Here is a 57,356-nt window from a genome sequence, read left to right on the forward strand (position 1 = left end):
TGTTGAGCAGCGTGGACTTTCCGCTACCGCTGGGCCCCATCAGACAGACGAACTCCCCGGGCATCACCGTCAGGTCGGCGGCGACGAGGGCCTTGACCACCTCGTCGCCCAGCTGGTGCAGCTTCCACACGTCGGAGACTTCGATGACCGGTGCGGCCGGCCCGCTGGGCGAAGGGACCGTCGCGGCGTCGGCCGCGGTGTTCTCGTCGTTGACGACCGTCATGAACTAACCTCCACCGGAAAGAGAGCGAATGGGTGGCCGCGACGCTGCGGTCCACGTGGGTACCACGCTGGTGACCAGCGCGGCGACGATGCTGACCACCAGGGCGATGCCCGACCCCAGGAGCAGTCCGCCAACCTCGACTCCGGTGGGCACGAAACCGGTTGCGCCGAGGCCCAATACGACGACGGCCGCGAGAGCGGCGCCGACGAGAGCGCCGAGGACGGCTGCCACCAACGGCTCGACGAGCAGCGCCGCGACGACGGGCGTGCGGGGCACGCCGTTGGCGCCGAGCACCCCGAGTTCCTTGGTGCGGTGCGCGACGGTCCTGGTGGTGGCCACCGCGACCTCGACGACGCCTACCAGCAACACGGTCACCGCGATCAGAACGACCGCCCGGCCGATCTCGTCGGCGTGTCCGAGTGACGCGGACTGCGCCCGGATGCCGTCCTGCATTCCGAACACCAGGACGACGAGGAACGCACCCGTGGCCGTGGTGACCACGGGCAGGATCATCTCGCCGATCCGCCGGCGGGCGGCGAGCCAGCCGTAGGCCAGACCCTTGCTCAACATGTCTAGCGGTCTCCCAACAGGTCGACGGGTCGCTGCTGCAGCAGTCGATGGACCGGAACCAACGCTCCGACGATCGCCATGGCCGGGAGGAACGCGGCGACCATCGCGCTGGCCTGCAGCCACGCCGTCGGGGTCGCAATTCCCGGAATCACCAGGGCTACGGCGGCCCCCGCGGCGGCGATGCCGACCACGTAGGCGACGACGAAGACGATCGCCGACTCGACGAGGAAGAAGTACAGCACTTCGTCGGCGAGACCAATGCTGGACATGATGCCGAATTCCCGCTTGCGCTCCTGCACGGCCGCCAGGAACGACGAGACCGCGATGACGAATCCGAGCCCCAGCCCGATGGTCGAGATCAGTCCCAACGTCGAGCTGGTCACCTTGCCCGAGAACAACGCCGAGAACTTCTGCTCGAACGTCAGCGGCCCGTTGCCGCCGACGGTGTCGTAGATCAGGCCGGCGCCACTGGCATCGGGGAGCATTGAGGGGTCGGCGGTGAACGGAAGACCGGTTGCCGCACCGAAGGATTGAGCAAGCGTGCGGTCCTTGTCACGGCCGTCCGGCGCGAACACCGTCCACCACCCCTTTTCGCCGACGACCGATCGCGCCAGGTCAGTCGAGACGACGGCGGACTGCCCGTCCCCCACGACGTCGACCACCAAACTCTGACCGCCTATCTCCACCCGGTCTCCGGACCCCACCCCGAGGCGGTCGGCCAGCGCCGACCCCATCGTCGTTTGGCCCGAGGACATCTGGTCGGCACCGCGCAGCGAGACGGCGTTGCCGTCGACTGTCGTCAGCCCGGACAGCGTGTGAACGCCGCGCCACCCCGGGGGCAGCACGAGCTGGGGCGCCGCGCCGTCCGCGACCAGCGCCTGGGCGTCCGGGTCGAAGTGCACCCCTGCGGCGGGTACGGCCCACAGTTGGGCACCACCGAGGACGTCGGTCACCGAGTCGGCGCCGGTGATGGCGAAGCTCGAAGAGATGGTCCGCACGATCGTGACGCACGCTATCGCCAGGGCGATGCCGAGGACGGAGAGCACGAACCGTTCGGGTCGGCGCCGAATGTTGGCCAGCGCGAACCGAACCAAGTACCCAAAGGTGTTACCGGACGCAGCGGCTATTGCCGGTGGTCGAGCGGTCGTCGGCGCAGCGGAGTCCACACAGGCGATGGTCAGGTCGCCGTGTTTCTTTAATTGCCACCCGTGATGTCCGGAAGGTTAACTACGCGCGTGCTCGATTACGGTGCTGTGTCACGGCGTCGACGGATTCCGTCGAGCCCGAAGCGACTTCAGATGAAAACTGTTGCCGATCAGCGTGATCCGGCGTCGGATTCCGCAGCGACGGCGGCGGCGATGGACGTGAAGGGCACGGCCTCCTCCAATTCGTAGGCCAACTCCAGCAGCGTGGCCTCGTGACCCATCCGTGCGCTAAACATCATGCCGACGGGCAATCCGCCGGTCGAGTGGCCCAGCGGTAGCGAGATCGCGGGATCACCGGTGACGTTCTGCAACGGGGTGAACGCCACCCAGTCGACGAGCCGCTCCACGATCTGGTCGTAGTGTGCGGTCGGGTCGAGGTGCCCGACGCGAGGTGGCACCTCGGCCAGAGTGGGCGTCAGCAGGACGTCGTAGTCGCGCACCCGCGGCAGCATCCGGCGGCGCAGCGTCGCGAGCCGGGCGACCGCCACCGGCAGCCGGTGGAGGTTGGCCGCCGCGAACGCCTCGAGCCCGAGGGTGAGGTTGTCGAGCTTGCCTCTGTCGAACGTCTCGCCGAAGCGACTCTTGCCCCCGCGCACCAGGGCGAAGGCCAGCAGCGCCCAATAGAGCAGGAAGTCGTCGATGAAGGAGGCCGGCACCGGTGGCGCGTCGAGGTAGTCGACCCGGTGCCCCATCCGTTCGAGCAGTTCGGCGGTGCGCAGCGTGTGCTCGCGCACCTCCGGGCTGCACTCCCGCTTGACCGACTTGGTGAACACCGCGATGCGCAGCCGCGCCCGCCCCGGCCGCGTGACGTCGCCGATGGGAGTCAGTGTGGAACTGCGCCAGACCTTCTCGGCCTCGCGGTAGAACGCGGCGGTGTCGCGCACCGAGCGGGTCACTACGCCGTTGGCCACGATCTTGATGGGCATCTGACGCATGTCGGCGTCCAGCGGCAGTCGCCCCCGCGACGGCTTCAGCCCGACCAGACCGTTGCACGACGCGGGAATGCGGATCGATCCACCGCCGTCGTTGGCGTGCGCGATGGGCACCGCACCGGAGGCGACGAAGGCGCCGGCCCCCGAGGACGACGCCCCCGCGGTGTACTCGGTGTTCCACGGGTTGCGGACCGCGCCGAGGCGGTTGTGCTCGGCGACGGCGCTGAAGCCGAACTCCGAGAGTTGGGACTTGCCAAGTGCCACCAGGCCGGTCGACAGGTAGACGCGGGCGAAGTCGCCGTGAGCGGGCTCGGGCCGCGGGTCCCAGGCGTCGGTGCCCTCCATCGTCGGCATGCCCTCGACGGCGGAGTTGTCCTTGACGAACGTCGGCACCCCGTCGAAGAAACCGCCGTAACGGGTCGTCGCCGCGGCACGCGCCCGGGCCGCGTCGAAGGCCTCGAATGCCACGCCGTTCAGCTGTGGGTTGACCTTCTGGGTGCGGGCGATCGCCGCGTCGACGACCTCGACCCGAGACACCGCGCCGGACGCGAGAGCCTTGGTGAGGCCCACCGCGTCGAGTCGTCCGAGCGCGTCGTCGTCGAATGCCGAAACCAGGGTCACGGTGTGACGCTAGCAATGGCGGGTCGCCGGGATGTAAGCGATCGGCCGGGCCCGCGCGTTCCAGCTCCTGGTTGACCACGGAGCCATGGAGGACGCATGAACGAATCGATGTCACTGGATGCAGCCTTCACGCGGAACCCCGTTCCGGTCCTGCACCGGCTGCGGGCAGAGGGTCCGGCCAGCCGAGTGACGATGTGGGACACCGTCCCCGTCTGGCTGGTCACCCGCTACGACGAGGCCAGGGCGCTCCTGGCCGACCCGCGGCTGAGCAAGGACCGCGATGGCACGCTCGAGCTGTTCCCACCCGGCTCCGCAAGCTCGTCGCCAGGGCCTTCACCATGCGGGCGGCCGACGCCATGCGCACTCGAATCGAGCACGTCGCCGACGAGCTCCTCGGCATCCCCGGCGATCGCCGGAGCCGGTTCCAGGCGCTGGTGGTGCCGTTCCTCGACAGTTCCACCGGTGAGGAGGTCGACGGTGACCGACTCTCCGAGCGAGAGCTGCTCAACAGCGTCTTCCTGCTGATCGTCGCGGGGTATGACACCACGGTCAACCTGATCGCCAACGGCATCCTCGCGCTGCTGCAGAACCCCGACCAGCTCGCGGCGCTGCGTGCCGACCCGTCGCTGATGCCCGCCGCGGTCGAGGAGATCCTGCGGTACGACAGCCCGGTCAACGTGGCCACCATTCGCTTCACCACCGAAGCGATCCGCATCGGCGACGTCGACGTCCCCGCGAACGAATTGGTGATGATCTCCCTGCTTGGGGCCAACCGCGACCCTGCGCGCTTCGACGACCCCGACCGACTCGACCTCACTCGAAAGCCGAACGGGCATCTGGCATTTGGTCACGGGATCCACCACTGCCTCGGGGCTCCCCTTGCCCGACTGGAAGGCAGCATCGCCCTGAGCAAGCTGCTGGAGCGGTTCGACCGGCTCGAGCTGGCGACGACGGGGCCAACGGAGTATCGCAACAGCACGATCATGCACGGGCTCCGCGGCTTACCCGTCCGTTGTCACCGCGCCGATCTCCCGGCGGGCGATGCCTAGAAACGGAGAAACCCCGCGTCCGCCGGGATCACCGGCGGAGACGCGGGGCCTCCTTCGTGCTCGTGCCTAGCTGCGGCCAACCTCGAAGCGGACGAACCGGGTGACGGTCAATCCGGCGTCTTCGATCAGCGCCTTGACGCTCTTCTTGTCGTCGGAGATGGCCTGCTGCTCCAGGAGGACGACGTCCTTGAAGTAGCCGGTCAGACGACCTTCGATGATCTTGGGCAGGGCCTGCTCGGGCTTGCCCTCCTCGCGAGCGGTTTCCTCGGCGATGCGACGCTCGTTGGCGACGGCCTCGGCGGGAACGTCCTCACGCGTGAGGTACTTGGCCTTCATCGACGCGACCTGCAGCGCCACGGCGTGCGCCACCTCGGGGTTGCCCCCGGTGTACTCGACCAGCACGCCCACCGCGGGCGGCAGGTCCGAGGACCGCTTGTGCAGGTACGCCTCGACCGTGCCGTCGAAGTACGCCACGCGACGCAGTTCGAGCTTCTCGCCGATCTTCGCCGACAGGTCGGCGATGAGCTGCTCGACGGTCGTGTCGCCGACCTTCGCCGCCTTGAGGGCGTCGACGTCGGTCGCCTTGGACTCGGCAGCGGCGTCGACGATCTGCGCGGCGACGGACTGGAACTCGGCGTTCTTCGCGACGAAGTCCGTCTCTGAGTTCAGCTCGATCAGCGCGCCGCCCTTGGCAGCGACGAGCCCTTCGGCCGTGGCACGCTCGGCGCGCTTGCCGACGTCCTTGGCACCCTTGATGCGCAAGACCTCGACGGCCCGCTCGAAGTCACCGTCGGCTTCGACCAGGGCGTTCTTGCAGTCGAGCATGCCCGAGCCGGTCAGCTCCCGAAGTCGCTTGACGTCGGCAGCGGTGTAGTTCGCCAATTTTCTCTCTCCTACGAAGATTCAGTGGTCGTCTCGGTGGCGACCGGTCCCGCCTCAGCGGGAGCAGCCGCCGGTGCGGTGGCGGTGGCGAGCAGTTCCTGCTCCCACTCCGCCAGAGGCTCGGCGCCACCCTCGGCAGCGCCCTTGTCGGCGCCGGCACCCGAGCGGGCCTTGAGACCCTCGGCGACCGCGGAGGCGATCACCTTGGTCAGCAGTGCGGCCGAGCGGATCGCGTCGTCGTTGCCCGGGATCGGGTAGTCGACGAGGTCGGGATCGCAGTTGGTGTCCAGGATCGCCAGGATCGGGATGTTCAGCTTACGGGCCTCGGCAACGGCGAGGTGCTCCTTGTTGGTGTCGACGACCCAGATCGCCGAGGGCACCTTCTGCATGTCGCGGATACCACCGAGGCTGCGCTCGAGCTTGTTCTTCTCGCGCGTCAGCATCAGGATTTCCTTCTTGGTGCGACCCTCGAAGCCACCGGTCTGCTCCATGGCCTCGAGTTCCTTCATCCGCTGAAGGCGCTTGTGCACGGTGGAGAAGTTGGTGAGCATGCCGCCGAGCCAGCGCTGGTTGACGAACGGCATCCCGACTCGGGTGGCCTCGTCGGCGATGGACTCCTGCGCCTGCTTCTTGGTGCCGACGAACATGATGCTGCCGCCGTGGGCGACGGTTTCCTTGACGAACTCGTACGCGGTGTCGATGTAGGTCAGCGTCTGCTGCAAGTCGATGATGTAGATGCCGTTGCGGTCGGTGAAGATGAACCGCTTCATCTTGGGGTTCCATCGACGGGTCTGATGCCCGAAGTGCGCGCCGCTGTCCAGCAGCTGCTTCATTGTCACGACAGCCATGGTGGCTTTGTCCTTCTTCAGTCGGTTGCCGTCCGGTGTCGGGTGACGCCGGACCCTGGCGCCCGTTGCGTGCCGGACCCGTGTCGCCACGGGACCAACCGGCATGCATGTGCAACCTTGGGAAATCGAGGCTGCGGCACGGGCGCGCGAAGTCAACCCGTTCACACGGATTGCGGGACTGAGTTTACACCGTTGACATGCATGCTCTTGCCACGCGCGGATGTGCGGCGGCCGGTTCATCCACAGGCGCCCGCCTACCCCCTTCCCAGCCGCCGGCCGGCGAGCTGAACTGGTGCGATGAAGTCGACGGCCGTCCTGTTGTGTCTCGGACTGCTCGCCGCCGCCCCCGCGTACGCGGACGGCGACCGGCTGGGCTGGCCGCTACGACCCCGTCCGGCCGTGACCAGGGCCTTCGACGCACCTGCTCAGAATTGGAACCGGGGGCACCGCGGGGTGGATCTCGCCGCGGCGGCGGGCCAGACCGTCCACGCCGCGGCGGCGGGCACCGTCGTATTCGCCGGTGAGCTGGCGGGACGGCCGTTGGTCTCCATCGCCCACCCCGGCGGGCTGCGGACCACCTACGAGCCGGTCGACGCGGCCGTGCGGGTGGGTCAGCTCGTCGACGCAGGCAGCGTGGTGGGCGTCGTGCTCGCCGGTCACCCCGGTTGCGGGGCCGCGGCGTGCCTGCACTGGGGTGCGATGTGGGGTCCGGCCTCGCGCGCGGACTACGTCGACCCGCTCGGCCTCGTCGTCACTGCTGAACTTCGGCTCAAGCCCGTGGATGCGCCTGGTCGTGCACCGCGCGCAGCCGCGCCACGGTGACGTGGGTGTAGAGCTGCGTGGTCGCCAGCGACGAGTGGCCGAGCAGTTCCTGGACGACGCGCAGGTCGGCGCCACCCTCCAGCAGGTGCGTCGCCGCGCTGTGTCTTAGCCCGTGCGGTCCGATGTCGGGGGCACCGGCGACGGCGGCCATGGTCTGGTGCACGACGGTCCTTGCCTGCCGCGGGTCGATGCGTCCGCCCCTGGCGCCCAACAGCAGGGCCGGTCCTGAGTGCGGGGTGGCCAGGGCGGGCCTGCCGTCGGTGAGCCAGGCGGTGAAGGCTCGAAGGACGGGTTCACCGAAGGGCACGGTGCGCTGTTTGTCACCCTTGCCGAGCACGCGCAGGACTCGTTGGCCGGCGTCGACGTCGTCGACGTCGAGACCGCACAGCTCGCTGACGCGAATCCCGGTGGCGTACAACGTTTCCACGATCAACCTGTCGCGCAACGCCATCGGATCGCCCTGCTGCGCGCCCGAGGTGGCGGCATCCATCGCGTCGAGGGCCTGATCCTGACGGAGCACGGCAGGCAGCGAGCGCCGCGCCCGCGGCACCTGTAGCCGCACCGCCGGATCGCCGTCCATCAGTCCCCGCCGCGACGCCCAGGCGGTGAAGGTCTTGACCGCCGAAGTGCGCCGGGCCAGCGTCGTACGCGCGGCACCCGTGGCCGCCTGCGACGCCAGCCACGATCGCAGGACCGGAAGCGACAGCCCGTCCAGCGACGGGTCCCCGCCGACCCGTTCGCCGAGGAAGGCGAACAGCGAGCGCAGGTCACCGAGGTAGGCACGGCGGGTGTGCGCCGAGCGGGCGCGGTGCAGGGCGAGGTACTCGTCGAACTCCTCGAGCACCACTTCGACCGCCGCCGCCACTCCCTTACGGTGACAGACCGGTCCCGGCGTCACCCGCCGCAGCAGTTCGTGTCCCGAATTCGAGACCACACGGTGACGTGACGCGGCTAGGGCGACACCGCCGTGCTGGCCGGATCGATCATGATCTTCGCGTGCGTCTCCGGATCGCCAAGGGCGTCGAACGCCGCTTCCACTCCGTCCAATCCGACGGTGCCGGTCAGCAGCGGCGAACCGTCGACCTTGCCGTCGGCCAGCATGTGCAGCGTGTCGCGGAATTCCAAGGGGGTGTAGCCGAATACGAAGCGCAGGTCGACTTCCTTGCTGATGGCCATCGCGGGCCGCAGCTTGTCCTCGCCCATGCACACGCCCACCACCACGACGCGGGAGTTCAGCGGTGCTGCCGCGACGACCCCGTCGATCATGCCGGGCACGCCGACGCATTCGAAGATCACCGGCCGCTTGGGCCCGGCCGCGCCCAGGGCGTCGGCGGCCCGGTAGACATGCGACCACCCCGGCAGCTTGCGGAGCTTCTCCATCGACCCCATGCCCAGTTCGTAGAGCGCCGGGGCGCGGGTGATCATGCCCTTGGACCCCGCGCGTTCGTACGGCGAGTCCACTGCCGGGTCGACCACGACGTCGGCACCGCACCTGGTCGCGAGAGCCCTTCGGCCTGAGGAGAAGTCGCTGGCGACCACGGTCTTCACCCCGGAGGCCTTGAGGTGGCTGATCACCGCCAGCCCGACCGGACCGCACCCGATCACGATGGCGACGTCGCCCTTGCCGATCTCGCTGCGCCGCACCGCGTGCAGGGCCACGGCCATCGGCTCGGTCAACGCGGCGACGTCGGCGGGCAACCCGTTGGGCACGACGAAGCTCATCGCGGCCTCGGCGACCACGCGCTCGGCGTACCCGCCCGGCGCCAGCGGTGAGAGCCCGGTCAGGTGTACGCCGCCGGCTGCCCGCACCAGAGGGAACGACACCACCAGGGTGCCGACCGTGAACTCCTTGCCGACGCCCTTGCCGCGTTCGGCGACCTCGCCGGAGAACTCGTGGCCCATCACCACCGGGGTGTCCGACCGCATGAAGTCCTCGTAGCCCACCGCGGTCATGACGTCCCGCAACTCGCCGGCGTGGTGGCGGGCATGCAAATCGGAACCGCAAATGCCACAACGCTTCACCTCGAGGACGAGCTGCCCCTTCGCCGGTCGGGGATCGGCGGCGTCGACGACCTCCAGCGCACCGTCCAGGCAACGGACCGCCCTCATCGGGTGCCCTCGGCCGCATCGACCCGGCGCAGGGCGTCGGGTACGAGGTCCTTGAGGGAGCCATAGCCGTCCACGGCCATGATGAGATCCGCCTCGGCGAGCAGCGAACGCAGCACGTGCACCGCGCCGTCGACGCCGCCAAGTGCCATGCCGTAGGCGTACGGCCGTCCGACGCCGACCGCGGTGGCGCCGAGCGCCAACGCCTTGACGACGTCGGCACCGCTGCGGACGCCCGAGTCGAACAGGACGGGCGCCCCGTTGGCGGCCTCCACCACGCCCGGCAGGGCGTCGATCGCGGGCAGTCCACCGTTGGCTTGGCGCCCACCGTGGTTGCTGCAGTAGATGCCGTCGACGCCGCCGTCGAGCGCTCGGCGGGCGTCGTCGGGATGCTGGATGCCCTTGACCAAGAGCGGCAGCGTGGTCAGCGATCGCAACCATGGCAAGTCGTTCCAGGACAACCGGTTTCCGAAGACCGAGATCCACTTGAGGATCGCGGCCTGAGGGTTCTCCTCGGGAGTCTGGGCCAGCGACGCGCGGAAGACGGGGTCGGCGAAGTAGTTCGAGAGGCAGTGCCCGCGCAGCTGGGGAAAGTTCGACGTCGTCAGATCGCGCGGACGCCAGCCGGGGATCCAGGTGTCCAGCGTGACGACGATGCCCTTGTATCCGGCGGCCTCGGCCCGCGACACCAGGCTGGCCGCCAGGTCGCGGTCGGTCGGGGTGTAGAGCTGGAAGAAGCCTGGGGTGTCACCGAATTCGGCCGCGACGTCCTCCAGCGGGTCGGCCGTCAGCGTCGACGTCATCATCGGTACGCCGGTGCGGGCGGCCGCCTTGGCCGCGGCCAGGTCACCGTGGCCGTCTTGCGCGCACAAGCCGATCACCCCGATGGGCGCCATGAACAACGGCGACGGCAGGCTCAGCCCGAACAGTTCGACGGAGAGGTCGCGTTCGGCGGCCCCGACGAACATCCGGGGTATCAGTCCCCAGCGTTCGAAGGCGGTGACGTTGACCCGCTGCGTCCGCTCGTCCCCCGCGCCACCGGCGACGTAGGACCACACCGACGGGGCCATCGCGGACTGGGCCTTGGCCTCCAGTTCGGCGAACGCCATCGGGTAGGACGGCAGGACCCCGGAGAGGCCCTGAAGGTAGATCTCGAGCTGATAGTCACCGAATGCCATGGGCCAAGCCTGCCAGTCCGGCTCAGCTGGCGGACCCGGACTCCGCTTTCGCCAGCTCGGCCTTCCACTGCCGGAAGGTCTCCTCCGTGCGACCGCGCCGCCAGTACCCGGAGATCGACGCCCACTTCGCGTCGACGCCGCGTTCCTTGCGGATGTAGCCGCGCAGGTTGTGCATGACGGCTTGCGCCTCACCGTGGACGAACACCTGCACCTGACCTGGCCGCCACAGGGCTTCCTTGACGGCCTCGATCAGCGGCGCGTGGTCGCCCGCCTGCTCCTCGGGGACCAGGTCGGCGCGTCCGCCGCGGTAGATCCAGCGGATCTGCACGCCCTCGGGCGCGACAAGTTCGATCTCGTCGTCGGGGCCGCTCACCTCGACGAAGACGTAGCCGACGGCGTCCGACGGCATCGCCTCCAGCGCCGCGCTGATGGCAGGCAGCCCGGCCTCGTCACCGGCGAGCAGGTGCCAGTCGGCGGCGGGGTCGGGCGCATAGGCACCGCTGGGTCCCATGAGGTAGGCGGGGTCGCCGGACTCGACCGACGCCGCCCACGGGCCCGCCACGCCGTGTTCGCCGTGGACGACGAAGTCGATGCTGATCTCTTCGCGTTCGCGGTCGACCTTGCGCACCGTGTAGGTCCGCACGACGGGCCGGTGGGCCTCGGGCAGGTCGGCGAAGCTGTCGAGGGTCAACGGTGTCGGCAGGCTCGACACGTCGGTGCCCGAACGCGGCAGCACGATCTTGACGTAGGCGTCGGTGAAGTCGTTGGGCGTGAACGTGGTGAAGCCACCGCCGAGCACCAGTCGGATCATGTGCGGTGTCAGCTGTTCGGTGCGCACCACCTCGAAGGTGTGGATCGGACGTGCGGCCACGGTCACCTCTTTGCAGTCGTCGGTTGGCGACCTTCGACTATACGAGCGGCCGGGGCCTAGTGGCCGGCTACCGTGCGAGCACGCTCGCGGTGTACTTGGGCTGAAAGTCCGTCGTCAACAAGGCGCCGAAGTTGTCCTCCCGGTTGCCCCGGTTGGCGGTGTCGACGTCGCGGATGCTGTAGACGAACGCCGGTCCGGCCCAGCTGAAGGCGCTCAGTCCGGCGAACACGTCGAGGATCTGCTTGGCCTGCTCCTGCTGGCTGACTCCCTCGGCGCCGGGATCCGAGGTGGGCGCGCCGAGCTCGGTCATCCAGATCTTCTTGTTGCCGTCACCGTTGCGCGTCATCACGTCATGGGCCCTCGGGAGGTCCGACCAGGCGTTCTCGGGATCCCCGGCCAGACCGGTGGGAAAGACGTAGGGGTGCATGGCAGCTGCGTCGAAGTAGCCCTTGGCCCCGTTGGCGTACATGTCGTTGAGGAAGTTGGGCGGTCCGTCGGCGCCGACGGCGCGACTCAGACCCGCCGAGATCACGGTGCTGTTCGGCTGCACCGCCTTGATCGCCGGGTACGCGGCCTTCAGCAGACCGACGTAGACCGCGGGGCGATTGTCGGCGTAGCCGAGGAACCCCGGCAGGTTGGGCTCGTTCCAGATTTCCCAGGCGCTGACGCGATCGCGGTAGCGCGTGGCGACGGCCGCGGCGAAGGTGCCGTACTCGGCGGGGTCGACCGGCGGGGCGTAGAGCGGGGCGCCCGGCGCCCTGGCCCAATCCGGGGTGTTGACGATCATCGCCAGCACCTGCATGCCCCGGCTGCGGGCGCCGTCGATCCAGTGGTCGACATAGCCCCAGTCGAACTCGCCCTTCACCCTCTCGATGGCGGCCCAGTCGACGTGCACTCGCATCCAGCGGGCGTTGGTCTGTGCGGCCGCGTCGAGTTCGCGGTCGGCGTCCCCGGGGCTCATCCAGATCTGCGAGGCGCCGACGCTGAACCCGTAGCCACCGGGGGGCGCCGCCGGCGCGGCGTTGGCCACCCGCGATCCCGCCACCTCGATCGAGGTGAGCAGGAACACGGCGGCCACGAGTAGTGCGAGGGCGCGGCGACCACTGACGTCCAGGCTGAGCATGGGGTCAACCTACCGGAGCACGATTTGCCACCTCCCCTCGTGCCGACGTATGAGGCCGGCCAGCTCCAGCGTGGCCAGTGGCCCGAGCAGGTCGGTCGGCGGTACACCGGCGGCCACTGCGAGTTCGTCGACGGTCCTGGCGGCGCGCGGCGGGAAGGCGTCGTAGGTACGCAACTCGACGTCGGTCAGGCCGTCCAGCGGTGAGACGGGATGGTCGGGTTCGGTCGCGAGTTCACCAGCGGCCCCGACCACTTCGACGACTTCTTCGACGCGCGTGACGAGCAGCGCTCCGTTCCTGATCAGCACGTGGCACCCGGCCGAGGCCGACGACGTCACGGGGCCTGGGTAGGCGCACACCGGCCGCCCGAGGGCCTGCGCCCACGACGCGGTGTTGGCCGCCCCGCTGCGCAGCCCCGCCTCCACCACGACCGTCGCCCCCGAGAGGGCGGCGACCAGGCGATTACGGGTCAGGAACCGGTGCCGCGCCGGCCGCACGCCGGGTGGGTACTCGCTGACCAGCAGTCCCTGCTCGGCGACGCGGCGCAACATCGCGGTGTGGGCCGACGGGTAGGGCACGTCGACCCCGCCGGCGAGGACCGCCACAGTGAGGCCTTCGGCGCCGAGCGTCGCCCGGTGGGCGACACCGTCGATCCCGAAGGCTCCGCCGGAGACCACCGCGACGTCGCGTTCGGCGAGCCCGGCTGCCAAGTCCGCGGCCTGATGCTCCCCGTACATCGTCGCCGCGCGCGTCCCCACGATCGCGCAGGAGCGCTCGGCGACGTCGGCCAGCGAATCCTCCCCGATCACCCACAGCACCATCGGCGCGACGCCGGTCGGCCGATCACACACCGGAGTCCCCCTGAACGAGGTGAAGGCCAGCAGCGGCCACTCGGGGTCGTCAGGGGTCACCAGACGACCACCCAGCCGGGCGAGCGACTCCAGATCCTCGGCGGCACAGTCGACCTCGCGCCGCGCTTCGGTGATCCGCCGCAATTTCTCGTCCGTCACCCGACCACTCTTGATCTGCCGCGCCGCCTCGACGGGTCCGAGGTCGGCCACATACGCCGACAGTTCCCGCGACGGCGGTTCGACGACACGCGACAGGTAGGCCCACGCGCGGTCCTCGGCGCTCATCGCGCACCCCCGGCCTGCCGGAAGCTCAGCGCGGTGTTGACGTCCTCCAGCACGGGCATCGTGCGGCCCTTCAAGTCGGCGAGCGTCCACGCCACCCGCAGTGTCCTGTCCACACCCCGAACGCTGAGATCACCCTTGTCGAGGGCGGATCGCAGTGGTGCCATCACCGTCCGGTCGAGACGGAACCGGCGCCTCAACAGCGGTCCGCCGACCTCGGCGTTGGTGCGCACGCCGTGGGGCGCCCACCTCGCCGCCGCCGCGTCGCGGGCCGCGGCCACCCGGGCTCGCACCGCAGCCGAGGACTCCCCCTCCTCGGAGCCGATGGAGCCCGAGGGAACCGGATGCACGTCCACCCGCAGATCCACGCGATCCATCAGCGGACCGGACAGCTTGCCGAGATATCGCCGCTTGACGACCGCAGGGCAGACGCAGTCACTGGACTTCGCCGTCGCGCACGGACACGGGTTCGCGGCCATCACCAGCTGGAACCGGGCCGGGTACTGCGCCACCCCGTCACGGCGGGCCAGCCGAATCACGCCGTCCTCCAAAGGAGTTCGCAGAGCTTCGAGCACGCTGGTGCCGATCTCGGCGCACTCGTCGAGGAAGAGCACTCCGCGGTGCGCGCGGCTCACCGCCCCGGGTCGCGCAAGACCAGACCCGCCGCCGACCATCGCGGCGACGGTCGAGGTGTGGTGCGGTGCGACCAACACCGGCCTGGTGATCAGCGGCGTGCGCCCCGAGAGGAGGCCGGCCACCGAGTGGATGGCCGTGACCTCGAGTGACTCCTCGTGGGTGAGCGGCGGCAGCAGACCAGGAAGGCGCTGCGCCAACATGGTCTTGCCGACTCCCGGCGGCCCCGTCAGCAGCAGGTGATGGGCGCCTGCGGCGGCGACCTCGACGGCGAACCTGGCGTGTGTCTGGCCGACGACGTCGGCGAGATCGGCGACCGGTTGGTCCTCGGCCGCCACCTCGGCCACGCGATCGTCGAGAGCGCCCTTGCCTGCCAGCCACGCCTGCACCTGGCGCAGCGTCCTGGCGCCCCACACGTCGATGCCGTCGACCAGGCTGGCCTCGGCCAGGTTGTCGATCGGCACCACGACCGACGGCCAGCCCTCCCGCTTGGCGGCCAGCACCGCGGGCAGGACGCCCTTCACCGCCCGCACCCGTCCGTCGAGGGCCAACTCACCGAGCAACACCGTCTTGTCCAGGCGCGCCCACGACGTCTTCTTCGCCGCCGAGATCACCGACATCGCCAAGGCGATGTCGTAGACCGAGCCCATCTTCGGCAGGGTGGCCGGCGACAGGGCCAGCGTCAGTCGAGTCTGCGGCCAGTCGTTGCCGCAGTTGGTGATTGCCGCGCGCACGCGGTCCCGGGATTCCTGCAGCGCCGCGTCGGGCAGCCCGACCAGGTGCACCCCCGGCAGCCCGTTGGTGATGTCGGCCTCGATCTCCACGATGGTGCCGTCCACTCCGCGGACCGCGACGGAGTACGCCCGTCCCAGCGTCATCACCCCACCGCCCGCAGGTGGGTGATCTCCGGTGTCGGGCCACGCCCGATCCGGACACCGACCACGTCGATGCGCATCGTCGACCAGCCGCGGTCCTGGTCGGCCAACCACACCCCGGCCAGGCGGCGCAACCGCCGCAGCTTCTGCGGGGTCACCGCCTGCTCGACACCCCCGAACCGGTCGGTGGTGCGCGTCTTGACCTCGACGAAGACCACCGCCCCGGCGGCGGGGTCGGTGACGATCACGTCCAGCTCGCCGTAGCGGCACCGCCAGTTGCGGGTCAGCACCTGCAGCCCGTGCGCGATCAGGTAGTCGACCGCGAGCTGCTCACCGAGAGCGCCGAGTTGGGCGCGGGTCCACGTTTCCGTCATGCCCACACCGTGCGGGACCGCACCGACAGCCGAGCCCGTCGCCGGGCACGTCATCCACAGACGCCCGTTCGTCCACAGGCGCGGCGCCTAGAAGCTGGAGAAGTCGGGGACCTCGATGCCGTAGGCGGCGTTCTCCTCGGGGCTGGCGAGCACGTAGCCGTATTCGTGGGACTTGGCGACGAAGTTCGCGATCTCCTCGGCCGTGGGGGGAGCCATGTCGTCGGTCACGGGTCGGCCCGTCTCCTCGAAGAATCGCCCGAGGCGCGGGGTGGTGACGATCAGGTCCACGGCAGGTTCGTCGGTGACGTTGCGGTGCGAGTGCCAGGCCCGACCCGGGACCCGGATGTAGTCACCGGCGTGGGCGTCCCGCCAGGACAACACCCCGTCGTCGTCGGCGACGAGCACCTGCTGGGTGCCGGAGAGGATGAGGAAGTCCTCGGCGTCGGCGTGATGGTGAAGCGGCACGGACGATCCCGGCGGGACGACACCGCGCAACACCCAGAATTCGGGTGCCCTGCTGACGATCTGCACCAGCCCGCCGAAGCAGTCCAGCAACGGGCCCGGCGCCGAATCCGCGAGGGCGGCGAAGATGGCGCTGTGATCGGTGGCGTCGGACATGTCGCTCCCAGGTGGTCGTGACCCGGTCGGGTCGATGATCGGTCACAGGGGGAAACGTGCGACGGACGGCGAGTCATTACGCGTCGTCGACGGTGGCCTCGGTTGAACCGCGAGTGGGAATTCCATGGCGAAAACCAGCTGAAAACGCCGCAGGATTCACACTCGGCGCGCGGCGGGTCCCTACGACCGCCGTGCCATGATGTGCGCCATGGCGAGCCGACCGCACCACCGGGCACTCTTGTCCGCACTCCCCCTCGCCGTGGCCGCGCTGACGGCAGTGGCCTGCGACTCCGGCACCGTGGTCAACACCGACGAGCCCCGGCCCACCACCGAGACCAGCACCACCCCGCCGCCCCCGCTGGCGAACCGGCCCACCAACGACGCACTCGTCAACGCATTCGACTACGCCGCACCTGGGGCCGACGGGCAGACCGCCTACTACTTCACCAGCCCCAGCAAGCGGTGGGACTGTGCGATCGTGCCGCGCGTCGCCGCGGGCTGCCAATCCTCGACCGGGTCGACGATTCCGATCACGGGCGCCCCAGACACGGTGACCGGACCCGACGGATCCGAGGCCGCGCCCAACGCCATCCAGGTGGGCCGACTCGGCGACGCGGGATTCGCCACGCTGGCAGCTCCGGGGTACTCGCCAGATCCCGGCCCCGCCACGGTCCTGCCCTTCGGCAAGGTGCTGATCGTCTCCGGCTTTCGGTGCAACGTGCAGGAGGCGACCGGGATTTCGTGCGCCAGTGAGGTGTCGGGCAACGGATTCACCTTCAGCGCAGACGCTTTCACGCTGCAGTACACCGATCTGCCCGCCTAGGTACTCGCGAATGCCGGAGGGTTGAGCCGCGCGAACCCTTCCTGCCGGTGGTAGGGGAAGTACGGATACGGCGCCTCGCGCGCGCTGACCGCGTCGAGCCGGGCCACCTGCTCGGCGCTCAACGCCCACCCCACGGCGCCGAGGTTCTCCGCCAGCTGTGCCGCGTTGCGCGCGCCGACGATGACCGACGACACCGTGGGTCTGCGCAGCAACCAGTTCAGGGCCACCTGGGGCACGGTTCGGCCGGTCTCGGCGGCGATCGCGTCGAGTTCGTCGACGACCTCGAACAGCAGGGCCTCGTCGACCGGCGGGCCCGCCTGCGCGGTGGCGTGCAGCCTGCTGGTGTCGGGCAACGGGGTGCCGCGCCGGATGCGCCCCGTCAGACGTCCCCAGCCCAGGGGGCTCCACACCAGGGCGCCCACGCCCTGGTCGGCCGCCAGCGGCATGAGTTCCCACTCGTAGTCGCGCCCGACCAGGGAGTAGTACACCTGGTGCGCGACGTACCGCGACCGGTGGGCGGCGTCGGCGGCCGACAGCGACTTCATCAGCTGCCAGCCCGAGAAGTTGGACACCCCGGCGTATCTGATCTTGCCCTGGGCGACGAGCAGGTCGAGGGTGGCCAGCACCTCGTCGACGGGCACGTGTGCGTCGAAGGCGTGCAGCGAGAACAGGTCGACGTAGTCGGTGCCCAGGCGCCGCAACGCGTTCTCCACCGCCTCGACCAGGCGCGAGCGCGACGTGCCGGCTTGGCCCGGTCCGGCGCCAAGGGGCAGACCGGCCTTGGTCGAGATCAGCACCCGGTCCCGCCTGCCCTTCAGCGCGCCTCCGAGCACTTCTTCGGACGCGCCGTCGGAGTAGACGTCGGCAGTGTCGAACAGCGTGATCCCGGCGTCCAGGCACGCGTCGACCATGCCTCGGGCCTCGTCGACGTCGACGGTTCCCCACGCGCCGAAGAAGTCGCCCCGGCCCCCGAACGTCGCTGCGCCGAAGCTCAATTCGGAGACGACGAGTCCCGAATCGCCTACCTGTCGATAGTCCACGTCAACTCCTAAATGAGACGATGTTCCCGTTAGCAGACGGTAACACCGGATCGAGCTTAATGACACCCCAGTCCCCTTTACCATGGACTAGTGACGACGAGCAGACCCGGCGGACGTACCGCGGCGGTACGGCAGGCGGTCCTGGGCGCGACGGCCGACCTCTTGGTCGAATCCGGCTTGGAGGGAATGGAATTGGCCGCGGTGGCGCAGCGCGCCGGGGTGGGCAAGTCGACGGTCTATCGGCGCTGGGGATCGGTTCCGGCACTCGTCGCCGACCTGCTGGTCGACATGGCCGACACCTCGTCACGTCGTCCCGCCACCGGTTCCCTGGAGAACGACCTGCTGGCCGCCGCTCGGCTGATCCGGCGGACGCTGAACGACGAGCGCCAAGGTCCGCTCTTCAAGGCGGTCATCGCCACCGCGACCTGCGACCCGGCCACCGCCGACGCGCTGGCGACCTTCTACCGCAAGCGCGTCGACGAGGTGTCGTCCGTCGTCACCGAGGCGGTCGCGCGCGGCGAGGCCCCGGCGGGGGTCGACGGCCGCGAGGTGATCCGCCATTTGTCGGCGCCGCTGTATTACCGGTTCCTGACCGACACCACCCCGATCACGGCCGCCGACGTCCGTCGTTCGGTGGCGCTGACGATCGCCGGGATGCGCACGGGCGTCTTCGGCTGACTACTCGGCCAGCGCCTCGAACAACGACGCCAACTGGCTGGGCGACAGGTCGACGCCGCACTGAGTCTTGACGTCCTTGAGGGGCTGGACGATTCGCTGCAGGTCGAGGAACTCGCCGGGGTGGGCCAGGAAGTACCCGCGCACGGACGACCGCGCGACCTCCGGCGGCTGGCTGGCCGCGGCGGTCAGCACGTCGTCGGCGGCCGGATGGGCGTCGAGGTAGCCACCCGCCTCGTTCAGCACGCCACTGGCCGTCTGCGCGAACCCGCTGGCCTTGCACGGGACGGCACCGGCGACCGGAAGGACGCCGGCTCCGGCGACGACGAGCCCGATTGCACACGCACCGACGAGACCGGTCGCGCCGCGGCGCACGAGGGAGGAGGTCATGGGTGAGTCCTAACGTGTCGGGCCTGCCGGATTTCAGTCAACGTACAGAACCGGGGACCCGTCGTCCCGGCAACGAAACTTCTCGCCGACCCACCCGGGTATGTTGCTTAGGTAACCCTCACCTCGACGACGACAGCCGGGCCGCGACCCGGACGGAAGGGATGTACTCGATGCGACCACCCTGGAAGCGGATGGGCGTTCTGCTCGCCGCGCTCGCGCTCGTCGCGAGCGCGACGGCATGTTCCTCGTCGTCCGACGACTCCGACGGGCTGCTGATCTACAACGCCCAGCACGAGTCGCTGACCAAGGAGTGGATCGATGCGTTCACCAAGTCCACCGGCATCAAGGTGACCTACCGCCAGGGCGGCGACACCGAGCTGGGCAACCAGCTGATCGCCGAGGGCGCCTCGTCACCCGCCGACGTCATCCTCACCGAGAATTCGCCGGCGATGGCCGCGGTGGAGAAGGCCGGCCTGTTCGCCGACGTCGACCCCGCCACCGTGGCCCAGGTGCCCGCGCAGTACCGGCCCGCCACCAACAAGTGGACGGGCGTCGCCGCGCGCACCACGGTCTTCGCCTACAACACGTCCAAGCTCACCGAGGCCCAGCTGCCGAAGTCGATCATGGATCTGGAGAAGCCGGAGTGGAAGGGTCGCTGGGGCGCACCGCCGGTCAAGCCGGACTTCCAGGCCATCGTGGCCGCCATGCTCGACCTCACCGGTGAGCCGGCGACCTCGGCGTGGCTAGCGGGCATGAAGTCGGACGCGGAGATCTTCCAGGACAACATCGCCACACTGCGGGCAGTCAACGCCGGCGAAGTGGACGGCGGAGTGATCTACCACTACTACTGGTTCCGCGATCAGGCCAAGACCAAGGAGATCAGCGGCAACACCGCCCTGCACTACTTCCGCGGCCAGGACCCGGGCGCCTTCGTCTCCATTTCCGGTGGCGGCGTGCTGAATTCGAGCAAGAAGAAGGACCAGGCCCAGAAGTTCCTGGCCTTCGTCACCAGCAAGGCCGGACAGGAAGTGCTCGAGAAGGGCACGTCGTTCGAATACCCGGTGGCCAGCGGCGTGCCCGCCAACCCCGCGCTGGTACCCCTTGCCGACCTGCAGGCGCCCGCGGTCAACCCGTCGGACCTCGACGCCAAGAAGGTCACCGACCTGATGACCAAGGCCGGCCTGCTCTAGATGATCACCGACACGGCTGCCCGCCCGGCGTCCGTCGACGCCGGGGGCCGCCGTCCCGGGCCTGCGCTCGTCGCCATCGTGGCGGTGCTCGTCGCGGCGACCTTCGTGCCCCTGGGGTACGTCGCCTGGTCGGTGGTGAGCACCGGGCCCGCCGAGGTCTACGACCTCGTTGCCCGCCCGCGAGTACTCGAATTATTGGTCAACACAGTCGGTCTCGTTGTCGTGACGGTGCCGCTGTGCGTCGTGCTCGGCGTCGGTGCGGCGTGGTTGGTGGAACGCACCGACGTTCCGGGACGGGCGATGTGGCGACCGCTGCTGGTGGCACCGCTGGCGGTCCCCGCGTTCGTCAACAGCTACGCCTGGGTCAGCGTCGTGCCGTCGCTGCACGGCTTCTGGGCCGGCGTGCTGGTCGCGACGACGTCGTACTTTCCCTTCGTCTACGTGCCCGCCTCGGCGACGCTACGCCGCCTGGACCCCGCCATGGAGGAATCGGCGCGCGCGCTCGGCTCCAGCCCCGCAGGCGCCTTCTGGCGAGTGGTGTTGCCCCAGCTGCGTCTGGCGATCCTCGGTGGCGGGCTGCTCATCGGGGTGCATCTGCTCGCCGAGTACGGTGCATTTGCGATGTTGCGCTTCCCCACGCTCACCACGGCCATCTTCGAACAGTTCCAGGCCACCTTCGACGGCGCTGCGGGCAGCACGCTGGCCGGCGTGCTGGTGCTGCTGTGCCTGCTGCTGCTGGCCGCCGAGGCAGGTGCGCGCGGTACCGCCCGATATGCCCGCATCGGCTCGGGCGCCGCCCGGCATGTGTCCCCGCATCGGCTGGGCGCCAAGACGTTTCCGAGTTGGACCGCGCTGGCCCTGCTGACCGTCCTGGCCCTCGGCGTCCCCACCTGGACCATCGTCCGCTGGCTGTGGATCGGCGGCTCTGGCGTGTGGAACCTCGGCGAGATCGCCTCGACGACCACCCAGACCGCAGGTCTGGCCGCCGTCGCCGCGGCAGCGACGACGGTGCTCGCCTTCCCCTTCGCCTGGGTGGCCGTGCGGTACCGCGGTGTCCTCGCCCGGTTCGTCGAGGGCTGCAACTTCGTCACCAGTTCCATGCCCGGAATCGTCAGCGCCCTGGCCCTGGTCACCGTCGCCATCCGCGTCGTGCCGCCGCTGTACCAAACCGTCACCCTCGTCCTGGCCGCCTACGTCCTGCTGTTCATCCCCCGCGCCATGGTCAACCTGAGATCCGGCCTGGCGCAGATCCCGCCGGGCATCGAGGAGGCGTCGCGATCCCTCGGGGTGTCCCCCGCCCGCACGTTCCTGCGTGTCACGCTGCGCCTCACCGCCCCCGCTGCCGCAGCGGGGGCCTCCCTGGTGTTCGTCGCCGTCGCCACCGAGCTGACCGCCACCCTGCTGCTGGCCCCCACCGGCACCAACACGCTGGCGATGCGGTTCTGGTCGCTGAGCAGCGAATTGGACTATGCGGCCGCCGCTCCCTACGCCCTGCTGCTCGTCGCGCTGTCGGTGCCCGTCACGCTCGTCCTGTTTCGTCAGTCGACCCGGGCGGCCGCGCTGTGAGCACTCACGCACTCGAGATCACCGGCTTGGCAAAGGGTTTCGACGGTCAAGGGGTCCTGCACGGCGTCGACCTGTCGGTACGACCCGGCACGGTCACCGCGGTCGTCGGCGCGTCGGGATGCGGCAAGACCACGCTGCTGCGGTTGGTCGCCGGGTTCGAGACACCCGACGCGGGAAGCATCGCCATCGCCGGCCGCACGGTCGCCGAGGCCGGCCGGTGCGTGCCCGCACACCGCCGCGACGTCGGGTACGTCGCCCAGGACGGCGCGCTGTTCCCCCACCTGACGGTCGGACAGAACGTCGCCTACGGACTCGAGGGCAGCGCGCGCAGCACGCGCGCCCGGGTTCACGAACTGCTCGCCACCGTGTCGTTGGACCCGGCGATGGAACGCCGTCGCCCACACCAACTCTCGGGCGGTCAACAACAACGCGTGGCGCTGGCAAGGGCGCTGGCCCGTGAGCCCGCCCTGATGCTGCTCGACGAGCCGTTCAGCGCGTTGGACACCGGCCTGCGCTCCTCGACCCGTACCGCGGTCGCCCGGCTGCTCGCCAAGGCAGGAGTGACGACGCTGCTGGTCACCCACGACCAGGAGGAGGCCCTCTCGATCGCCGACCAGGTCGCCGTGATGCGCGACGGCCGCTTCACCAGGGTCGGTTCACCACGGGAGGTGTACCTCGCGCCCGGGGACGTGTTCACCGCCGAATTCCTCGGTGACTGCGTGCTGCTGCCCGCCACGATCACCGCCGGAGTGGCCGACTGCGCGCTAGGCCGGGTGCCGGTGCGCGACGGCGCCGCCGACGGCGCGGCAACCCTGGTGCTGCGGCCCGAGCAGCTCGTCGCCACCACCGTCGACGACGGCGACCAAGGAGAGCGCCTCGGCACGGTGTCGTCCTCGGAGTTCCGCGGACGCGACGTACTGCTGGTCGTCGACCTCGGTGCTGGCGAGCCGATCACCGTGCGACAGCACGGAATCGACCCTCCCGGGGTGGACGCCAAGGTGCGCGTCGACGTGGTCGGCACCGCCGCGGTCCTCGACGAGCGGCCGTGATGTTCACTGCGCTCGTCGAGCACCTTGCCTCCCGCGGCAACCACGCCGCGCTGCTGACCGACGACCGGCTGATCTCCTACCGCGAGTTGGCCGACAGGGTTGCCGCCAGCGCGTCCGAGCTGGGCTCGCGGCGCCGGCTCGTCATGCTGGAGGCCCGCAACGACGTCGACGCCGTCGTGCACTACCTCGGCGCACTGGCCGGCGGTCACGTCGCGCTGCCCGTGTCCGACGGCGCCGACCACGCCGCCATGGTCGACCTCTACGACCCCGACGTCGTCGTCCGCGACGGCACGGTGCACCACCGCCACGGCCCCGCCCATGATCTGCATCCCGACCTCGCGCTGCTGATGTCGACCTCGGGCACCACCGGTTCACCCAAGCTGGTGCGGTTGTCGCGGACGAACCTGGCCGCCAACGCCGACGCCATCGCGACCTACCTCGACGTGCGACCGACCGACCGGGCCGCGACGACGTTGCCCCTGTCCTACTGTTACGGCCTGTCGGTGCTGCACAGCCATCTGCTGCGCGGCGCCGGACTCATCCTCACCGATCACTCCGTCGTGGAGGACCGCTTCTGGGAGCTCCTGAAACGCCATCGCGGCACGACGTTCGCGGGTGTGCCCCACACCTTCGACCTGTTGGACCGCATCGGTTTTCACGACATGTCGCTGCCGCACCTGCGCTACGTCACCCAGGCCGGGGGGCGACTGGCCCCCGACGCGGTCCGCCGGTTCGCCAGCCTCGGCAGGAGCCAGGGCTGGCGACTGTTCGTGATGTACGGCGCTACCGAGGCGACCGCGCGAATGGCCTACCTGCCACCCGACCTCGCCCACGACAACCCGACGTCGATCGGCGTACCCGTCGACGGCGGACGATTCGAGCTCGATCCGGTCGACGAGATGGCCGACGGCACCGGCGAATTGGTGTACCACGGGCCCAACGTGATGATGGGCTACGCGCAGTCCCCCGGCGATCTCGCGCTTGGCCGCACCGTCGACGCGCTGCGCACCGGCGACCTCGCCCGCCGCACGCCCGACGGGCTGTACGAAGTGGTGGGCCGCCTCAGTCGCTTCGTCAAGCTTTACGGTCTGCGCATCGACCTGCAGCGCGTCGAGGCAGCGCTGCGGACCGCGGGCGTGGACGCCGTCTGCACCGACGGTGACGGCGTCCTGCTGGTGGCCGCCACCGAGAGTCTTGCGGGCGCCGACGTCGCCCAAGTGGCCGCCCGCGCCTCCGGACTGCCCCGCTCGGCGGTCCGCGTCCTCGAGGTCGACGAGATCCCGCGGCTGCCGTCCGGCAAACCCGATCTGCGCGGCGTGCGCGCGCTTGCCGAACACACCACGACGTCCGACGCACGAGCGCTCGACCTTCGCACCTTGGTCGCCGACGTCCTGCACCTCGACCCGGCGACGGTCGACCCGCGGGCCAGCTTCGTCGACCTCGGCGGCAATTCGCTGTCCTACGTCGCCATGTCGGTGCGCCTGGAGCGCGCCCTTGGCCATCTGCCCGCCGACTGGCCGCGGATGCCCCTGCGTGACCTGGAGGCCTCGCGCCGCGACCGCCGGCGATGGGGCACCACCCTCGAGACCAGCGTCGCGCTGCGCGCCGTCGCCATCGTCTTGGTCGTCGGATCGCATGCCGGGCTGTACACCCTGTGGGGCGGTGCCCACGTACTGCTCGGCATCGCCGGCTACAACTTCGGCCGGTTCTGCCTGACTCCGCTGCCGCGCGCCCAACGGGTTCGGCACCTGGGCAGCACCCTCGCGTGGATCGCGGTGCCGTCGATCGTCTGGGTCGCCGTGGCGCTGGTGATCACCGACGACTACACCGCGTCGAATCTGTTGCTGGCCAACAAGTTCCTGGGACCAGACGACAGCATGACCGCCGGCAGGCTGTGGTTCGTCGAAGTCGTCGTGTGGATTCTGGTCGCCCTCGCGCTGCTGTGCGCGTCACCGGTGGCCGACCGGGTGGAGCGCCGCTGGCCCTTCGCGTGCGCGTGCGCGGTACTGGCCGCCGGGCTGCTGATCCGCTTCGACGGCTTCGGGTTCGGGCGCGACGCGTGGTTCACCGTGCTGGCGTTCTGGTTCTTCGCCGTCGGCTGGGCGGCGTCGAAGGCGTCGGCCGGGTGGCAGCGCGCCGCCGTGACCGCGATGCTCGCGGTCGGCATCGTCGGCTACTTCGGAAACTCACACCGCGAGCTCCTCGTGTTCACCGGTCTGGCACTGCTGATCTGGTTGCCCGCGATCCGTTGCCCTTCGGCGCTCACGGTGGTGGCCGGCGTGGTGGCCGAAGCCTCGCTGCTGATCTACCTCGTGCACTATCAGGTGTATCCGCTGTTCGGCGAGCACCGCCTGCTGGGCGTCGTCGCATCCCTGCTCACCGGGATCGCCCTGACGATGCTGCTGACCGTGGCGCGCAAGCGGATCGGCCCCCGGCTACCCGGTGTCGGCGTCACTGCTCCCGCTCGGCGATGAGACCTTCCTGAGCAAGCGTCGCGGCGATCGAACCGTCGGCCCCCACCAGACTGCCGACGATGACGCCGCGGCCGCGCGCCGCCGCGGGCGACCTCGTCTCCAGCAGGTTCCACCGGTCGGCGTGCACGGGGCGGTGAAACCAGATCGAGGAGTCCGTCGTGCCGCTGCGATGGGTTCGGGCCACCATCGAATGGCCGTGCACGGCAAGCGCGGGGTCGATCATGTACACGTCGCAGACGTAGGCCGCGATCACCGAGTGCAGCAGCGGCTCCTGCGGAACGTCCACCACGACCCGCCACCACAACCGCCGGACGAACTCTCCCGTCGACCGGTCGTCGACCACGCGCACGTCGATCTCGTCCAACGGCATCGACGGGGCGGGCCCCGGAGGGCCCGTGCGTGGCAAGGTCTCCGGATCCTCCGGCATCGAGTCCCGGTGGCCGTGGTCCGGTCCGGGCAACGGCAGCGCGAACGAGACGGTGGCCGTCGTCGTCACCCGGCCTGCTTGGCTCGAGACCACCCGGCGTGACGACGCCGTGCGGCCGTCGAACACCCGCTCCACGGCGTACTCGACCGGGTCACCGGCCTCACCGCCGCGCAGGAATTGCAGGTGCATGGTGGTCGGCAGCTTGGCGGGCTCGACCGTCCGCGCCGCGACGGCCAGCGACTGCGCCATGAACTGCCCGCCGAATGCGCGTTTACCCTCGGGCCCGCTGGCGGCGCCGGTCCACGCGTCCTGCCCACCGGCCGATCGGACGTCCAGCAGCCGCAGCAGCGCACTCACGCGACGGTCCCGGCGGCGACCAGCCGGTCGATCTCGGCGTCGGACAGCCCGAGCCGGTCGCGCAGCAGCTCGACGGTGTGGTCGCCAAGGGCGGGGGCGGCCACCGCGGGGCGGTGATGGCCGTCGACCGCCAGCGGCAGGCCGGGGGCCAGGTACTCGCCGATCCGCGGCTGGTCCAGAACGCGGAACAACGGGTTGTCGGTGACCAACGGGGCGGCGGCGGTCTCGGCGAACGTGCGGTAGCGCTCCCACAGGATCGACGTCGTCGACAGCGCGCCGGCGACCTCGTCGGCGGTGTGGCCGGTGAACCACACCGTGAACAGGCCGGTCAGCGCGTCGCGGTGACGGTAGCGCTGCCCCTCGTCGGTGAAGTCCGCCCCGATCGCATCACCAAGTGCGGCAACGGCCTTCGTCGTGCCGGTCATCTCCGTCAGATCCCGGAAGTGGCGCCCGGTGAGCGCGACGACCATGAACGACGCCCCGTCGGCGCTCGTGAAGGCCTGCCCGTACTGGCCGTAGATCGAGTTGCCGATGCGCTCGCGGGCCACGCCGTTGACCATGGCCTCGGTCAGGAAGCTCAGATTGCCCGCAGTGGCGAGCGCGACGTTCTCCAGCGCGACGCTCGTGCGCTGACCCTCCCTGGTCGCGTCGCGGTGCCGCAATGCGGTGGTCACCGCGAGCGCCACGTACAGCCCGCAGGTGACGTCCCAGGCGGGCAGCACGTGGTTCACCGGATCCGCCAGACCGGGCGGCCCCGTCACCGCCGGGAATCCGAGCCCGGCGTTGACGGTGTAGTCGACACCGGTGCCCCCGTCGGCCCGTCCCGACACCTCGACGTGAATCAGGTCTGGGCGCATCTCGACGAGCGCGTCATACGAATGCCACTGCCGCCCAACGGCATTGGTGATGAGCACACCGGAGTCGACGATCAGCCGGGCGATGAGCTCCTGCCCCTCGGCCGAGCGGCCGTCCACCGCCGCCGACTGCTTGCCCTTGTTCAGTCCGGCCCAGTAGATGCTCTCGCCACCCTCGGTGAGCGGCCACCGCCGGTAGTCCGCGGCGCCGCCGACGGGGTCGACGCGGATCACCTCCGCCCCCAGCTGCGCCAGGGTCATCCCGGCCAGCGGCACGGCGACGAAACTGGAGATCTCCACGATTCGCACGCCGGCCAAGGGACGAGCGGCATCCGAGGGTCGCGTCACGGTCAGATGAGCTCGACGGTGTCGGCGATCGAGTCCAGCACCCGGCTGGGCCGGAACGGGTACTTCTGGATGTCGGACACCGCGGTCGACCCCGTGAGCACCAGGATGGTCTCCAACCCGGCCTCGATGCCGGCCACGACGTCGGTGTCCATCCGGTCCCCGATCATCACCGTGGTCTCCGAGTGCGCCTCGATGCGGTTGAGCGCGCTGCGGAACATCATGGGATTGGGCTTGCCGACGAAGTACGGTTCGCGTCCGGTGGCCTTGGTGATCAACGCCGCGACCGACCCGGTCGCCGGTGTCGGGCCCTCCGCCGACGGACCGGTGACGTCGGGGTTGGTGGCGATGAAGCGGGCGCCGGCGCCGATCAGGCGAATGGCCTTGGTGATCGCCTCGAACGAATACGTCCGCGTCTCCCCGAGGACCACGAAGTCCGGCCCGGTGTCGGTCAGGGTGTAGCCGACCTCGTGCAACGCCGTCGTCAGACCTGCCTCGCCGATGACGTAGGCCGATCCACCGGGCAGCTGGTCGTGCAGGAACGCGGCAGTCGCCAATGCCGAGGTCCAAATGGCGGCCTCGGGCACCTCCAGCCCGGAGCGCAACAGCCGCGCGGCCAGGTCACGCGGGGTGAAGATCGAGTTGTTGGTCAGCACCAGGAACGGGCGTTCCTTCTCGACGAGGCGTTGCAGGAATTCGGCGGCCCCGGGAAGCGCGCGTTCCTCGTGTACGAGAACGCCGTCCATGTCGGTCAGCCAGCACTGCGGTGTCTTGCGCATGACTCCAGTGTGGCAAGTCCTCGGTCCGCGAGGGTCAGCGCATCACCACAGTCGACGGAATGCGCGGCGCCCCCAGTGCCGCCCGATGCGACGGCGGCCGGCGCCCGTCGACGTCGGTGATGCCGTAGCGGGTCGCGACCTCGGCGCCAATGAGCGTCTGACCACTGAGTTTGGCGAGCCCGGGGTCGCGCCACAGCGCGTCGAGTACGTGCCCGGTGAACTCTGGGGTCTCGGCATGCTCGGCGGTCGCGGCCAGGGCCTCGGGCTGGCCGTCGAAGGCGGCGAGGAACTTCTCGGTCAGGAGGATGCCCATCCAGATCGACACGGTCGCCACCCCGGTGCCCGCGAGGTCGACGGCCATGTCGGCGGCCATCTTGTCGATCCCCGCCTTCTGCGCACCGTAGGCGGGACCGTGCATGTAACACACCGACCCCGGCGAGGAGGTGAACGCAATCAACCCGTGACCGGCGGGCACCATCAGGCGCGCGGCGTGCCACGACGCGACGTAGGCCGACCGCAGGCCCACGTCCAGCACGTCACTCATCTCGATCGGCTTGTCCCAGAACGGCTTTCGCGACGTCAGCCGGTCGCTGATCGCTGCGGCGTTGTTGACCAGGAGGTCCGGCGCGCCGCTCTCCTCGGCCACCCGTTCGAACAGCGCGGCGACCTGCTCGTCATCCCGATGGTCGACCGGCACCGCGATGCCTCCCGGCGGCACGTCGCCGACGGTGCGCCCGGTCAGATACACCCGCCAGCCGGCCGACGCCAGCGCGGCGGCGATGCCCCGGCCCGCTCCGCGGCTGGCCCCGGTGACGACGGCGGTGCGCTGATCTGCCACGTCAGTCGGACAGCGGTGAGCGAGACGTGTCAGCGCCGCCCGCCGCCGCCGTCTGCATTGAACCCAGGCTGAGCCACGTCCGGTTCGGTGAGCTGGAACGGGGACGGCGCGACGACGTCGGGCGCCGCCTGCGGTGCGCTCGCCCCGTCGGCACCACCGCCGTCCGTGGGCGCACCCCCGATGATCTCGCTGGTGTCTCCGGGCGCTTCCGGGCCAATTCCCTGGTTTGCACCGTTCGTCGAGACCCACACCATCAAGTCCTGGACACCGTCGTTGTACACGACACTGTTGGGTGTGTCGCCGACGACGTCGAAGTAGATCTTGCCGGGGATTCCGCCGCCGATGATCCGATAGCTCTGCCCGCTCTCCGCGCGGGCGTTGAACAGCGCAGCCAGGGGTACGCCGCCGTCGCTCGTCACGGTCGCCTCGTACAACCGGCCGTTGTGGAACACGGCGTCCGTACTTGGCCGCAGCCCCTGCACCGTGTACGTAATCGTCGGGTTGCCGTAGACGTCCTCGAGGGACTCCGGCACGCCGAAGGGCTTGATGTCGTTGGCCGCTGACGCCGGAACCGTCGTTGCGGCGGCCATGCCGACCGCGACCGATACGATGCCGATTGCCGCCCCGAGTTTGCGAATCATCACACTCACCCCTTCAGATCCCGCGCTTCGAGGGCGAATTTACCTCGCAGCGACGCACCCAAGGGGCAATTTGGAGGCCAGGGCACCGGCGAGATCAGTCGGGCAGCCGAAGCTCGGGCTTCTCGACCTCTTCGATGTTCACGTCCTTGAACGTGATGACCCGGACCTGCTTGACGAAGCGGGCCGGGCGGTACATGTCCCAGACCCACGCGTCGGCCAGCCGCAGCTCGAAGTACACCTCGCCGTCGGCGTTGCGTGGCACCAGCTCGACGCTGTTGGCGAGGTAGAACCGGCGCTCGGTCTCCACGACGTAACTGAACTGCCCCACGATGTCCTTGTATTCGCGGTACAGCGAGAGCTCCATCTCGGTTTCGTACTTCTCGAGATCTTCGGCACTCATCGGTTCGGTGGTCCTTCGTTCGGTGTCGGTGTACATCTTTCCTCAGCCCATTTCGGCATGCTGCCCGGCCTCCCCCACCGACACTCGGCGCACGTTGACGAATGAGAATCGGTGCTCGCTGCAGGGGCCGCGTTCGGCCAGTGCCGCGGTGTGAAACGCCGTGCTGTAGCCCTTGTGCACGGCGAAGCCGTAGCCCGGATGGCGGTCCTCCATCTGCACCATCAGGCGGTCCCGGCTGACCTTGGCCAGCACGCTGGCCGCGGCGATGCAGGCCGCCGCCGCGTCACCACCGACCACCGGCAGTGACGGCATCGGCAGGCCCGGCACCCGAAATCCGTCGCTCAGCACGTAGCCCGGTCGCACGGAGAGCCCCGCCACCGCACGGCGCATGCCCTCGATGTTGGCGACGTGCACGCCGCGGCGGTCGACCTCCGTGGACGGGATGAACACCACGTGATAGGCCAGCGCGTACCGCCGGATCAACGGGAACAGCCGCTCCCGCTCGCGTTCGTTGAGCTTCTTGGAGTCGTCGAGGGCCGCCAGGCTCTCCAGCCGGTTCGGTCCCAGTACGCACGCCGCCACCACGAGGGGTCCGGCGCACGCGCCGCGACCGACCTCGTCGACTCCGGCCACGGGGCCGAGGCCGCCGCGGTACAGGGCGGACTCGATGGTGCGCAGACCCGCGGACTTGCGGATCACGGCTCGAGGCGGCCAGGTCGCCGGCAAGACCTGCTCCTACTGAGCGGTCTGCGGGTTGATCGCCGAGACGCCGCCCCACCGGCCCGGAGGCCAAGCGATGAACCGCGCCTTGCCGATGACGTTGTCGACCGGCACGGTGCCCGCCATCGGGTCACCGGTGCACAGCAGGCCCTTCTGGGCGTCCGCGGGCAGGTTGGTGCAATGCGCCCGCGAGTCGGCCGAGTGCGTGCGGTTGTCACCCATCACCCACAGCCGGTTCTCCGGCACCTTCACCGGGCCGAATTCGTTGCCGAGGCACGGGTAGATCGCCGGGTCGGCCATCATCGTGTTGACGTCGAGGTAGGGCTCCACCAGCTTCTTGCCGTCGACCGTCAGACCGGTCGCCGCGCGGCACTCGACCGTTTGGCCGCCGACCGCGATGACGCGCTTGACGAGGTCGTTCTCGTCGGGCGGGACGAAGCCCACGAACGACAGCGCGTTCTGGAGGTAACGGATCGGGGTGCTGTCGGAGCGGATCGACTTGTAGCCGATGTTCCACGCCGGCGGACCCTTGAAGACGATGACGTCTCCGGGCTGCGGGGTGCTGAAGTCGTAGGTGACCTTGTCGACCATGATCCGGTCGCCGACGCAGCCGGCGCAGCCGTGCAGCGTCGGCTCCATCGACTCGGACGGGATCAGGTACGGCCGGGCGATGAACGTCAACATCACGTAGTACAGGACCAACGCGATGCTGAGCAGGATGGCCGCTTCGCGGATGGCCCCGCGCTTCTTCTTCGGCGCGTCGACCTCGGGATCCGACTGGTCCCGGAGGTCCTCGTCGGCGGCGTCGGGGGCGTCAGCGGATCCGGTCACGCCCTCAGAGTAGTCAGCGCGGCGCTCGGCGCCGCGCTGCTCGGGGTCCAACCGTCACACCCGTCCGGGCGTGCCGCCGCTGACGATCAGCGCTTTTCCTTGATCTTGGCCTTCTTGCCACGGAGTTCGCGCAGGTAGTACAGCTTGGCGCGACGAACGTCACCGCGGGTCGCGACGTCGATGTGGTCGATGTTGGGCGAGTGCAGCGGGAAGGTGCGCTCGACACCGACGCCGTAGCTCTCCTTGCGCACGGTGAAGGTCTCCCGGACACCGCCGCCCTGGCGACGCAGCACGACGCCCTTGAAGACCTGGACGCGCTCCTTGGAGCCCTCGATGACCTTCACGTGAACGTTTACGGTGTCGCCAGGACCGAAGGCTGGGATGTCGTCGCGCAGCGACGGCTGGTCGATGAAGTCCAGGGTGTTCATCGGTGACACTTCCTCGTGGTTGGTGATCGTGTGATCGGTTGCGGCCGCGGGCGTCACGTCGACGAGCGACGTGTCACCGGACCGAGGTCTTCGTGCGCTTCTCGCAGCAGGAAGGGACGCAAACGTCCCCGCCGTGCGTAGGCAACTGCTCGATTGTGCCAGATGGGCGGCGTGACGACGAAATCGTGGCCGGCCACGCGGCGCGGAGCGGCGTCCCTCGACAGCGGTTAGGGTAGTCACGAGTACTGGCGAGCTCGGAGCAGGCCATCCGGGCGTCCGCGACTCGACCCCATTTTTCAGGGAGGACCATGTTCCGGCAGCCGTCCCCGCTGCTGATGGTCACTGCCTTCGCCGCGACGGCCCTGACCGTGGCCTCGGGGTGCGAGGCAAGGGTCTACGGCACCCCACCGGCCCCGGCCACGCCGGCACTCACCGTGGTGGCCCCACTGGGCACCCTCGCTCCGCTGCCGGAACCCCCGCCTGACGAACCGTCGGCCACCTTCACCGGGCTCGACGCGCGGGAGCGCCAGGCCACCGCCGAGGCCGCCGACGACGGGGCCGAGATCACCGCACTGGTCCTCGATCGCAACACCGGGCAGATGGTGTCCAACGGCAATTCCACGACCATGGCGATCGCATCGGTGGCCAAGCTCTTCATCGCCGACGATCTGCTGCTGCAGGTGTCCAAGGGCCAGACGCAGCTCTCGGCAGAGGACCGCGTGAACTTCGACCGGATGCTGCGTCAGTCCGACGACAGCGCCGCCGAGGTGTTCTGGAACCGCAGCGGCGGCAACGCCATCGTCACCCGCGTGGCCAAGCGCTATGGGCTGACCTCGACGCGACCGCCGAACGACGGCCGGTGGTGGAACACCATCAGCACCGCCGCGGACCTGGTGCGCTACTACGACATGATGATGTCGGGCTCCGGCGGCCTGCCGCCCGAGCAGGCCAGCGTCATCCTGGCCAACCTGTCGCAGTCGGCCCCGGTGGCCCTGGACGGCACCCAACCGGGCGGCATCTATCCCCAACGCTTCGGCATCCCCGACGGGTTGTTCGCCGAACCCGTTGCGGTCAAGCAGGGCTGGATGTGCTGCATCGGATCGGACTGGATGCACCTGTCGACCGGGGTGATCGGTCTCGACCGCCGCTACGTCATGGTCATCGGCTCGATGCAGCCCGCCACCTCCAAGGCCGCCCGCGACACGATCACCCAAGCCGTGAAGACGATGTTCCCCGGCGGCCGGATCTAGTCCAGCAGGTCGGGCCTGCGTTCCATCGTGCGCCGAACGGATTGCTCCCGCCGCCAAGCGGCCACCTTGGCGTGGTCGCCGGACAGCAGGACGGGCGGCACGTCGAGTCCGCGCCAGCTGGGCGGGCGGGTGTAGCTGGGTCCCTCGAGCAGACCCCCGGTGTGCACGGAGTGCGAATCTTCTTGGTGCGACGCGGGATTGCCGAGCACGTCCGGTAGCAAACGGACCACGGCCTCGATCATCACCAGGGTCGCGGACTCGCCGCCGGCCAGCACGTAGTCGCCGATGGAGACCTCTTCGACGCGCATCCGGCGCGCCGCGTCGTCGACGACGCGCTGGTCGATGCCCTCGTACCGGCCGCACGCGAACACCAGATGCCGCTCGCCGCTCCACCGTTGGGCGTCGGCCTGCCGGAACGGCCGACCCGCGGGGGTCGGGACCACCAGGAGCGTGTCCGGCCTGCACACCTCGTCGAGGGCCTCGCCCCAGACGGGCGCCTTCATGACCATGCCGGGGCCGCCGCCGTACGGCGAATCGTCCACCGAGTGGTGCACGTCGTGTGTCCACCGCCGAAGGTCGTGCACGGCGACCTCGAGGACGCCGTTGGCGATTGCCTTGCCCGGCAACGACTGTCGTAACGGATCGAGGTAGGCGGGAAAGATGGTGAGGACGTCAACGCGCACGGCCGCTCACCTCAGATCGAATCCAGGTCCAGCAGTCCGTCGGGCGGGTCGATCTCGACCGACCCGTCGGCCAGCGACACCGACGTCACGATGGCGCCGACGAACGGCACCAGCACCTCGGGACCGTCGCCCTCGGCGGGGCGCACCGCGAGGATCTCCCCCGCCGGGGTGTGCAGCACCTCGGCGACCACGCCGACGTCACGGCCTGCCGTGGTGCGCACCCGGAGCCCTTCGAGTTGGTGGTCGTAGAACTCGTCGGGATCCTCGATCGGCGGCAGGTCCGCGGTGTCGACCACGAACAGGTTGCCGCGCAACGCATCTGCGGCATCACGGGTCGAGACGCCGGCCAACCGCACCAGCAGCCGACCGCCGTGTTCGCGCATCGACTCGACGACCAGACGGGTCTCCGAGGAGTCCCGCGCCCTGGCCCGAAGGGCGTTTCCTGGCGCGAAGCGCTCGTAGGGGTCGTCGGTCCGGACGTCGACGACGACCTCGCCGCCGATTCCGTGCGCCTTGACGACACGTCCGACGACGAGGTCCACGAGCAGCCGACTAACTACTGGTCCGTGTCCACCACGTCGACGCGGATGCCGCGGCCACCGATGCCGGCGACCAGCGTGCGCAGCGCCGTGGCGGTGCGTCCTCCGCGGCCGATGACCTTGCCGAGGTCGTCGGGGTGCACGTGCACCTCGACGGTGCGACCGCGACGGTTGGTCACCATGTCGACCCGGACGTCATCGGGGTTGTCGACGATGCCGCGCACCAGGTGCTCGACGGCGTCGACGACGACGGTGCTCATTCGGCAGCGGCGTCGGCGGTCTCGGCGGGCGCCTCGGTGGCCTCGTCAGCAGCCGGGGCGGCGTCGTCGGCCTTCTTGGCGGGCGCCTTCTTCTTCTTGGCCGTGGTCGCGTCACCCGTGGGGGCGTCGTCGGCGGCGGCCAACGCGGCGTTGAACAGGTCCAGCTTGCTGACCTTGGGCTCCGCGACCCGCAGGGTGCCCTCGGCGCCCGGGAGGCCCTTGAACTTCTGCCAGTCACCGGTGATCTTCAGCAGCGCGAGGACGGGCTCGGTGGGCTGCGCGCCCACGCTCAGCCAGTACTGCGCACGCTCGGAGTCGATCTCGATGAGGCTGGGCTCTTCCTTCGGGTGGTACTTGCCGATGACCTCGATGGCGCGACCGTCGCGGCGGTTGCGCGCGTCGGCGACCGAGATGCGGTACTGGGGGTTGCGGATCTTGCCGAAGCGGGCGAGTTTGATCTTGACAGCCATGGTGAAGCGATTCTCCTGTGATTGCCACGCGTGCAATTCAGCGACTCTGGCGGGTTGCCAGGTCCGGTCTTGCCTTGCGTGTGTGACCGGCGGGCGGCGCATCGGGAGGGGTCACCTCACCGAACCGTGTCGTCCGTCAGACAGCCGCCCATTGTGCCAGACCACGCCCCATCGGCGAAAATCGCGTCAGACGACCCGGTCGAAGCACTTGGTCTCGACCCGACGCGTCATGCGCCACCCCTCGGCGGTGCGGACGAACTCGTCGTCGTACCAGAGCCCGCAGAACAGGATCTGCCCGTCGTCGGAGAGCTTCATGGGGTTGAAGCACAGGATGCGCGAGCTGGCGGTGTCCCCGGTGACCTTCACGTCGAAGTTGCCGATCAGATGCGAGTACGCCGGGAAGTTGGGCAGCACCTCCGAGAGCCACTTCTTCACCTCGGGGAAGGCACCGTCGACGCCGCCCATCGCGCGGTAGTCGATGTACGCGTCGGGGGTGAACACCCGGTCCAGGTCGTCGAAGCGGCGCGTGTCGATCGCCGTGGAGTAGTCGACGAGTAGCTGTTGGATTTCGAGGCGGTCGGAGATCTCTTCCAGACTCAGCATGGATTCGATTGAACACCTCGGGCCGGGGTCAGGCGTGCGGACCCTCCGACGGCGGCCAATGCTCCCCCGGCGACACCTCGCCGGGTTCGGTGTGGTCACCACGGGACAGCGGGACCCACTGCTCGGTGGGCGACGGCTGCATCGAGGACGGAAAGTCACGAAGCTTGCCCGACGGCTTGGCGTCCCAGGCCTCGAACGTCAGCGGCGTCTCCAGCCAGGTCTCCAGCAGCAGGTAGCACGCCTCGAGGGAGTCGAGGTGGCTGCGCTCCCAGCCGTGGCTGCCGTCCAACCCGAACGCGACCAGCGCGGCCCTGGTGTTGGCGCCCGCTTCGATCGCCGCCGCCGCGTCCGAGCGGTAGAACCGGAAGATGTCCCTGGCGTGGGCGATTCCGCGCTCCTTGGCCAGCCGAAGCAGGCCGCGCGTGAGGTGGTAGTCGAAGGGGCCGTGAAGGTCGGCCATGGGGATGGTGACGCCGTGCTCGAGGGAGTGCTGGCCCGGCGCGCACACCGCGTTGTCGACCGACACCAATTCGGCGACGTCGGGCGGCAGACCGCTGCTGGCGCCGTGACCGACCTCCTCGGTGATGGTCACCATGATCGTGGTCCGGTGGGGCAACACGATCTGGTTCTGCATGACGTTCTTGGCCAGCGCCAGGGCGACGGCGACACCCGCCTTGCCGTCGAGGTGGCGCGAGACGATGAATCCGTCCTCGGTGAGCTCGGGGCTGGTGATGAAGGCGACGAAGTCGCCGACGTTGAGCCCGATTCGGACCAGGTCCTCCCGGGTCGACACGTTGCGGTCGACGCGGACCTCCACGTGCTCCCAGTCGGTGGGTTGGGTGTCGATGTCGTCGCCGTAGGCGTGCCCAGATGCCTTGAGCGGCATGACCGTACCGGTGATGAAGTCGTCGCTGTCGTCGGTGAAGATGCGCACCCGGGCACCGGCGGCGAACCGCGCAGAGAAGGTGCCCACCGGGATCAGCTCCAGACGCCCGTTGTCCTTGAGGTCGCGGACCATGCAACCGATGGTGTCGGCGTGCACGACGATCGCGCGGTCGGTGGTGGCCGAGGCGCCCGGCAGCTCCGCGGTCAGCGCGCCGCGGCGGGTCAGGGTGAACGGGACGCCGAGTTCGTCGAGGATGCCGCCGATCAACTGCATCACCGCGTCCGTGCGCCCCGAGGGGCTCGGCGTCTGCAGCAGGGCGAGCAGCGTGTCGACCATCCAGCTTCGGTCGTCGTCGCTCATCCGTGCGGCGGTCGTGGGCGCGAGGTCAGTCACTGGGGCCTTCCGGGTTGGTCGATGAAGCACTCTCAGGCCGGGAGCCTAGCGAGGGTCAATCCTGCGTGACGGGGGCGGGTTGCCACGCCCACGGCGTGGCAGCCGTGCGGGGAAAGAGCAAGTCCACGAACGCCTGTGCCGTCGGCCGGGGTTCGTGGTTTGCCAGCCCGGGGCGTTCGTTGGCCTCGATGAACACGTACTCCTGCCCGTCGACCTTGGGCACGATCAGGTCGATGCCGGTGACGGGAATGCCGATCGCGTCGGCCGCGTCGACGGCCACCTTCGCCAGGACCGGGTCGAGGTCGTCGGTGACGTCGCGGATGGTTCCGCCCGTGTGCAGGTTCGCCGTGCGCCGCACCACGAGCCGTTCGTTGAGCGGCAGGACGTCGTCGAGGTCCCACCCAGCCTCGCGCACCGTGTCGGCGGTGAGGTCGTCGACGGGAATGACCGACTCGCCGCCGGTGGCGGCCGAGCGGCGCCGGCTCTGCGCTTCGACGAGTTGGCGAATGGTGTGGTCGCCGCTGCCGACGACCTCGGGCGGGCGGCGCAGCGCCGCGGCGATCACCTTGCCGTTGATGACGACGACGCGCAGATCCTCACCCGGACACAACTCTTCGAGGAGGACGTCGGGACACTGCTCGGCAGCCAGTCGGACCGCGCGATCGAGGTCCTCGGGCCGGCTGACCCCGACGGTGATGCCCGCGCCCTGTTCGCCGCGCACCGGCTTCACCACGACCGAGCCCACCTCGGCCAGGAACTCGTGATCGGCCTCGGTGAAGGCGGCCGACTGACCACGCGGCACCCTGATGCCCGCCTCGGCGACCACGCGCCGGGCCACACGCTTGTCGTCACACCGACTCATGGCGACGGCGTTGGTGAGCTCGGAGAGCGACTCGCGGGTCACCACGCTGGTGCCGCCGTGAGTCAGCTTGAGGTAGCCACCCTTCGCGTCGAGCACCTGCACGGCGATACCGCGCAGGATGGCCTCGTCGGCGATGATCCGGGCGTACGGATTGAGTTGGGCCAGTTCCTCTTCCGACTTGGCAGGCGCGAAGAGCTTCTCGTTGATCGCGTTCTTGCGCTTGACGCCGAGCACCGGCACCCTGACGAAGCCCATCCGCTCGTAGAGTGCGATCGCGCCCTCGTTGTCGTGCAGTACCGACAGGTCCATCTGGCGCCGTCCCCGCCGGATGAACTCCTCGATCAACGAACGGACGAGCAGACCACCGACGCCCGGCCGCGACAGCGTCGGGTCGACCGCGAGGCACCACAGGCTCGACCCGTTCTCCTCGTCGCCGAAGAGCTGAGCGTGGTCGATGCCGGTCACGGTGCCCACCACGGCACCGGTGTCGTCATCGGTGACCACCAGGTACACCATGTGCGGCTCGTCGCGGCTGTTGCTCCACATGAGGTCGACGTCGGCAGGAACCATGCGGCACTGCAGGTAGATCTGGTTGATCGCGGCGCAGTCCTCGATCCGTTGAACCGAGCGCACGGACAGCCCTGGCACCGGTGCGGGCTCGTAGTCCAGCGGCGCGGTCAGGTCGACCCGGTAGGTGAAACTCGGGTCGATGAAGAACTCCTGCGGATGCAACGCCACGAAGACGTGCGGCGCGTCGAGGTACATGCCGATGTCGCGCCGTCCGCTGGCCTCCGCGCGCAGGGCGTTGCCGAACTGCTCGGGGTCCTCGCAGGTCTGTCCGAAGACCAGCCGCCCCCACCCGAGGTCCTGGACGACCGTCATGTCACTTGACCCCGTCGACGTGGCGGGCCAGCCACAGCTCCAGCAACCCGATCTGCCACAACGGATTTCCTCGCAGCGGTGTCAGGTTGCCGTTCGGGTCGGCGAGCAGCTCGTCGACCGCCGCGGGATTGAACAGGCCACGATCCTTGGCCGCGGAACTGCGGAGGGCGTCCTCGACCAATTCGAGGTAGGGCCCCTGGAGGTGCTTGAGCGCGGGCACCGGGAAGTACCCCTTGGGCCGGTCGATGACCTCGTGGGGAATCACGCTGCGGGCGGCCTCCTTCAGGACGCCCTTGCCGTCGTAGGCGGTCTTCAACTCGGGCGGGCACGTCGCGGCGAGCTCCACCAGTTCGTGGTCGAGGAACGGCACGCGGCCCTCCAACCCCCACGCCATCGTCATGTTGTCGACGCGCTTGACCGGGTCGTCGACGAGCATCACGGTCGTGTCCAGGCGCAGCGCGCGGTCGGTGGCGGTGGCCGCACCCGGATGGGCGAAGTGCTCCCGGACGAAGTCGCCTGCCACGTCGGCGTCCACCCGCCACGACGGGGACAACAACCGGTCCAGGCCGGCGTGGTCGCGGTCGAAGAACGCCGTGCGGTAGCGGCCGAGCGCATCGTCGACGTCGGCGTCGCCGGCGTGGGCCATGGGCGGGTACCAGTGGTAGCCGGCGAAGATCTCGTCGGCGCCCTGACCGGACTGCACGACCTTGACGTGCTTGCTGACCTCCTGCGACAGCAGGTAGAACGCCACGCAGTCATGGCTGACCATGGGCTCGCTCATGGCGCCGATGGTGTCGCTCAGAGCAGGAAGCATGCGTGCGGTGTCGATGCGGATCTGGTGGTGGTCGGTGCCGTAGTGCCGGGCGATGACGTCGGAGTACTTGAATTCGTCACCCTCCTCCCCGCCCGCGGCCTCGAAGCCGATGGAGAAGGTCGCCAGACCGTGCTGGCCGGCCTCGGCGAGCAGGCCCACGATGAGGCTGGAATCCAGCCCGCCGGACAGCAGGCAACCCACGGGGACGTCGGCGACGAGACGGCGTTCGACGGCCGTGCGCAGCGAGCCAAGGATCGCGTCCTGCCACTCTGCCTCCGACCAGGTGGCGCGCTCGGGCGACCGTTCGAAGACCGGCTCCCAGTAGGTGTGCGTCGTGCGGGAACCGTCGGGTTCGACGCGCATGATCGTGCCCGGTTCGAGTTTGCGGACGCCCGCGAGGATCGTCCGAGGGGCCGGCACGACGGAGTGGAAGCTCAGATAGTGGTTGAGGGCCACCGGGTCGAGGTCGGTGTTCACCCCGCCTGCGGCCACCAGAGCGGGCAGCGACGATGCGAAGCGCAGCGCACCCGTGCCGTGGCCCTCGTCGACCACGGACCAGTACAGCGGCTTGATGCCGAGCCGGTCACGAGCCAGCACGACGCGCCCCGTCGTCGTCTCGGCCACGGCGAAGGCGAACATGCCCTTGAGGTGGTCGACGACGCGCTCACCCCATTCGCGGTAGCCCTTGAGGATGACCTCGGTGTCACTGTGGGAGAAGAAGCGGTAGCCCTTGCCGAGGAGCTCGCGGCGGAGTTCGGGGTAGTTGTAGATGCACCCGTTGAAGGCGACGGTGAGCCCCAATTCGGGGTCGTGCATCGGCTGGTGGCCGGTGGTGGAGAGGTCGATGATCGCCAGCCGCCGGTGGCCGAAGGCCACGGCACCACTGGACCAGGCTCCGCCGCCGTCGGGGCCGCGGGGAACCATGCATTCCGTCATCGCGCCGATGGCTCCGAGATCGGCCGCTCGGCCGTGTGCGATTTCGCCGGCAATGCCACAAATGGTGATCGACTCCTCGGTGTGTCAGCGGGCTCCTGGGGGTAATCGAGCGCCTGATGTGTAGCCGCCGGTAGGGGCCACCAAACCCCGCCGTGGCGCGGGTCACGCTCGCGGCGGTGGGTAGGCTGAGCGGCCATGGTCCGGCTCCTCGGCGCCCTCGCGATCCTCCTCGCGACGCTGCTGTCCACGTCATCGGTGCTCGACACCTCCGTCGCCGCGGCCGACGCCGACGCCGCCCCGGCCGGAACTCCCCCGATACCGGCGGGCCCGGCGCCCGCCTGGATCGTGGCCGACCTGGATACCGGCCGCATCCTCGCCGGCAAGGACGAATACGTCACCCATCCGCCGGCCAGCACCATCAAGGTGTTGCTGGCGTTGGTCGTGCTCGACGAACTGCCGCTGGACGCGACGGTGGTCGCCACCCAGGCCGATGCCACGGCCGAGTGCAACTGTGTCGGCGTCACCGCCGGGCACACCTATACGACGCAGGAACTGCTCGACGGACTGCTGCTGGTCTCGGGCAACGACGCGGCGAACACCCTGGCCCACATGCTCGGTGGCACCGACGTCGCCGTGGCCAAGATGAACGCCAAGGCACTCGAACTTGGGGCCACCGGCACCCGCGCCGGATCGCCGTCCGGGCTGGACGGGCCCGGCATCGACGGTTACACGACGCCGCATGACCTGGCCGTCGTGTTTCGCGCCGCACTGCGCAACCCCGTGTTCACCGCGATCACGTCCTCCCCGACCGCCCCGTTCCCCGGGGCCGACGGACCGGTCACGCTGTACAACCAAGACGAGCTGCTGGGTCGTTATCCGGGCATGCTCGGTGGCAAGACGGGGTTCACCGACCCGGCCCGCAAGACCTTCGTGGGCGCCGCCGAGCGCAACGGCCGGCGTCTGGTGGTCGCGATGATGTACGGACTCGTCGTCGAGGGCGGGCCCACGTACTGGGATCAGGCCACCGGACTTCTGGATTGGGGCTTCGCCCAGGACGAGTCGGCGGCCATCGGCACGCTGTAGGAGCGGGTGACGGCTGCGCCGAGACTACGGTCGTTGACGCGACACGCCGATGTGGGCGTCATCAAGCGGAGTGTCGGCGCCGCAACGAGACGCGACGGAGACCGGATCGTGCGCCGGGCGAGTCCGTAGATCCCTACGCTCGCGGTGTGCGACGACTGTTCGCGGCGATGACCGTGGTGGCCTTCGCCCTCACTGCGGTGCCGGCCGCACCCGTCGCGTCCGCGCTGCCCGGCGCACAACCCGCAGGCACGGTCTCCACCCCGCCCGACGGTCCGGCGCAGGCCTGGCTGGTCGCGGACCTCGACAGCGGCCAGGTGCTCGGCAGCCGCGACGCCAACGTGCCGCGCGCCCCCGCCAGCACCATCAAGCCGCTGCTGGCGATGGTCGTCCTGGACCACCTCAACCCGAACTCCTTCGCGCGAGCCAACGCAAGCCACACGAAGGTCGAATGTTCGTGCGTCGGCTTGGTGCCCGGGCAGGCATATACGACGAGCCAACTGCTGGCGGGGCTGCTGATGGTGTCTGGCAACGACGCGGCCAACATGTTGGCCGACATGCTTGGCGGACAGCGGGCGGCGGTGGCGGCGATGAACGCGAAGGCACAGTCGTTGGGCGCACGGAGCACCCGCGCGTCGTCACCCTCGGGGCTCGACGGCCCCGGCTGGGAAACCCTCACCACCCCTTACGATCTCGCCCTGATCTACCGCCAGGCCCTCAAGTATCCGCTGATCGCCCAGATCTTCCAGGCCCCCACGGCCTCGTTCCCCGGCAAGACCCTGCACGCCCAGAACGAACTGCTCTCGCGCTACCCGGGCGACTTCGCGGGCAAGACGGGCTTCACCGACCTGGCCCGCAAGACGCTCGTCACCGCCGCGCAGCGCAACGGGCGACGGCTGGTGGTGGTCCTGATGTACGGCAGCGGTGACCTCTACGGCCAGGCGGTCGACCTCTTCGACTGGGGCTTCGGCCAGCCGACGTAGGCGAGGTACGCCCCCACGGCCAGCACCGACCAACTAAGGTCACCCTAACTTCATTGGCGTGCTCACCCCGCGCCTTGATCCAGGGAGCCAACGTGACCGCCCACCAAGACCTTTCGTTGCTCGTGGCCTTCGGCACCGACATGGGCAACGCCGAAGACGCCGCCATGTCCTTCGCCGAGGCCGTTGCCGCCATCGGCACGCCGACCGAGCCCGTCGAACTCAACCAGGTCGGCCCCGACGACCTACGGTCGGCGACTCACTTCGTGGTGGCGTGCTCGACCTTCGGCGACGGAGAGTTTCCGGATGACGCCACCCTCTTCTGGGAGGCACTCAGCGCGCCCGACGCCCCACGGCTGGAACACCTGAGCTTCGCGGTGCTGGCGCTTGGTGACGTGTCCTATGAATTCTTCTGCAACGCAGGCAAACTGCTGGACACACGCCTCCAGGCCCTTGGCGCCACCCGGTTGCTCGACCGCGTCGACGTCGACGGCGCCTACGAACGGCCCGCCGCCGCGTGGACCGCCGACCTGGTCAAACTGCTCGAGGCCGACCGGACCGTTCCACCCTCGTCGCCGACGCCCAAACCGACGGGGACGCGGGACCGCCACCGCACCGTCGACGCACCGCTCGTGGTCAACAGGGTGCTGACATCGCCGTCGTCGGACCGGGAGGTCCGCCACTACGAGGTCGACCTCGCCGGCCACGACTTCGCCCATCGAGCCGGCGATTCCGTCGCCGTGCACGCGACCAACGACCCCCGGCTCGTCGATGCGATTCTGACGCACTTCGGCCTCGACCACGGGTCCGTCGTCGCCGACTACGACGAACCGCTTGGGGTGCTGCTGTCGGACCGTCTCGAGATCCGCACACCGTCACCATCCCTTCGATCGCTTGCCCCGGGGGCCGGAACTCGCGGCGAGGACACCCTCGACCTGGTGCGGCGCGCCGAGATCACAGTCGACGACTACCTGGACACCCTGCGGCCGTTGCAGTCACGCGACTACTCGATCGCCTCCAGCCCGCTGGCGCATCCGGACCGCGTGCACCTGACGGTGGCCACCGTGCGCTACGACTCCGGCGCCCGCCGACACGGCGGTGTCGCGTCGACGCACCTCGCGGAGCGCGCAGCCTCACTCCGGGTGCACCTGCGCCCGAATCACACCTTCCGATTGCCCGCGGACGACGTTCCCATCGTCATGATCGGACCGGGCACCGGCGTGGCGCCATTCCGCGCCTTCCTGCAGGAGCGCCGGGCCACCGGGGCCACGGGACGGTCGTGGCTGTTCTTCGGCAACCGTCACCGCGACGCCGACTTCCTCTACGGCGACGAACTGTTGGACTTCGCGTCGTCAGGCACCTTGACCAGACTCGACCTCGCGTTCTCCCGCGACCATCCCACCAACGGTCCCAAACATCATGTGCAGCAGCGCATGTGGGAGAACTCGGCTGACTTGTTCGGGTGGCTTCAGGACGGCGCCCACCTGTACGTGTGCGGCGATGAAAGGCGGATGGCCAGGGACGTCGACGCGACGCTGCATGACATCGTGGCCCGGTGCGGCGGCATGACGGCATCCGACGCCCACGCTTACGTCAACGACCTCGTCAAGACCCACCGCTACGTCCGCGACGTGTACTAGCGAAACACACGGCCACGCAACATGATCAGCGCCGGATGGTCGAGCACCCCCGGCAGTCTCGGATCCTGGTCGTAGCAGACCAGGTCGGCCGACGCTCCGTGCTCGAGGGCGGGGCGACCCAGCCACGCCCTGGCGTTCCAGCACGCCGCGCCCAGCGCGTCGGTCGCGCTCATCCCGATGGTCGTCAGGGCGGCGACCTCGTCGGCGATGCGGCCGTGGGCAATGCCTCCGCCGGCGTCGGTACCGGCGTAGATCGGCACCCCGGCGTCGTGCGCGGCACCTACCCGGGCCGGAGACGAGGCGTACAGCTCGCGCATGTGCCTGGCGTAGGTCGGGTACTTGCCCGCGGCGTCGGCGATTCCGGGGAAGTTCTCGACGTTGATCAGCGTCGGGACCAGCGCGGTGCCATGCTCGAGCATCATGGCGATGACGTCGTCGGTGATGCCGGTGCCGTGCTCGATGCAGTCGATGCCCGCCATGATCAACCCCGGCAAGGCATCCTCCCCGAAGACGTGCGCGGTCACCCGGGCACCGTTGGCGTGCGCCGCGGCGATGGCCTCGACCAGGACGTCGTCGGACCACAGCGGCGCGAGATCGCCGACACCGCGGTCGATCCAGTCCCCCACCAGCTTGACCCAGCCGTCACCCCAGCGCGCCTGCTCGGCGACGGCCGCAGGCAACTGCGACTCGTCCTCGACGACGATCGGCAACCGGGGGATGTACCGCTTGGGCCTGGCCAGGTGACGGCCCGCCCGGATGATGCGCGGTAGATCTTCGCGCTCGTCCATGGGACGGGTGTCGACCGGCGAGCCCGCGTCGCGCAGCAACAGCGCGCCGACGCTGCGCTCGGTCTCGGCCTGGGCGACCGCCTGGTCGTAGTCGGTCGGTCCCTGCGAACCCAACCCGACGTGGCAGTGCGCGTCGACGAGGCCGGGAATGATCCAGCCAGCGTCTCCGTCGGACCCGAAGACGGTCTCGGCGCCCGGGAGTCGTTCGGCGCTCAGCCGCCCGTCTGACGCCACCCACCACTCGACGGGCTCGCCGTCGGGCAGCCCACGGCCTCGAACGTGGAGTGGCACCGGGTCAGACGATCTTCACGCCACCTACTTCTGGTTGGGGAACTTCAGCTTCGACAGGTCGAAGTTGGCCAGCCCCGGCGGCAGCTCGTCGAGCCCCTTGGGCATGTTGGACAGGTCCGGGAACCCCGCGGGCATCCCGCCGCCGACGCCCAACGGATTGGGGTTCTTCGGCGGGGTGGGTCCGCGGCCCTTCTTCTTGCCGGCCTGCTTGTTCTTGCCCTTGGCGGCCTTGCGCTGAGAACCCTTGCGCGCGAACGGCATCCCCATCTGGCCAGCCATCTGCGACATCATCTTGCGGGCGTCGAAGAACCGGTCGACGAGCGAGTTGACCTCGGCGACCGTGACGCCAGAGCCGTTCGCGATGCGCAGTCGCCGGGAGGCGTTGATGATCTTCGGATCGGCCCGCTCGGCCGGCGTCATGCCGCGGATGATGGCCTGCACCCGGTCGAGCTGGGTGTCGTCGACCGCGGCCAGCGCGTCCTTCATCTGACCGGCTCCGGGCAGCATGCCCAGCAGGTTGCCGATCGGACCCATCTTGCGGATCATCAGCATCTGCTCGAGGAAGTCCTCGAGGGTCAGCTCGCCCGAGCCGATCTTCGCCGCGGCGGCCTCGGCCTTCTCGGCGTCGAAGACCTGCTCGGCCTGTTCGATGAGCGTCAGGACGTCGCCCATGCCCAGGATGCGGCTGGCCATCCGGTCGGGATGGAAGACGTCGAAGTCGTCGAGCTTCTCGCCGTCGGAGGCGAACAGGATTGGCACGCCGGTGATTTCTCGGACCGACAGCGCGGCGCCACCGCGGGCGTCGCCGTCGAGCTTGGTCAGCACCACGCCGGTGAAGCCGACGCCCTCACGGAAGGCCTCGGCGGTCGTCACCGCGTCCTGACCGATCATCGAGTCGAGGACGAACAGCACCTCGTCGGGGTCGACCGCGTCGCGGATCGCGGCGGCCTGGCCCATCAACTCCTCGTCGATGCCGAGGCGGCCCGCGGTGTCGACGATGACCACGTCGAAGTGCTTGGCCCTGGCCTCGGCGAGCCCGGCGGCCGCGACCGAGACGGGATCGCCGATCTTCATCTCGGCGATGTCGACGCCGCCCGGCGACACGCCGGGGTGCGGCGCGAACACCGAGACGCCGGCGCGCTCACCGACGATTTGGAGCTGGTTGACCGCACCCGGGCGTTGCAGGTCGCACGCCACCAGCAGCGGGGTGTGTCCCTGCCCCTTGAACCACTTGGCGAGCTTGCCGGCCAGTGTCGTCTTGCCGGAGCCCTGCAGACCGGCGAGCATCACGACCGTCGGCGGGGTCTTGGCGTACCGGATCGTCCTGGTCTCGCCGCCGAGGATGCCGATCAGTTCGTCGTTGACGATCTTGACGACCTGCTGCGCCGGGTTCAGTGCGCCGGAGACCTCCGCACCCTTGGCCCGCTCCTTGACGCGGGCGATGAAGGCCCGCACCACGGCCAGCGAGACGTCGGCCTCGAGCAGGGCCAGGCGGATCTCGCGGGCGGTGGCGTCGATGTCGGCGTCGGTGAGCCGACCCTTGCCACGGAGGCCGGAGAGGGCCCCGGTCAATCGGTCGGAAAGCGATTCGAACACGTGCTTAGCCTAGCTGGCGGCCTGCTAGCTGGCCTCCGGCACTGCCTTCGGTCGCGCCGGGGTCGGCAACATGGCGTAGAGGTCACGCTCCAGTTCGGCGCGCGCCTCGGAGGCGTCGCGAGTGACCTCACCGGCCTCCTCGCCGGTCGCGAGCGCCGGCACCACGAGTCCGAAGGCGTCGACGACCGTCGACCCCAGCGTGGTGACCTTCGCCCAGGCGATGTCGACGCCGTCGCGTTCGACCACCGCCGTCAGCCGGGCCAGCAGGCCCGCCCGGTCGGTGCTGCGAATCTGCAGGACGAACTCGCCGGGCGCGGTGCCCTCGAACCACAGGACCCGCGGGGGCGCCGGCGCGTTGATGGGCACCGCGTCGGGGATGTCCCCGGCCCTGGTGGTGTTCACCGCCGCGCTCTCGCGGTCGCGGCGTTCCAGCGCGCCGATGACGTCGAGGTCCCCGGCCAGCGCCAGCACGAACTGTTCGCGCAGCAGCTCGGCGGCCGGCGGCGACCCGAAGTGAGGTGAGACCACGAACGTCGTGATCGCGACCCCCTCGTGAACCGTGACGGAGGCAGAGTGCACCCGCAGCGAGTTGAGCGCCAGGACGCCCGCGGCCCGGGACAGCAGTCCTCGGCGGTCTGGCGCGATCATCACGACGTCGAACACGTGCGGGCTGTCCGAGGGCGTGAGCTCGACGTGCACGCCGCCGTCTGCGGCCAGCGACAGGTGCCGCGGGTCGATCGGATCGGGTGCCGGCAGCGGCTCGCCCGCCATGACCAGACGGCACCGGCGCACCAGGTCGCCGATCAGTGAGGCCTTCCAGTCCCCCCACACGCCCGGTCCGGTGGCCAGCGAGTCGGCCTCGGCGAGAGCGTGCAGCAATTCGAGCAGCACGGGGTCACCGTCGAGCGCGTCGACCACCGACGCGATCACCTTCGGGTCCTGCAGGTCGCGCCGCGTCGCGGTGTCGGGCAGCAACAGGTGGTAGCGCACGATCTTCGACAGCAGCGCGACGTCCGACGGCCACAACCCCAGCCGGGTGCCGATCTGGGTCGCCAGATCGGCCCCGATGACGCTGTGGTCCCCGCCGCGGCCCTTGCCGATGTCGTGGGCCAGCGCGCCCAGCACCAGGAGGTCGGGGCGCGACACCCGCGTAGTGAAAGCGCTTGCCCGCGAGACGGTTTCGACGAGGTGCCGGTCGACGGTCCAGATGTGCACGACGTCGCGCGGCGGAAGGTCCCGCACGGCGCCCCACTCGGGGAACAGCCTGCCCCACAACCCGGTTCGGTCAAGGGCCTCGATGGTGGAGACGGTGGCCCCGCCGGCAGCGAGCATCACCAGGAGATCCTTGAGCCCTTGACGGGGCCACGGGGTCCGCAACTCGGGCGCGGTCTCGGCCAGCCGCGCCAGCGTCGACGACGACATCGGCAACCCCGTGGTGGCCGAGGCCGCCGCGACGCGCAGGATCAGCCCGGGGTCACGCTCGGGCCGGGCGTCGCGGGCCAGCATGATCTCCCCGCCATACTCGACGACACCCTCGTCGACGGGTCGGCGTACGGGTCGCCGCAGCACGGCCAAACCCCGGCGCGGCAACGCATTCGACGCGGTCCGGATCCCGGCGTCGACGTAGTAGCCGATAGTGCGCGCGGCATCGCTGAGCATCCTGGCGAGGTCGAACCGGTCACCGATGTGCAGCGCGGCGCCAATCTCGTCGGCGTACTGCGCCAGCAGCATCTCCCGGCCACGGCGGGAGACGCGGTGCAGTTCGGTGCGCACGTTGAGCAAGGCGAGATGCGCGTCCCCCAACGATCCCGTCGGCGAGGCCAGCGAGCGGCTGGGATAGGCGTCGGCCAATTGCGCGATGGCCAGCGCGTTGAGCAACTGGACGTCGCGCAGACCGCCGCGTCCGTTCTTCAGGTCGGGTTCGGCGCGGTGGGCGATCTGACCGCTGCGGTCCCAGCGGGCCCGCGTGTGTGCGACGAGTTCCTCGAATCTCGGGGCGATTCCGGTGCGCCACTGCCGGCGGGCGCCGCCGACCAGCAACGCCGAGAGGTCCGCGTCCCCGGCGATGTGCCGCGCGTCGAGCATCGCCAGCCCCGCCGAGATGTCCTCACTGGCGACCTTGAGCGCCTCCGGCACCGTGCGGACGCTGTGGTCGATGTGAATGTTGGCGTCCCACAACGGGTACCAGAGTAGTTCGGCGACCTGTGACACCACGTCGAGCGGCATGTCGTCGTGAACGAGCGTGAGGTCGAGGTCGGAGTACGGCAGCAGCTCGCCGCGCCCCAGCCCACCGGTCGCGACGATGGCGAAGCCACTGGTGGCCGTGATGCCGATCTCGGCGGCCTTGGTGGTGAGCCAGAATTCGTGCAGGTCGAGCAAGGCATCCCGCAGGGCCGGGGCGTCCAGTCGGGCGCCACCGGTCATCAGTTGTTCGGCCGCGGTGGCCAAATCCTTGGCCGGACGCGACGATCCCGCCGCAGGCGCCACCCAGCGAGGGGCGCCTGCGGCGGGATCGGGTGTCTGCCTGGTCATCTCGGTCCTCCCCGGACTCACTTCTGGTCGACTGCTTGCTCGATGCGCGTCCGGGAGACGACGCCTAGATCACCGTGGGGACGTCAAATGGCGTCGGCCCCACGCTCACCGGTGCGCACGCGAACCACGGTGTCGACCGGACTGACCCACACCTTGCCGTCGCCGATCTTGCCGGTGCGGGCGGCCTGGACGATGACGTCCACCACCTTGTCGACGGCGGCCTCGTCCACCAGGACCTCGACCCGCACCTTCGGCACGAAGTCCACGGAGTACTCCGCCCCGCGGTAGACCTCGGTGTGGCCCTTCTGCCTGCCATAGCCCTGCACCTCGCTGACGGTCATCCCGAGGATGCCCGCCTGCTCGAGACCCGTCTTGACGTCCTCCAGAGTGAACGGCTTGACGATCGCAGTAATGAGCTTCATATCTTCCTATACCTCCAGGCCGGGGTGCTTGCCGATGACCGATCCGCCGCCGACGGAGGCGTAGTCGTAACCGGTCTCTGCGTGTTCGGACTCGTCGATGCCGTTGACTTCGTCTTCTTCCCCGAGACGCAGCCCGATGGTGAACTTGAGGATCAAGGCCAAGATAGTCGTCACGATGAACGAGTAGGCAAGAACCGCGAACGCACCGACGGCCTGACGCCACAGCTGGTCGAATCCACCGCCGTAGAACAATCCCTTGACCGCGGCTGGCGCCTCGGGAGTTGCCAGCAGGCCGATCAGCAACGTGCCCGTCAAACCACCGATCATGTGCACCCCGACGACGTCGAGGGCGTCGTCGAAACCGAGCTTGAACTTCAGGCCGACGGCGAGCGCGCAGACCGCGCCGCCGATGACGCCGACCGCCAGCGCACCGAGCACGTTGACCGACGAACAGGACGGGGTGATCGCCACCAGGCCGGCGACGATGCCCGACGCGGCGCCGAGGGACGTGGCATGCCCGTCGCGGATCTTCTCCACGAGCAGCCAGGACAGCATCGCAGCACCGGTGGCGACCGTGGTCGTCACGAAGGTGGTCGCGGCGATTCCGTTGGAGCTCAGGGCGGATCCGGCGTTGAACCCGTACCAGCCGAACCACAGCAGGCCCGCGCCGAGCATCACGAACGGCAGGTTGTGTGGACGCATCGGGCTACCCGGCCACCCCTTGCGCCGACCGAGGACGAGGCAGAGGGCCAGACCGGCAGCGCCGGAGTTGATGTGGACCGCGGTACCACCCGCGAAGTCGATTGCCTTGAGCTTGTTCGCAATCCAGCCGCCGGTCTCGCCGGTGAAGCCGTCGAAGGCGAACACCCAGTGCGCGACGGGGAAGTAGACCAGGGTGGCCCACAGGCCCGCGAAGACGAGCCAGCTGCCGAACTTCAACCGATCGGCCACCGCGCCGGACACCAGGGCCACGGTGATGATGGCGAACATCAGCTGGAACATGACGAATACGAGCTGCGGGATCGTGCCTGCCAGTGGGATGTTGACCGCATCGACTGCGGCGGTTCCGGTAGACGCGTCCGCGGGGACGGCCGCGGCGGCGTTACCCCCGATCAGGCCCTTGAGTCCCCAGTACTCAGTGGGGTTGCCCATGAAGTTGCCGACGTCGTTGCCGAACGCCACCGAGTAGCCGTACAACACCCACAGCACCGTCACGACGCCCATGGCACTGATGCTCATCATGAGCATGTTCAAGACGCCCTTGGCGCGCACCATGCCGCCGTAGAAGAACGCCAAACCCGGTGTCATGAGCAACACCAAGGCGGAGCTCGCCAACATCCATGCGGTGTCCCCCGTGTCGGGAACACCCATTATCGGAAATCCGTCCACTCCCAGTTTCCTCCTTCGCCCATGCCACGGTTAGTCACCGATGACCTAGGGCAAGACAATGCGCACTGGTTGTTTCGCGGATGAGCCGCCCGTGTTTCGCCGATGTGAACGGATCGGACGATTGCGTTTCGTCGGCGTTAACCGCCTCGTCGCGGCACCCGGCGAGTGCTCAGCCGAGCAACGCGTCGACGAACGCCCCCGGCTCGAACGGCGCCAAATCGTCGGGTCCCTCCCCGAGGCCGACGAGCTTGACCGGCACGCCGAGCTCCTGCTGCACCCGAAAGACGATGCCACCCTTGGCCGTACCGTCGAGCTTGGTCAGCACGACGCCGGTGATCTCGACGACCTCGGCGAACACGCGAGCCTGCGGCAGGCTGTTCTGCCCGATCGTCGCGTCGAGTACCAGGAGGACCTCGTCGACGACGGCACGCTTGGAGACCACGCGCTTGACCTTGCCGAGCTCGTCCATCAAGCCGGTCTTGGTATGCAACCGGCCTGCGGTGTCGACGACGACGACGTCGGCTCCGGTGGCGACGCCCTGGTCGACGGCGTCGAACGCCACCGAGGCGGGGTCGGCGCCTTCGGGCCCGCGCACCACCTCGGCGCCCACCCGCGCCGCCCAGCTCTGCAGCTGGTCGGCCGCCGCGGCGCGGAAGGTGTCCGCCGCCCCCAGCACGACCCGGCGTCCGTCGGCGACCAGGACGCGGGCCAGCTTGCCGACCGTCGTCGTCTTGCCCGTGCCGTTGACCCCGACCACCAACAGCACCGAGGGCTTGTCGGCATGCGGCAGGGCCCTGATCGAGCGGTCCAGGTCGGGGCGCAGCTCGCTGACGAGGACCTCGCGCAGGATGGCCCGCGCGTCGGCCTCGGACCGGACGCTGGCCGCGGCCATCCTGGCGCGCAGCGCAGTGACGACGGACTCGGTGACCACCGGGCCGAGGTCGGCGATCAGCAGGGTGTCCTCGATCTCCTCCCAGGAGTCCTCGTCGAGGTCACCGCCGCCGAGCAGTCCGAGCATGCTGCGCCCAAGGGCGTTCTGCGACTTGGAGAGTCGTCCGCGCAGACGTTCCAGCCGGCCGTCGGTGGGGGCGATCGGCTCGATCTGCGGCGGCTCCTCGACGACGGGCGCCTCGACGACGGGCGCCTCGGCGACCGGCTCCTCCACCTGCGGGGGCGTGCCGGGCGGTGGAGTCTCGACCCGGGGTGCCGGCGGCTCGGGCAGCTGCACCTCGGAGATGGAGCGCTTGGGCGCGTCGCGCGGGATGGTCGCGTCGTCGCCGACGGCCGGAAGGCCCTCGACGTCGAGCAGGTCCTTGGGTCTCGTCGGCGGCGGTGCGACTGGGGTCTTCTGCGCCGTCGGGGCCTCGGTGAAGGAGATCGTCGACTTCGCGGTGTATCCGCCCGACCTGTCGACCGGCTTCTCGAGCTCCGCCGTGTCGGTGGACGACAGGCTGATCCGTCGCCGCCGGTAGCGCACCAACCCGACGACGAGCGCCACCAGGATCAGGACGGCGATGGCCGCGAGGGCGATGTAGAGACCTAACAACTGACCTTGTGTCACCGGGTCATTGTCTCAGGGTGGGTGACCGCCGCCCCCAGCCCGGTGGCCCCAAGCCGTCAGGACGGCGAGGTGGTCACCAGTTCCTGGCCGCGCATCCGCTGGGAGATCACGGTCGTGATGCCGTCCTCGCGCATCGTGACGCCGTAGAGCGCATCGGCGATCTCCATGGTCGGCTTCTGGTGGGTGATGACGATGAGCTGCGACACCTCGCGAAGCTGCTCGAAGAGACTGATCAAGCGGCGCAGGTTGACGTCGTCGAGGGCGGCCTCGACCTCGTCCATGACGTAGAAGGGTGACGGCCGTGCCCGGAAGATGGCCACCAGCATGGCGACCGCCGTCAGGGACTTCTCGCCACCGGAGAGCAGCGACAGTCGCTTGATCTTCTTGCCGGGCGGCCGGGCCTCCACCTCGATGCCGGTGGTGAGCATGTCCGACGGATTGGTCAGCACCAGACGGCCCTCGCCGCCGGGAAACAGCGTCGCGAACACCTGGGTGAACTCGCGTTCCACGTCGGCGTAGGCCTCGGTGAAGACCTGCAGGATGCGGTCGTCGACGTCGGTGATGACGTCGAGGAGGTCCTTGCGGGCACCCTTCACGTCCTCCAACTGCGTGGACAGGAACGTGTAGCGCTCCTCGAGCGCCGCGAACTCCTCCAGCGCGAGGGGGTTGACCCGTCCCAGTTCGACGAGCTCCCGCTCGGCCTTCTTGGCACGGCGCTCCTGGGTGGGGCGGTCGAAGGGCATCGGCGCGGGCGCAGTCACCTGCTCGCCGCGCTCCTTGGCCTGCTCGTACTCGGCCATCTCCAGCTCGGTCGGCGGCAGGGGCACGTGCGGGCCGTACTCGGCGACGAGGTCGTCGGTCGCCATGCCGAACTGTTCGAGCGCCTGCTGCTCGAGTTGCTCGATGCGCATCGCCGCCTGGGCCTTGGCGACCTCGTCACGGTGCAGGGAATCGGTCAGCGCGGTGATCCTGACGCTGAGTTCGTTGACATCGAGGCGCACGCGGTCGAGCGCTTCGACGCGATGGCCGCGCTCGGCGGCCAGTCCGTCGCGGGTGCGACCGGCGACGGCGACGGCAGTCGACAGCCGGGCGGCGACCAGCCGACCCGACTCGGCGACCGCCGCGGCCACGGCGGCAGCGTGTTCGCGCGCGACGCGCGCCCGCTGGGCCCGCAGCCGGGCCTCGCGTTCGGCCGTGGCGGCCCGGCGCAGCGAATCTGCCCGTCCGCGAACGGCATTCGCGCGCTCCTCGGCGGTGCGCACCGCCAGGCGTGCCTCGAACTCCGCCGTCCTGGCCTCCTCGGCGGCCGCCACCGACTCCTGGCGGTCGACCGGCTCGGAGTCGAAGGTGGGCACCTCCTGGGCATTGCGCAGCCGTTCCTCCAGCGCCGTCATCTCCTCGACGGTCTTCATCCGGCCCGCTTCGAGTTCGTTGCGCTGCTCGTTGAGTCGCCGCCACTCGTCCTCGGCGGCCCGCGTCTCCTGGCCGAGCCTGCCGAGCTGTTCGTAGATTCCCGAGATCGCGGCGTCGGATTCGTTGAGCGCCGCGAGGGCATCCTCGGCGGCGTCGCGGCGGGCAGCCTGTTCGGCCAGCGCGCCGGACAGCGCGGCGGACAGTTCCGAGACTTGCCGCTCGGCGGCCTCCAGCTCGGCACGTGCCTTCTCGATCTCGCCGGTGATCTCCAGGGTGCTCGGCTTGCGGTCCGAACCGCCGGTCAGCCAGCCCGCACCGACCAGATCGCCGTCGGTGGTGACCGCGCGCAGTCTGGGACGCTGGGCGACCACGTCGAGGGCGACCGTCAGGTCGGGCACGACGACGACGTCGGCGAGCATGGCCGCCGCGGCACCGCGCAGGCGGGGCGACGGCTCGACGAGGTCGACCGCCCAGATGGTGTCGGCGGGCAGGTCTACCTCCGACGAGCCTTGCGCGGCAACGACTTCCGGCCAGTCGCCGATGACGATGGCGGCCCGCCCGCCGTCGGCGGCCTTGAGCGCCGCCACTGCCGACCGTGCCGTGCCGAAGCTGTCGGCGGCGACCGCGTCGGCCGCCGACCCCAGGACGGCCGCGACGGCCGCCTCGTAGCCGGAGCGGACTCGCAGCATCGTGGCCACCGAACCGAGCAGGCCCGAACCCTCGTGGTTCTTCTGCAGCCAGGCGGCGCCGTCACGCCGGTCCAACCCGACGCTGAGGGCGTCGATGCGCGCCCGCAGCGAGGCGACCTGGCGTTCGGCGGCGCGTTCACCGGCCTGCAGCTCGCAGACCCGCTCGTCGGCCAGACGCAGGGCGGCGACGGTGCGGTCGTGCTGGTCGTCGAGGCCCACCTCGCCCTCGTCGAGTTCGCCGACGCGACCCTGCACGGTCTCGAAGGCCGTCCTGGTCTGTTCGACGCGCAGTGCGGATTCCTCGAGGCTGACGGTGAGCCGGGCGACGCCCTCGTCGATCGACTCCACCCGGGTCCGCATGGTGTCGACCTGACCGGACAGTCGCGCCAACCCCTCGCGGCGGTCGGCCTCGGCACGGGCCGCAGCGAGGTGCGCGCGCTCGGCCTCGGCGGCCAGGCGTTCGCGTTCGCTCAGTTCGGCACGTGCCGCTTCCTGCCTGGCACGGCATTCCGCGAGGTCGGCGAGCAGTTCCTGCTCGTGTTCGGCGACCATCTCGGCTTCGGCGTCGAGCTCGTCGGGGTCCGGACCCGTGGACGCCTCGACGTCGGCGTCGAGCAGTTGCGTGCGCTCGCTCGCGATCCGCACCGTGGCACTGACGCGTTCGGCCAGCGCCGACAGCCGGAACCACGTCTGCTGCGCGGCCTCGGCCCGGCCGCTCAGGTCGGCCACGGCCGACTCGTGGGCGCTGAGCTCGAAGGTCGCCGTCTCCAGCCGGGTGGTGACCTCGTCGTGCTCGCGTCGCAGCGTCGTCTCGGCCTGATTGGTGTCGTTGAACTCCGTACGCCGGGCGACGAGGTCGTCGGCGGCCAGCCGAAGCCGCGCGTCGCGCAGGTCGGCCTGGATGGTCTGCGCACGCCGCGCCATCTCGGCCTGGCGTCCGAGCGGTTTGAGTTGGCGCCGCAACTCGGTGGTCAGGTCGGTTAGACGGTTGAGGTTCGCCGACATGGAGTCCAGCTTGCGGACCGCCTTCTCCTTGCGCTTGCGGTGCTTGAGCACGCCTGCAGCTTCCTCGATGAACGCGCGACGATCCTCCGGCCGCGATTCGAGGATCTCGGCGAGCTTGCCCTGGCCGACGATGACGTGCATCTCGCGCCCGATGCCGGAGTCGCTCAGCAGCTCCTGGACGTCCATCAGCCGGCAACTGCTGCCGTTGATCTCGTATTCACCGGCGCCGTCGCGGAACATCCGGCGGGTGATCGACACCTCGGAGTATTCGATGGGCAGCGCGTTGTCGGAGTTGTCGATGGTCAGGGTCACCTCGGCCCGGCCGAGGGGTGCGCGCGAGGACGTGCCCGCGAAGATGACGTCCTCCATCTTGCCGCCGCGCAGGGTCTTGGCCCCCTGCTCGCCCATCACCCAGGTGAGGGCGTCGACGACGTTGGACTTGCCCGACCCGTTCGGTCCGACCACACAGGTGATGCCCGGTTCGAAGCGAAGAGTCGTCGGCGAGGCGAAGGACTTGAAGCCCTTCAGCGTCAGACTCTTCAGATGCATGACGTGCGAGCTTACCTGCGAGGTTGCTACCGCTCGGTGAAGCCCTCGATCGGCTCGCCGGGCGCCGACCAGTCGTCGACGACCAGGTCGACGCTGCCCGACGTGGCACCGCCGCGCAGCAGTTCGAGCAGCCGCTCGCACGAGGCGCGGGGGCCGCGCGCGACGACGTGCACGCGACCGTCGGCCGTGTTCGCCGCGTACCCCGTCAGCCCGAGTTCCAGTGCCCGCGAACGCGTCCACCACCGAAACCCGACGCCCTGGACGTGGCCGTGCACCCACGCGTCGAGGCGGACCTCGGGCGTCGGCGTCACGTGGGGGTGACCTCGAAGGTCACCTCGGTGCCTGCCTTGAGGGTGCGGCCGACGGTGCAGACCTTGTCGATCGACCGCTCGACGATGGTCTTGAGCTTCTGCACCTCGACCTCGGAGAGCCCCGACAGGTCGACCTCCAGCTTCTCCTCGAGCAGCGGGTAGAGCTCCTGCTCGCGGTCGGCAGGCCCGCTGACGCGGATGGTGGCCGGGTAGTCGTCGCCGAGCCGCATCCGCAGAGGGTGGTCACTGCTCATGCCGCTGCACGCGGCGAGGGCGATCTTGAGCAGCTCGCCGGGGGTGAAGACGCCGTCGACGTCCTCGGAGCCGACCAGCACCTCGGCTCCTCGGCTGCTGCGGCCGGTGTAGCGGCGCACCCCGGTGCGCTCGACCCATAGTTCGGTCATGGCGTGTCTCGTCTCCTAGTTGGCTGGTGGCAGGCGCGGTCGTGATCGGCGCGGTTTCGGTTGGCACTTCGGGCAGTAGTAGGACGACCGGTTCATGAACTTCTCGCGGACGATGGCCGTGCCGCACCGCCGGCACGGCAGGCCCTCTTGGCCGTAGGCGTCCAGGGACCGGTCGAAGTAACCGGACTCGCCGTTGACGTTGACGTAGAGCGAGTCGAACGACGTGCCGCCCTGACCGAG

The 57,356-nt window shown here is 69.6% G+C and carries 56 protein-coding genes (2 of these 56 cut by a window edge); 12 read left to right on the forward strand and 44 right to left on the reverse strand.

The genetic code is table 11. The features are described 5' to 3' along the window. The 4 genes from H7K45_RS23065 to H7K45_RS23080 form a co-directional block, all read right to left on the reverse strand. On the reverse strand, positions 1–223 hold the start of the coding sequence (locus tag H7K45_RS23065; RefSeq protein ID WP_263998303.1) for an ABC transporter ATP-binding protein. Its footprint begins 518 nt before the window's first position; the window shows 223 of its 741 coding nt (coding positions 1–223); the start codon lies at positions 221–223; the stop codon falls past the left edge of the window. A 3-nt stretch (positions 224–226) separates the two neighbouring features. Continuing rightward, complete coding sequence (locus H7K45_RS23070; RefSeq protein WP_263998304.1) at positions 227–793, reverse strand: FtsX-like permease family protein; 567 nt, start codon at positions 791–793, stop codon at positions 227–229. Between the two features lie 2 nt (positions 794–795). Further along, positions 796–1,959, reverse strand: coding sequence for an FtsX-like permease family protein (locus tag H7K45_RS23075; RefSeq protein ID WP_263998305.1), 1,164 nt, complete (start codon positions 1,957–1,959; stop codon positions 796–798). Positions 1,960–2,108: 149 nt separating this feature from the next. Then, a complete protein-coding gene (locus tag H7K45_RS23080; RefSeq protein WP_263998306.1) occupies positions 2,109–3,551 on the reverse strand; it encodes an amidase in 1,443 nt (480 codons plus the stop codon). Between the two features lie 356 nt (positions 3,552–3,907). Here H7K45_RS23080 and H7K45_RS23085 point away from each other — a divergent pair, with 356 nt between their 5' ends. After that, entirely contained in the window at positions 3,908–4,600 is a 693-nt protein-coding gene (locus H7K45_RS23085) for a cytochrome P450 (protein ID WP_263998307.1), read from the forward strand. A gap of 66 nt (positions 4,601–4,666) precedes the next feature. On the opposite strand, the gene tsf is transcribed toward H7K45_RS23085, so the two are convergent. Both tsf and rpsB read right to left on the reverse strand, forming a co-directional pair. Further along, positions 4,667–5,482 carry a translation elongation factor Ts gene (gene tsf, locus H7K45_RS23090; RefSeq protein ID WP_263998308.1) on the reverse strand — a complete coding sequence of 272 codons (816 nt, stop codon included), beginning with the start codon at positions 5,480–5,482 and terminating at the stop codon, positions 4,667–4,669. 11 nt (positions 5,483–5,493) lie between these two features. Then, complete coding sequence (gene rpsB / locus H7K45_RS23095) at positions 5,494–6,330, reverse strand: 30S ribosomal protein S2 (protein WP_263998309.1); 837 nt, start codon at positions 6,328–6,330, stop codon at positions 5,494–5,496. 297 nt (positions 6,331–6,627) lie between these two features. Here rpsB and H7K45_RS23100 point away from each other — a divergent pair, with 297 nt between their 5' ends. Beyond that, entirely contained in the window at positions 6,628–7,152 is a 525-nt protein-coding gene (locus tag H7K45_RS23100; protein ID WP_263998310.1) for a M23 family metallopeptidase, read from the forward strand. Here H7K45_RS23100 and H7K45_RS23105 read toward each other — a convergent pair. The 9 genes from H7K45_RS23105 to H7K45_RS23145 all read right to left on the reverse strand — a co-directional run bounded on the left by H7K45_RS23105 (position 7,100) and on the right by H7K45_RS23145 (position 16,061). Next, positions 7,100–7,999: a tyrosine recombinase XerC gene (locus tag H7K45_RS23105; RefSeq protein ID WP_372512626.1), complete on the reverse strand. Its 900-nt coding sequence runs from the start codon at positions 7,997–7,999 to the stop codon at positions 7,100–7,102. The two genes, H7K45_RS23100 and H7K45_RS23105, sit on opposite strands and share 53 nt — an antisense overlap. Positions 8,000–8,103: 104 nt before the next feature. After that, a complete protein-coding gene (locus tag H7K45_RS23110) occupies positions 8,104–9,261 on the reverse strand; it encodes a zinc-binding dehydrogenase (RefSeq protein ID WP_263998312.1) in 1,158 nt (385 codons plus the stop codon). Next, positions 9,258–10,436 carry an alpha-hydroxy-acid oxidizing protein gene (locus tag H7K45_RS23115; protein ID WP_263998313.1) on the reverse strand — a complete coding sequence of 393 codons (1,179 nt, stop codon included), beginning with the start codon at positions 10,434–10,436 and terminating at the stop codon, positions 9,258–9,260. Before H7K45_RS23115 ends, H7K45_RS23110 begins: the two co-directional genes overlap by 4 nt. Positions 10,437–10,458: 22 nt before the next feature. Continuing rightward, positions 10,459–11,307, reverse strand: coding sequence for a siderophore-interacting protein (locus H7K45_RS23120; protein ID WP_263998314.1), 849 nt, complete (start codon positions 11,305–11,307; stop codon positions 10,459–10,461). A gap of 67 nt (positions 11,308–11,374) precedes the next feature. Further along, positions 11,375–12,430 (reverse strand): glycoside hydrolase 5 family protein, encoded by a 1,056-nt coding sequence (locus H7K45_RS23125; RefSeq protein WP_263998315.1) that lies wholly within the window; start codon positions 12,428–12,430, stop codon positions 11,375–11,377. Positions 12,431–12,439: 9 nt separating this feature from the next. Then, positions 12,440–13,564: a DNA-processing protein DprA gene (gene dprA, locus H7K45_RS23130; RefSeq protein WP_263998316.1), complete on the reverse strand. Its 1,125-nt coding sequence runs from the start codon at positions 13,562–13,564 to the stop codon at positions 12,440–12,442. Continuing rightward, entirely contained in the window at positions 13,561–15,072 is a 1,512-nt protein-coding gene (locus tag H7K45_RS23135) for a YifB family Mg chelatase-like AAA ATPase (RefSeq protein WP_263998317.1), read from the reverse strand. The genes dprA and H7K45_RS23135 overlap by 4 nt, the downstream gene beginning before the upstream one ends. Beyond that, complete coding sequence (locus tag H7K45_RS23140; protein ID WP_263998319.1) at positions 15,072–15,443, reverse strand: YraN family protein; 372 nt, start codon at positions 15,441–15,443, stop codon at positions 15,072–15,074. Before H7K45_RS23140 ends, H7K45_RS23135 begins: the two co-directional genes overlap by 1 nt. A gap of 87 nt (positions 15,444–15,530) precedes the next feature. Beyond that, a complete protein-coding gene (locus H7K45_RS23145) occupies positions 15,531–16,061 on the reverse strand; it encodes a cupin domain-containing protein (RefSeq protein ID WP_263998320.1) in 531 nt (176 codons plus the stop codon). 208 nt (positions 16,062–16,269) lie between these two features. Between H7K45_RS23145 and H7K45_RS23150 the strand changes: the two genes are divergently transcribed. Then, entirely contained in the window at positions 16,270–16,884 is a 615-nt protein-coding gene (locus tag H7K45_RS23150) for a hypothetical protein (protein ID WP_263998321.1), read from the forward strand. Here H7K45_RS23150 and H7K45_RS23155 read toward each other — a convergent pair. After that, the gene (locus tag H7K45_RS23155; protein ID WP_263998322.1) at positions 16,881–17,924 is read right to left on the reverse strand and encodes an aldo/keto reductase; all 1,044 of its coding nucleotides are present in this window, start codon (positions 17,922–17,924) and stop codon (positions 16,881–16,883) included. The two genes, H7K45_RS23150 and H7K45_RS23155, sit on opposite strands and share 4 nt — an antisense overlap. 90 nt (positions 17,925–18,014) lie before the next feature. On the opposite strand from H7K45_RS23155, the gene H7K45_RS23160 reads away from it, so the two are divergent. Next, entirely contained in the window at positions 18,015–18,602 is a 588-nt protein-coding gene (locus tag H7K45_RS23160; protein WP_263998323.1) for a TetR/AcrR family transcriptional regulator, read from the forward strand. Here the strand turns inward: H7K45_RS23160 and H7K45_RS23165 are convergent, their stop codons facing one another. Further along, positions 18,603–18,989 carry a heme-binding protein gene (locus H7K45_RS23165; RefSeq protein WP_263998325.1) on the reverse strand — a complete coding sequence of 129 codons (387 nt, stop codon included), beginning with the start codon at positions 18,987–18,989 and terminating at the stop codon, positions 18,603–18,605. It abuts the gene before it with no gap. A gap of 170 nt (positions 18,990–19,159) precedes the next feature. On the opposite strand from H7K45_RS23165, the gene H7K45_RS23170 reads away from it, so the two are divergent. From H7K45_RS23170 to H7K45_RS23185, 4 genes are read left to right on the forward strand one after another with little or no spacing between them, the layout of a single operon-like run. After that, complete coding sequence (locus H7K45_RS23170) at positions 19,160–20,179, forward strand: iron ABC transporter substrate-binding protein (protein WP_263998326.1); 1,020 nt, start codon at positions 19,160–19,162, stop codon at positions 20,177–20,179. Further along, a complete protein-coding gene (locus H7K45_RS23175) occupies positions 20,180–21,745 on the forward strand; it encodes an ABC transporter permease (RefSeq protein ID WP_263998328.1) in 1,566 nt (521 codons plus the stop codon). Continuing rightward, a complete protein-coding gene (locus H7K45_RS23180; RefSeq protein ID WP_263998331.1) occupies positions 21,742–22,794 on the forward strand; it encodes an ABC transporter ATP-binding protein in 1,053 nt (350 codons plus the stop codon). Before H7K45_RS23175 ends, H7K45_RS23180 begins: the two co-directional genes overlap by 4 nt. Further along, positions 22,794–25,268 (forward strand): AMP-binding protein, encoded by a 2,475-nt coding sequence (locus tag H7K45_RS23185; RefSeq protein WP_263998421.1) that lies wholly within the window; start codon positions 22,794–22,796, stop codon positions 25,266–25,268. Before H7K45_RS23180 ends, H7K45_RS23185 begins: the two co-directional genes overlap by 1 nt. On the opposite strand, the gene H7K45_RS23190 is transcribed toward H7K45_RS23185, so the two are convergent. From H7K45_RS23190 to rplS, 9 genes are all read right to left on the reverse strand, one after another. Then, positions 25,246–26,052: an acyl-CoA thioesterase gene (locus tag H7K45_RS23190; protein WP_263998333.1), complete on the reverse strand. Its 807-nt coding sequence runs from the start codon at positions 26,050–26,052 to the stop codon at positions 25,246–25,248. The genes H7K45_RS23185 and H7K45_RS23190 overlap by 23 nt on opposite strands. Beyond that, positions 26,049–27,254 (reverse strand): CoA transferase, encoded by a 1,206-nt coding sequence (locus H7K45_RS23195; protein WP_263998335.1) that lies wholly within the window; start codon positions 27,252–27,254, stop codon positions 26,049–26,051. The genes H7K45_RS23190 and H7K45_RS23195 overlap by 4 nt, the downstream gene beginning before the upstream one ends. A gap of 2 nt (positions 27,255–27,256) precedes the next feature. Next, positions 27,257–28,030 carry an HAD-IIA family hydrolase gene (locus H7K45_RS23200; RefSeq protein WP_263998336.1) on the reverse strand — a complete coding sequence of 258 codons (774 nt, stop codon included), beginning with the start codon at positions 28,028–28,030 and terminating at the stop codon, positions 27,257–27,259. Positions 28,031–28,064: 34 nt separating this feature from the next. Continuing rightward, positions 28,065–28,868: an SDR family NAD(P)-dependent oxidoreductase gene (locus H7K45_RS23205; RefSeq protein ID WP_263998337.1), complete on the reverse strand. Its 804-nt coding sequence runs from the start codon at positions 28,866–28,868 to the stop codon at positions 28,065–28,067. Positions 28,869–28,897: 29 nt separating this feature from the next. Then, complete coding sequence (locus H7K45_RS23210; protein WP_263998338.1) at positions 28,898–29,509, reverse strand: DUF1942 domain-containing protein; 612 nt, start codon at positions 29,507–29,509, stop codon at positions 28,898–28,900. 94 nt (positions 29,510–29,603) lie between these two features. Next, on the reverse strand, positions 29,604–29,909 hold the full coding sequence (locus H7K45_RS23215; protein WP_024450376.1) for a DUF2469 domain-containing protein: 306 nt from the start codon (positions 29,907–29,909) through the stop codon (positions 29,604–29,606). Positions 29,910–29,951: 42 nt separating this feature from the next. Then, a complete protein-coding gene (locus H7K45_RS23220; RefSeq protein ID WP_263998339.1) occupies positions 29,952–30,635 on the reverse strand; it encodes a ribonuclease HII in 684 nt (227 codons plus the stop codon). A 9-nt stretch (positions 30,636–30,644) separates the two neighbouring features. Further along, positions 30,645–31,460 carry a signal peptidase I gene (lepB, locus tag H7K45_RS23225; RefSeq protein ID WP_263998340.1) on the reverse strand — a complete coding sequence of 272 codons (816 nt, stop codon included), beginning with the start codon at positions 31,458–31,460 and terminating at the stop codon, positions 30,645–30,647. Positions 31,461–31,546: 86 nt separating this feature from the next. Beyond that, positions 31,547–31,888 (reverse strand): 50S ribosomal protein L19, encoded by a 342-nt coding sequence (gene rplS / locus H7K45_RS23230; protein ID WP_263998422.1) that lies wholly within the window; start codon positions 31,886–31,888, stop codon positions 31,547–31,549. A gap of 308 nt (positions 31,889–32,196) precedes the next feature. Here rplS and H7K45_RS23235 point away from each other — a divergent pair, with 308 nt between their 5' ends. Next, positions 32,197–33,138 carry a serine hydrolase gene (locus H7K45_RS23235; protein WP_263998341.1) on the forward strand — a complete coding sequence of 314 codons (942 nt, stop codon included), beginning with the start codon at positions 32,197–32,199 and terminating at the stop codon, positions 33,136–33,138. Here H7K45_RS23235 and trmD read toward each other — a convergent pair. The 8 genes from trmD to H7K45_RS23275 all read right to left on the reverse strand — a co-directional run bounded on the left by trmD (position 33,135) and on the right by H7K45_RS23275 (position 40,529). After that, positions 33,135–33,821 (reverse strand): tRNA (guanosine(37)-N1)-methyltransferase TrmD, encoded by a 687-nt coding sequence (trmD, locus tag H7K45_RS23240; protein WP_263998342.1) that lies wholly within the window; start codon positions 33,819–33,821, stop codon positions 33,135–33,137. The genes H7K45_RS23235 and trmD overlap by 4 nt on opposite strands. An 11-nt stretch (positions 33,822–33,832) precedes the next feature. After that, positions 33,833–34,363, reverse strand: a complete 531-nt coding sequence (gene rimM, locus H7K45_RS23245; RefSeq protein ID WP_263998343.1) for a ribosome maturation factor RimM — start codon at positions 34,361–34,363, stop codon at positions 33,833–33,835. 14 nt (positions 34,364–34,377) lie between these two features. Further along, positions 34,378–34,620 carry an RNA-binding protein gene (locus H7K45_RS23250; protein WP_029114920.1) on the reverse strand — a complete coding sequence of 81 codons (243 nt, stop codon included), beginning with the start codon at positions 34,618–34,620 and terminating at the stop codon, positions 34,378–34,380. After that, positions 34,617–35,090, reverse strand: coding sequence for a 30S ribosomal protein S16 (gene rpsP / locus H7K45_RS23255; protein ID WP_263998344.1), 474 nt, complete (start codon positions 35,088–35,090; stop codon positions 34,617–34,619). Before rpsP ends, H7K45_RS23250 begins: the two co-directional genes overlap by 4 nt. A 186-nt stretch (positions 35,091–35,276) precedes the next feature. Beyond that, a complete protein-coding gene (locus tag H7K45_RS23260; RefSeq protein ID WP_263998345.1) occupies positions 35,277–35,693 on the reverse strand; it encodes a nuclear transport factor 2 family protein in 417 nt (138 codons plus the stop codon). Between the two features lie 28 nt (positions 35,694–35,721). After that, positions 35,722–36,939: an osmoprotectant NAGGN system M42 family peptidase gene (locus H7K45_RS23265; RefSeq protein ID WP_263998423.1), complete on the reverse strand. Its 1,218-nt coding sequence runs from the start codon at positions 36,937–36,939 to the stop codon at positions 35,722–35,724. Between the two features lie 88 nt (positions 36,940–37,027). Continuing rightward, positions 37,028–38,716 (reverse strand): N-acetylglutaminylglutamine synthetase, encoded by a 1,689-nt coding sequence (gene ngg, locus H7K45_RS23270; RefSeq protein ID WP_263998346.1) that lies wholly within the window; start codon positions 38,714–38,716, stop codon positions 37,028–37,030. Between the two features lies 1 nt (position 38,717). Continuing rightward, a complete protein-coding gene (locus tag H7K45_RS23275; RefSeq protein WP_263998424.1) occupies positions 38,718–40,529 on the reverse strand; it encodes an N-acetylglutaminylglutamine amidotransferase in 1,812 nt (603 codons plus the stop codon). Positions 40,530–40,661: 132 nt separating this feature from the next. Here H7K45_RS23275 and H7K45_RS23280 point away from each other — a divergent pair, with 132 nt between their 5' ends. The 3 genes from H7K45_RS23280 (at position 40,662) to H7K45_RS23290 (ending at position 44,166) form a co-directional block, all read left to right on the forward strand. Further along, on the forward strand, positions 40,662–41,549 hold the full coding sequence (locus H7K45_RS23280) for a D-alanyl-D-alanine carboxypeptidase family protein (RefSeq protein ID WP_263998348.1): 888 nt from the start codon (positions 40,662–40,664) through the stop codon (positions 41,547–41,549). A gap of 146 nt (positions 41,550–41,695) precedes the next feature. Then, complete coding sequence (locus tag H7K45_RS23285) at positions 41,696–42,529, forward strand: D-alanyl-D-alanine carboxypeptidase family protein (RefSeq protein ID WP_263998349.1); 834 nt, start codon at positions 41,696–41,698, stop codon at positions 42,527–42,529. 92 nt (positions 42,530–42,621) lie between these two features. Further along, positions 42,622–44,166, forward strand: coding sequence for a diflavin oxidoreductase (locus tag H7K45_RS23290; RefSeq protein ID WP_263998350.1), 1,545 nt, complete (start codon positions 42,622–42,624; stop codon positions 44,164–44,166). On the opposite strand, the gene H7K45_RS23295 is transcribed toward H7K45_RS23290, so the two are convergent. The 10 genes from H7K45_RS23295 to mutM all read right to left on the reverse strand — a co-directional run. Continuing rightward, positions 44,163–45,245 carry an amidohydrolase family protein gene (locus tag H7K45_RS23295; RefSeq protein WP_263998351.1) on the reverse strand — a complete coding sequence of 361 codons (1,083 nt, stop codon included), beginning with the start codon at positions 45,243–45,245 and terminating at the stop codon, positions 44,163–44,165. The genes H7K45_RS23290 and H7K45_RS23295 overlap by 4 nt on opposite strands. Positions 45,246–45,269: 24 nt before the next feature. After that, positions 45,270–46,841: a signal recognition particle protein gene (ffh, locus tag H7K45_RS23300; RefSeq protein WP_263998352.1), complete on the reverse strand. Its 1,572-nt coding sequence runs from the start codon at positions 46,839–46,841 to the stop codon at positions 45,270–45,272. 24 nt (positions 46,842–46,865) lie between these two features. Next, complete coding sequence (locus H7K45_RS23305; protein WP_263998353.1) at positions 46,866–49,373, reverse strand: [protein-PII] uridylyltransferase; 2,508 nt, start codon at positions 49,371–49,373, stop codon at positions 46,866–46,868. 83 nt (positions 49,374–49,456) lie between these two features. Then, positions 49,457–49,795 carry a P-II family nitrogen regulator gene (locus H7K45_RS23310; protein WP_149478580.1) on the reverse strand — a complete coding sequence of 113 codons (339 nt, stop codon included), beginning with the start codon at positions 49,793–49,795 and terminating at the stop codon, positions 49,457–49,459. Between the two features lie 6 nt (positions 49,796–49,801). After that, positions 49,802–51,184 (reverse strand): ammonium transporter, encoded by a 1,383-nt coding sequence (locus H7K45_RS23315; RefSeq protein ID WP_263998354.1) that lies wholly within the window; start codon positions 51,182–51,184, stop codon positions 49,802–49,804. Positions 51,185–51,353: 169 nt separating this feature from the next. Next, entirely contained in the window at positions 51,354–52,730 is a 1,377-nt protein-coding gene (gene ftsY, locus H7K45_RS23320) for a signal recognition particle-docking protein FtsY (RefSeq protein WP_263998425.1), read from the reverse strand. Between the two features lie 71 nt (positions 52,731–52,801). After that, on the reverse strand, positions 52,802–56,401 hold the full coding sequence (smc, locus tag H7K45_RS23325; RefSeq protein ID WP_263998355.1) for a chromosome segregation protein SMC: 3,600 nt from the start codon (positions 56,399–56,401) through the stop codon (positions 52,802–52,804). Positions 56,402–56,427: 26 nt separating this feature from the next. Next, positions 56,428–56,712, reverse strand: a complete 285-nt coding sequence (locus H7K45_RS23330) for an acylphosphatase (RefSeq protein WP_263998356.1) — start codon at positions 56,710–56,712, stop codon at positions 56,428–56,430. Continuing rightward, on the reverse strand, positions 56,709–57,116 hold the full coding sequence (locus tag H7K45_RS23335) for an OsmC family protein (RefSeq protein ID WP_263998357.1): 408 nt from the start codon (positions 57,114–57,116) through the stop codon (positions 56,709–56,711). The genes H7K45_RS23330 and H7K45_RS23335 overlap by 4 nt, the downstream gene beginning before the upstream one ends. A gap of 15 nt (positions 57,117–57,131) precedes the next feature. After that, positions 57,132–57,356, reverse strand: partial view of a bifunctional DNA-formamidopyrimidine glycosylase/DNA-(apurinic or apyrimidinic site) lyase gene (gene mutM, locus H7K45_RS23340; RefSeq protein WP_263998358.1) — the 3' portion only. Its footprint extends 651 nt past the window's final position; only the last 225 of its 876 coding nucleotides appear in the window; its start codon lies beyond the right edge, outside the window; the stop codon is at positions 57,132–57,134.

Source organism: Mycobacterium yunnanensis, from assembly GCF_025823185.1.
Lineage (GTDB): Bacteria > Actinomycetota > Actinomycetes > Mycobacteriales > Mycobacteriaceae > Mycobacterium > Mycobacterium yunnanensis.

Bases quoted from the DNA above. Each gene is read 5' to 3' on its own strand.
- H7K45_RS23235 (WP_263998341.1), top strand. From the start codon at position 32,197: ATGTTCCGGCAGCCGTCCCCGCTGCTGATGGTCACTGCCTTCGCCGCG.
- H7K45_RS23135 (WP_263998317.1), bottom strand. From the start codon at position 15,072: ATGACGCTGGGACGGGCGTACTCCGTCGCGGTCCGCGGAGTGGACGGC.
- H7K45_RS23100 (WP_263998310.1), top strand. From the start codon at position 6,628: ATGAAGTCGACGGCCGTCCTGTTGTGTCTCGGACTGCTCGCCGCCGCC.
- smc (WP_263998355.1), bottom strand. From the start codon at position 56,401: ATGCATCTGAAGAGTCTGACGCTGAAGGGCTTCAAGTCCTTCGCCTCG.
- H7K45_RS23145 (WP_263998320.1), bottom strand. From the start codon at position 16,061: ATGTCCGACGCCACCGATCACAGCGCCATCTTCGCCGCCCTCGCGGAT.
- H7K45_RS23170 (WP_263998326.1), top strand. From the start codon at position 19,160: ATGCGACCACCCTGGAAGCGGATGGGCGTTCTGCTCGCCGCGCTCGCG.
- H7K45_RS23165 (WP_263998325.1), bottom strand. From the start codon at position 18,989: ATGACCTCCTCCCTCGTGCGCCGCGGCGCGACCGGTCTCGTCGGTGCG.
- H7K45_RS23125 (WP_263998315.1), bottom strand. From the start codon at position 12,430: ATGCTCAGCCTGGACGTCAGTGGTCGCCGCGCCCTCGCACTACTCGTG.
- H7K45_RS23140 (WP_263998319.1), bottom strand. From the start codon at position 15,443: ATGACGGAAACGTGGACCCGCGCCCAACTCGGCGCTCTCGGTGAGCAG.
- H7K45_RS23250 (WP_029114920.1), bottom strand. From the start codon at position 34,620: ATGAGCACCGTCGTCGTCGACGCCGTCGAGCACCTGGTGCGCGGCATC.
- H7K45_RS23200 (WP_263998336.1), bottom strand. From the start codon at position 28,030: ATGCGCAAGACACCGCAGTGCTGGCTGACCGACATGGACGGCGTTCTC.
- H7K45_RS23305 (WP_263998353.1), bottom strand. From the start codon at position 49,373: ATGACCAGGCAGACACCCGATCCCGCCGCAGGCGCCCCTCGCTGGGTG.
- H7K45_RS23185 (WP_263998421.1), top strand. From the start codon at position 22,794: ATGTTCACTGCGCTCGTCGAGCACCTTGCCTCCCGCGGCAACCACGCC.
- rpsB (WP_263998309.1), bottom strand. From the start codon at position 6,330: ATGGCTGTCGTGACAATGAAGCAGCTGCTGGACAGCGGCGCGCACTTC.
- H7K45_RS23210 (WP_263998338.1), bottom strand. From the start codon at position 29,509: ATGATTCGCAAACTCGGGGCGGCAATCGGCATCGTATCGGTCGCGGTC.
- H7K45_RS23215 (WP_024450376.1), bottom strand. From the start codon at position 29,909: ATGAGTGCCGAAGATCTCGAGAAGTACGAAACCGAGATGGAGCTCTCG.
- H7K45_RS23310 (WP_149478580.1), bottom strand. From the start codon at position 49,795: ATGAAGCTCATTACTGCGATCGTCAAGCCGTTCACTCTGGAGGACGTC.
- rpsP (WP_263998344.1), bottom strand. From the start codon at position 35,090: ATGGCTGTCAAGATCAAACTCGCCCGCTTCGGCAAGATCCGCAACCCC.
- H7K45_RS23335 (WP_263998357.1), bottom strand. From the start codon at position 57,116: ATGACCGAACTATGGGTCGAGCGCACCGGGGTGCGCCGCTACACCGGC.
- H7K45_RS23150 (WP_263998321.1), top strand. From the start codon at position 16,270: ATGGCGAGCCGACCGCACCACCGGGCACTCTTGTCCGCACTCCCCCTC.
- ngg (WP_263998346.1), bottom strand. From the start codon at position 38,716: ATGACGGTCGTCCAGGACCTCGGGTGGGGGCGGCTGGTCTTCGGACAG.
- H7K45_RS23115 (WP_263998313.1), bottom strand. From the start codon at position 10,436: ATGGCATTCGGTGACTATCAGCTCGAGATCTACCTTCAGGGCCTCTCC.
- H7K45_RS23175 (WP_263998328.1), top strand. From the start codon at position 20,180: ATGATCACCGACACGGCTGCCCGCCCGGCGTCCGTCGACGCCGGGGGC.
- dprA (WP_263998316.1), bottom strand. From the start codon at position 13,564: ATGAGCGCCGAGGACCGCGCGTGGGCCTACCTGTCGCGTGTCGTCGAA.
- H7K45_RS23265 (WP_263998423.1), bottom strand. From the start codon at position 36,939: ATGAGCGACGACGACCGAAGCTGGATGGTCGACACGCTGCTCGCCCTG.
- rplS (WP_263998422.1), bottom strand. From the start codon at position 31,888: ATGAACACCCTGGACTTCATCGACCAGCCGTCGCTGCGCGACGACATC.
- H7K45_RS23280 (WP_263998348.1), top strand. From the start codon at position 40,662: ATGGTCCGGCTCCTCGGCGCCCTCGCGATCCTCCTCGCGACGCTGCTG.
- H7K45_RS23260 (WP_263998345.1), bottom strand. From the start codon at position 35,693: ATGCTGAGTCTGGAAGAGATCTCCGACCGCCTCGAAATCCAACAGCTA.
- H7K45_RS23070 (WP_263998304.1), bottom strand. From the start codon at position 793: ATGTTGAGCAAGGGTCTGGCCTACGGCTGGCTCGCCGCCCGCCGGCGG.
- H7K45_RS23110 (WP_263998312.1), bottom strand. From the start codon at position 9,261: ATGAGGGCGGTCCGTTGCCTGGACGGTGCGCTGGAGGTCGTCGACGCC.
- H7K45_RS23085 (WP_263998307.1), top strand. From the start codon at position 3,908: ATGCGCACTCGAATCGAGCACGTCGCCGACGAGCTCCTCGGCATCCCC.